The 57,671-nt window shown below is 32.6% G+C and carries 51 protein-coding genes; 22 read left to right on the plus strand and 29 right to left on the minus strand.

Annotated elements, in window-relative coordinates:
* The 3 genes from BMZ09_RS10120 to BMZ09_RS10130 all read left to right on the plus strand — a co-directional run.
* Positions 1–2,457: T9SS type B sorting domain-containing protein (locus tag BMZ09_RS10120; RefSeq protein WP_143067810.1), on the plus strand; the 2,457-nt coding region annotated here is incomplete at its 5' end.
* Positions 2,458–2,466: 9 nt separating this feature from the next.
* Positions 2,467–3,414, plus strand: coding sequence for a PorP/SprF family type IX secretion system membrane protein (locus BMZ09_RS10125; protein WP_090840145.1), 948 nt, complete (start codon positions 2,467–2,469; stop codon positions 3,412–3,414).
* Between the two features lies 1 nt (position 3,415).
* Entirely contained in the window at positions 3,416–5,362 is a 1,947-nt protein-coding gene (locus tag BMZ09_RS10130) for an OmpA family protein (protein WP_090840148.1), read from the plus strand.
* Positions 5,363–5,808: 446 nt separating this feature from the next.
* On the opposite strand, the gene BMZ09_RS10135 is transcribed toward BMZ09_RS10130, so the two are convergent.
* Together BMZ09_RS10135 and pdxH are read right to left on the minus strand one after the other, a co-directional pair.
* A complete protein-coding gene (locus BMZ09_RS10135) occupies positions 5,809–6,303 on the minus strand; it encodes a CAP domain-containing protein (RefSeq protein ID WP_090840150.1) in 495 nt (164 codons plus the stop codon).
* 159 nt (positions 6,304–6,462) lie between these two features.
* The gene (gene pdxH / locus BMZ09_RS10140; protein WP_090840152.1) at positions 6,463–7,110 is read right to left on the minus strand and encodes a pyridoxamine 5'-phosphate oxidase; all 648 of its coding nucleotides are present in this window, start codon (positions 7,108–7,110) and stop codon (positions 6,463–6,465) included.
* A gap of 48 nt (positions 7,111–7,158) precedes the next feature.
* Between pdxH and BMZ09_RS10145 the strand changes: the two genes are divergently transcribed.
* On the plus strand, positions 7,159–7,467 hold the full coding sequence (locus BMZ09_RS10145; RefSeq protein ID WP_090840154.1) for a DUF3784 domain-containing protein: 309 nt from the start codon (positions 7,159–7,161) through the stop codon (positions 7,465–7,467).
* On the opposite strand, the gene BMZ09_RS10150 is transcribed toward BMZ09_RS10145, so the two are convergent.
* The 5 genes from BMZ09_RS10150 to rpsA all read right to left on the minus strand — a co-directional run bounded on the left by BMZ09_RS10150 (position 7,464) and on the right by rpsA (position 12,322).
* Positions 7,464–8,369 carry a ribonuclease Z gene (locus tag BMZ09_RS10150; RefSeq protein ID WP_090840158.1) on the minus strand — a complete coding sequence of 302 codons (906 nt, stop codon included), beginning with the start codon at positions 8,367–8,369 and terminating at the stop codon, positions 7,464–7,466. The two genes, BMZ09_RS10145 and BMZ09_RS10150, sit on opposite strands and share 4 nt — an antisense overlap.
* Positions 8,370–8,422: 53 nt before the next feature.
* Positions 8,423–8,755 (minus strand): ribonuclease Z, encoded by a 333-nt coding sequence (locus BMZ09_RS10155; protein WP_090840161.1) that lies wholly within the window; start codon positions 8,753–8,755, stop codon positions 8,423–8,425.
* A gap of 2 nt (positions 8,756–8,757) precedes the next feature.
* On the minus strand, positions 8,758–9,687 hold the full coding sequence (locus BMZ09_RS10160; protein ID WP_090840163.1) for an aspartate carbamoyltransferase catalytic subunit: 930 nt from the start codon (positions 9,685–9,687) through the stop codon (positions 8,758–8,760).
* A 130-nt stretch (positions 9,688–9,817) separates the two neighbouring features.
* Positions 9,818–10,357, minus strand: coding sequence for a bifunctional pyr operon transcriptional regulator/uracil phosphoribosyltransferase PyrR (pyrR, locus tag BMZ09_RS10165; protein ID WP_090840165.1), 540 nt, complete (start codon positions 10,355–10,357; stop codon positions 9,818–9,820).
* Positions 10,358–10,483: 126 nt separating this feature from the next.
* Positions 10,484–12,322: a 30S ribosomal protein S1 gene (gene rpsA, locus BMZ09_RS10170; protein WP_090840167.1), complete on the minus strand. Its 1,839-nt coding sequence runs from the start codon at positions 12,320–12,322 to the stop codon at positions 10,484–10,486.
* 388 nt (positions 12,323–12,710) lie between these two features.
* Here rpsA and BMZ09_RS10175 point away from each other — a divergent pair, with 388 nt between their 5' ends.
* Positions 12,711–13,091 carry a LysM peptidoglycan-binding domain-containing protein gene (locus tag BMZ09_RS10175; RefSeq protein WP_090840650.1) on the plus strand — a complete coding sequence of 127 codons (381 nt, stop codon included), beginning with the start codon at positions 12,711–12,713 and terminating at the stop codon, positions 13,089–13,091.
* A 75-nt stretch (positions 13,092–13,166) separates the two neighbouring features.
* Here the strand turns inward: BMZ09_RS10175 and cmk are convergent, their stop codons facing one another.
* The 4 genes from cmk to dnaK all read right to left on the minus strand — a co-directional run bounded on the left by cmk (position 13,167) and on the right by dnaK (position 17,461).
* Positions 13,167–13,862, minus strand: coding sequence for a (d)CMP kinase (gene cmk / locus BMZ09_RS10180; RefSeq protein WP_090840170.1), 696 nt, complete (start codon positions 13,860–13,862; stop codon positions 13,167–13,169).
* A gap of 112 nt (positions 13,863–13,974) precedes the next feature.
* Positions 13,975–14,409 (minus strand): hypothetical protein, encoded by a 435-nt coding sequence (locus BMZ09_RS10185; protein WP_090840172.1) that lies wholly within the window; start codon positions 14,407–14,409, stop codon positions 13,975–13,977.
* Positions 14,410–14,421: 12 nt separating this feature from the next.
* Positions 14,422–15,369: an NAD(P)H-dependent flavin oxidoreductase gene (locus tag BMZ09_RS10190; protein WP_090840174.1), complete on the minus strand. Its 948-nt coding sequence runs from the start codon at positions 15,367–15,369 to the stop codon at positions 14,422–14,424.
* Positions 15,370–15,565: 196 nt separating this feature from the next.
* The gene (gene dnaK, locus BMZ09_RS10195) at positions 15,566–17,461 is read right to left on the minus strand and encodes a molecular chaperone DnaK (RefSeq protein ID WP_090840176.1); all 1,896 of its coding nucleotides are present in this window, start codon (positions 17,459–17,461) and stop codon (positions 15,566–15,568) included.
* Between the two features lie 179 nt (positions 17,462–17,640).
* On the opposite strand from dnaK, the gene BMZ09_RS10200 reads away from it, so the two are divergent.
* The 4 genes from BMZ09_RS10200 (at position 17,641) to BMZ09_RS10215 (ending at position 22,300) form a co-directional block, all read left to right on the plus strand.
* Positions 17,641–19,062: an L-serine ammonia-lyase gene (locus BMZ09_RS10200; protein ID WP_090840179.1), complete on the plus strand. Its 1,422-nt coding sequence runs from the start codon at positions 17,641–17,643 to the stop codon at positions 19,060–19,062.
* 142 nt (positions 19,063–19,204) lie between these two features.
* Entirely contained in the window at positions 19,205–20,023 is an 819-nt protein-coding gene (panB, locus tag BMZ09_RS10205) for a 3-methyl-2-oxobutanoate hydroxymethyltransferase (RefSeq protein ID WP_090840181.1), read from the plus strand.
* 43 nt (positions 20,024–20,066) lie between these two features.
* A complete protein-coding gene (locus BMZ09_RS10210; protein WP_090840183.1) occupies positions 20,067–20,762 on the plus strand; it encodes an RluA family pseudouridine synthase in 696 nt (231 codons plus the stop codon).
* Positions 20,763–20,929: 167 nt separating this feature from the next.
* Positions 20,930–22,300, plus strand: coding sequence for an aldehyde dehydrogenase (locus BMZ09_RS10215; protein WP_090840185.1), 1,371 nt, complete (start codon positions 20,930–20,932; stop codon positions 22,298–22,300).
* 11 nt (positions 22,301–22,311) lie between these two features.
* Here BMZ09_RS10215 and BMZ09_RS10220 read toward each other — a convergent pair whose 3' ends face one another.
* From BMZ09_RS10220 to BMZ09_RS10280, 13 genes are all read right to left on the minus strand, one after another.
* Complete coding sequence (locus BMZ09_RS10220) at positions 22,312–23,139, minus strand: sensor histidine kinase (RefSeq protein WP_090840187.1); 828 nt, start codon at positions 23,137–23,139, stop codon at positions 22,312–22,314.
* Positions 23,132–23,839, minus strand: a complete 708-nt coding sequence (locus tag BMZ09_RS10225) for a hypothetical protein (protein ID WP_090840189.1) — start codon at positions 23,837–23,839, stop codon at positions 23,132–23,134. Before BMZ09_RS10225 ends, BMZ09_RS10220 begins: the two co-directional genes overlap by 8 nt.
* A 2-nt stretch (positions 23,840–23,841) precedes the next feature.
* Complete coding sequence (locus BMZ09_RS10230; RefSeq protein ID WP_090840191.1) at positions 23,842–24,555, minus strand: hypothetical protein; 714 nt, start codon at positions 24,553–24,555, stop codon at positions 23,842–23,844.
* Positions 24,556–24,562: 7 nt separating this feature from the next.
* Complete coding sequence (locus tag BMZ09_RS10235; protein WP_090840193.1) at positions 24,563–25,063, minus strand: hypothetical protein; 501 nt, start codon at positions 25,061–25,063, stop codon at positions 24,563–24,565.
* An 82-nt stretch (positions 25,064–25,145) separates the two neighbouring features.
* Complete coding sequence (locus BMZ09_RS10240) at positions 25,146–25,871, minus strand: hypothetical protein (protein WP_090840195.1); 726 nt, start codon at positions 25,869–25,871, stop codon at positions 25,146–25,148.
* Positions 25,872–26,060: 189 nt separating this feature from the next.
* Positions 26,061–26,450: a hypothetical protein gene (locus BMZ09_RS10245; RefSeq protein WP_090840197.1), complete on the minus strand. Its 390-nt coding sequence runs from the start codon at positions 26,448–26,450 to the stop codon at positions 26,061–26,063.
* Between the two features lie 121 nt (positions 26,451–26,571).
* Positions 26,572–28,107: a YifB family Mg chelatase-like AAA ATPase gene (locus BMZ09_RS10250; RefSeq protein ID WP_090840199.1), complete on the minus strand. Its 1,536-nt coding sequence runs from the start codon at positions 28,105–28,107 to the stop codon at positions 26,572–26,574.
* A 46-nt stretch (positions 28,108–28,153) separates the two neighbouring features.
* Positions 28,154–30,031 carry a CocE/NonD family hydrolase gene (locus BMZ09_RS10255; protein ID WP_090840201.1) on the minus strand — a complete coding sequence of 626 codons (1,878 nt, stop codon included), beginning with the start codon at positions 30,029–30,031 and terminating at the stop codon, positions 28,154–28,156.
* Between the two features lie 65 nt (positions 30,032–30,096).
* Entirely contained in the window at positions 30,097–31,056 is a 960-nt protein-coding gene (locus BMZ09_RS10260; protein ID WP_090840203.1) for a YheT family hydrolase, read from the minus strand.
* A gap of 234 nt (positions 31,057–31,290) precedes the next feature.
* Complete coding sequence (ade, locus tag BMZ09_RS10265) at positions 31,291–32,913, minus strand: adenine deaminase (RefSeq protein WP_090840205.1); 1,623 nt, start codon at positions 32,911–32,913, stop codon at positions 31,291–31,293.
* A gap of 50 nt (positions 32,914–32,963) precedes the next feature.
* Positions 32,964–35,342, minus strand: a complete 2,379-nt coding sequence (locus BMZ09_RS10270) for a protein-disulfide reductase DsbD family protein (RefSeq protein ID WP_090840207.1) — start codon at positions 35,340–35,342, stop codon at positions 32,964–32,966.
* A complete protein-coding gene (gene tilS, locus BMZ09_RS10275; RefSeq protein ID WP_090840209.1) occupies positions 35,339–36,667 on the minus strand; it encodes a tRNA lysidine(34) synthetase TilS in 1,329 nt (442 codons plus the stop codon). The genes BMZ09_RS10270 and tilS overlap by 4 nt, the downstream gene beginning before the upstream one ends.
* 22 nt (positions 36,668–36,689) lie before the next feature.
* Positions 36,690–37,991 (minus strand): anthranilate synthase component I family protein, encoded by a 1,302-nt coding sequence (locus BMZ09_RS10280; RefSeq protein WP_090840211.1) that lies wholly within the window; start codon positions 37,989–37,991, stop codon positions 36,690–36,692.
* A 57-nt stretch (positions 37,992–38,048) separates the two neighbouring features.
* On the opposite strand from BMZ09_RS10280, the gene BMZ09_RS10285 reads away from it, so the two are divergent.
* On the plus strand, positions 38,049–38,960 hold the full coding sequence (locus BMZ09_RS10285) for an aldose 1-epimerase family protein (RefSeq protein WP_245741129.1): 912 nt from the start codon (positions 38,049–38,051) through the stop codon (positions 38,958–38,960).
* Positions 38,961–39,002: 42 nt separating this feature from the next.
* Positions 39,003–40,352, plus strand: coding sequence for a DEAD/DEAH box helicase (locus tag BMZ09_RS10290; RefSeq protein WP_090840213.1), 1,350 nt, complete (start codon positions 39,003–39,005; stop codon positions 40,350–40,352).
* A gap of 42 nt (positions 40,353–40,394) precedes the next feature.
* On the opposite strand, the gene BMZ09_RS10295 is transcribed toward BMZ09_RS10290, so the two are convergent.
* The 4 genes from BMZ09_RS10295 to BMZ09_RS10310 all read right to left on the minus strand — a co-directional run bounded on the left by BMZ09_RS10295 (position 40,395) and on the right by BMZ09_RS10310 (position 45,135).
* Positions 40,395–42,038 carry an amidohydrolase gene (locus BMZ09_RS10295; protein ID WP_090840215.1) on the minus strand — a complete coding sequence of 548 codons (1,644 nt, stop codon included), beginning with the start codon at positions 42,036–42,038 and terminating at the stop codon, positions 40,395–40,397.
* A 143-nt stretch (positions 42,039–42,181) separates the two neighbouring features.
* Positions 42,182–43,582 carry a dihydrolipoyl dehydrogenase gene (gene lpdA, locus BMZ09_RS10300; protein ID WP_090840217.1) on the minus strand — a complete coding sequence of 467 codons (1,401 nt, stop codon included), beginning with the start codon at positions 43,580–43,582 and terminating at the stop codon, positions 42,182–42,184.
* A gap of 274 nt (positions 43,583–43,856) precedes the next feature.
* Complete coding sequence (locus BMZ09_RS10305; protein WP_090840219.1) at positions 43,857–44,627, minus strand: response regulator transcription factor; 771 nt, start codon at positions 44,625–44,627, stop codon at positions 43,857–43,859.
* Between the two features lie 49 nt (positions 44,628–44,676).
* Positions 44,677–45,135: an Lrp/AsnC family transcriptional regulator gene (locus BMZ09_RS10310; protein WP_090840221.1), complete on the minus strand. Its 459-nt coding sequence runs from the start codon at positions 45,133–45,135 to the stop codon at positions 44,677–44,679.
* A gap of 162 nt (positions 45,136–45,297) precedes the next feature.
* Between BMZ09_RS10310 and BMZ09_RS10315 the strand changes: the two genes are divergently transcribed.
* Positions 45,298–46,512 (plus strand): aminotransferase class I/II-fold pyridoxal phosphate-dependent enzyme, encoded by a 1,215-nt coding sequence (locus BMZ09_RS10315; RefSeq protein WP_090840223.1) that lies wholly within the window; start codon positions 45,298–45,300, stop codon positions 46,510–46,512.
* A gap of 76 nt (positions 46,513–46,588) precedes the next feature.
* Here BMZ09_RS10315 and BMZ09_RS10320 read toward each other — a convergent pair whose 3' ends face one another.
* The gene (locus tag BMZ09_RS10320; RefSeq protein WP_090840225.1) at positions 46,589–48,253 is read right to left on the minus strand and encodes a dermokine domain-containing protein; all 1,665 of its coding nucleotides are present in this window, start codon (positions 48,251–48,253) and stop codon (positions 46,589–46,591) included.
* A gap of 426 nt (positions 48,254–48,679) precedes the next feature.
* Here BMZ09_RS10320 and BMZ09_RS10330 point away from each other — a divergent pair, with 426 nt between their 5' ends.
* The 10 genes from BMZ09_RS10330 to BMZ09_RS10375 all read left to right on the plus strand — a co-directional run bounded on the left by BMZ09_RS10330 (position 48,680) and on the right by BMZ09_RS10375 (position 57,666).
* Positions 48,680–50,341 carry a Na+/H+ antiporter NhaC family protein gene (locus tag BMZ09_RS10330; protein ID WP_090840229.1) on the plus strand — a complete coding sequence of 554 codons (1,662 nt, stop codon included), beginning with the start codon at positions 48,680–48,682 and terminating at the stop codon, positions 50,339–50,341.
* A 146-nt stretch (positions 50,342–50,487) separates the two neighbouring features.
* Entirely contained in the window at positions 50,488–51,132 is a 645-nt protein-coding gene (locus BMZ09_RS10335; protein ID WP_090840231.1) for a peroxiredoxin, read from the plus strand.
* Positions 51,133–51,138: 6 nt separating this feature from the next.
* Entirely contained in the window at positions 51,139–51,447 is a 309-nt protein-coding gene (locus tag BMZ09_RS10340; protein WP_090840233.1) for a thioredoxin family protein, read from the plus strand.
* A 77-nt stretch (positions 51,448–51,524) separates the two neighbouring features.
* The gene (locus tag BMZ09_RS10345; protein WP_090840235.1) at positions 51,525–51,782 is read left to right on the plus strand and encodes a DUF6952 family protein; all 258 of its coding nucleotides are present in this window, start codon (positions 51,525–51,527) and stop codon (positions 51,780–51,782) included.
* A gap of 170 nt (positions 51,783–51,952) precedes the next feature.
* Positions 51,953–53,050, plus strand: coding sequence for a polysaccharide lyase family 7 protein (locus BMZ09_RS10350; RefSeq protein WP_090840237.1), 1,098 nt, complete (start codon positions 51,953–51,955; stop codon positions 53,048–53,050).
* Between the two features lie 232 nt (positions 53,051–53,282).
* Positions 53,283–53,957 (plus strand): hypothetical protein, encoded by a 675-nt coding sequence (locus BMZ09_RS10355; RefSeq protein ID WP_090840239.1) that lies wholly within the window; start codon positions 53,283–53,285, stop codon positions 53,955–53,957.
* A 148-nt stretch (positions 53,958–54,105) separates the two neighbouring features.
* Positions 54,106–54,942, plus strand: coding sequence for a hypothetical protein (locus BMZ09_RS10360; RefSeq protein ID WP_090840241.1), 837 nt, complete (start codon positions 54,106–54,108; stop codon positions 54,940–54,942).
* 112 nt (positions 54,943–55,054) lie between these two features.
* Complete coding sequence (locus BMZ09_RS10365) at positions 55,055–55,729, plus strand: NADase-type glycan-binding domain-containing protein (RefSeq protein WP_090840243.1); 675 nt, start codon at positions 55,055–55,057, stop codon at positions 55,727–55,729.
* A gap of 355 nt (positions 55,730–56,084) precedes the next feature.
* The gene (locus BMZ09_RS10370) at positions 56,085–57,158 is read left to right on the plus strand and encodes a GmrSD restriction endonuclease domain-containing protein (protein ID WP_090840654.1); all 1,074 of its coding nucleotides are present in this window, start codon (positions 56,085–56,087) and stop codon (positions 57,156–57,158) included.
* 1 nt (position 57,159) lies between these two features.
* Positions 57,160–57,666: a HEPN domain-containing protein gene (locus tag BMZ09_RS10375; RefSeq protein ID WP_090840245.1), complete on the plus strand. Its 507-nt coding sequence runs from the start codon at positions 57,160–57,162 to the stop codon at positions 57,664–57,666.
* The last annotated feature ends 5 nt before the right edge of the window (positions 57,667–57,671 follow it).

Below are 57,671 nucleotides of genomic sequence, written 5' to 3' on the forward strand. Positions count from 1 at the left end.
GATACTAACACTAACGGTGTGATTGAGCCAACAGAAACTTGGATCTATACTGCTAATAACTACACAGTAACGCAAGCTGATGTTGATGCTGGAATTATTACTAACACAGTAACTGTGGATGGTATTGAAATTCTTGGTAATACAGATGTAACTGCTACAGATACTTATGTAATTGATGAGAATAATACAGAAGTAACTTTCTGTACACCTACTAATGGTTTAAACATTGTTAAGTCGGCTGAAATTGCAAACGGTGAAGAATGTTTAGTAGTTGGTAGCGAAGTAACATATACATTCACTGTAACTAATACAGGTACAGTATCGGTTGACGCTATTACTGTTACAGATGTATTATTAGGTGGTGATATTACTGTTATTCCTTCTGGTGATGCTAACACTAATGGTGTGATTGAGCCAACTGAAACTTGGATCTATACTGCTAATAACTATACAGTAACGCAAGCGGATGTTGATGCTGGAATTATTACTAACACGGTAACAGTGACGGGTACTGAAATTCTTGGTAATACTGAAGTGACTGCTACAGATACATACGTGATTGATGAGAATAATACAGAAGTAATGTTCTGTACTCCTATTATTGGTTTAAACATTGTCAAGTCGGCTGAAATTGCTAACGGTGAAGAATGTTTAGTAGTTGGTAGCGAAGTAACATATACATTCACTGTAACTAATACAGGTACAGTATCGGTTGACGCTATTACTGTTACAGATGTATTATTAGGTGGTGATATTACTGTTATTCCTTCTGGTGATGCTAACACTAATGGTGTGATTGAGCCAACTGAAACTTGGATCTATACTGCTAATAACTATACAGTAACGCAAGCGGATGTTGATGCTGGAATCATTACTAACACGGTAACAGTGACGGGTACTGAAATTCTTGGTAATACTGAAGTGACTGCTACAGATACATACGTGATTGATGAGAATAATACAGAAGTAATGTTCTGTACTCCAACAGCATTAATTAACATTGTTAAAACAGGTGTTTTCAATAATGATAATGCTAATGAATGTACTGAAGTAGATGAAACAATAACATATACATTCACTGTAACAAACACTGGTACTTTATCATTAGAAAATGTTGTAATAACAGATCCATTACTAGTTAATGCTGCGACACCTGTTTCAGTGATCTATGTTTCTGGTGACTTAAACAGTAACGATGTTCTAGAGCCGACTGAAACTTGGATTTATACTGCAACGTATTTAGTTACACAATTAGATATTGATGCTACAGAAGTTGTAAACACAGCTACTATAACAGCTACAGCAATTCTAAATGGAGAAACAGCAACAGCTACAGGTCAAACGACTACAGACTTAATCGAAGATACTACACCGCCTAACGTTACAACTTGTGCGGTTCTAGATGAAACGATTGAATGTGATGGTGACAATAATGCTTTACTTGCTGATGTATGGAACGAGGCTAATATTACTGCTCTTGAAAATTGTGCTACAGATGCATGTGACAATAACGTTACAGTAACTTCAAATTATGACTTTGCTAATTTAGTATCTACTTGTGGTGCTAGCGGAACAATTGAAGTAATATATACTTTAACGGATGCTACTGGTAATGCTACTACATTCAATGCTACAGTTACTATAGTTGATACAACAGGCCCTGCATTAGTTACGCCTTTAGAATTGCCAACAAGTGTTATATGTTCTAATGTTCCTGAAGTACCTGTATTAGTATTTGAAGACAACTGTTCTGTAAATGATGTACAGATTACATTTGAAGAAACTACAACATTTACTGGTAATGAAGAAGTTTACGACTTAGTATGGACTTGGACAGCTACTGATGACTGTGGTAATGATACAGTAATTACACATACAATTAATGTGATTACAGAAGACTTTACTACACCATTAACGGCTGATAGATGTAATGAAGATGGTGCGATAGATCTTTACCAATTCTTACCAACCGATGCCGATACAACTATAGAATGGACGGTTGTAACTAATGGTACAGAAATTGTTGATGGAATGTTTGATCCTCTTGAAGTAGAACTAGGAGACTATGTCTTTACTTACACAACTTTAAATGGAGGATGTTTAAACACATATGAATTAACTATTAATATTAATGATGACTGTACAGTACTTCCATGTGGAGAAGATGATTTAAAAATATCTAAAGCTGTTACTCCAAATGGTGATAACTATAACGAGTATTTCACAGTTGGTGGATTAAACGAATGTGGTTTCATAATAGAATTACAAATATTTAACCGTTTTGGTGATATCGTTTTCGAAACTAAAGATTACCAAAATGATTGGAATGGTCAAAGTCCAAGTGGATCAGTTGGATCTGCAGGTAGACTACCAAACGGAACATATTACTATGTAGTAAAAATATTAGATAGTGGAATCGAACCAATAGCAGGTCCTCTTTACTTAGGAACAAAATAAAAACTATAAATGAAAAAAATAAAATTATATAGTATTGGAGTAATATTACTGTTGAGCTGTGCAAATGCATTAGCTCAACAATTACCACAATTTTCTCAATACATGTTTAACACTATTGCTATTAATCCTGCTTATGCTGGAAGTAGAGAAACTATTAGTGTTGTTGGTTTACACAGAAGCCAGTGGGTTGGATTAGCAGGTGCGCCAACCACTTCAACAGTATCTGTGCATGCTCCGCTTAAAAATGAGAAAATTGGTCTAGGATTATCTGTAATTAATGATGAGTTAGGTTACGAAAATTTTGTTTTTGTTTACGGAGACTTTTCATATACTATAGAGCTTTCTGAGAAAACAAAATTAGCATTCGGATTAAAAGCCGGTTTTACACACTATAATTTAGATCAAGAAGGTTTCTTAGATGATCCATCAGTAGCTATAGACCCTTTCTTTAGTAACTTTACTAATAGATGGAACCCTAACATAGGTGTTGGAGCATACTTGCACCAAAACAGGTGGTATGTAGGTTTATCTGCACCAAGAATTCTTAATACGGATTACAATCAAAGTGCTTTAGATCCTGAAGTAGATTATATAGCGCTAGAACGTGTTGGATACTATTTAACCGGAGGTTATGTGTTTGATTTAGACGAAAACACAAAACTTAAACCTTCTGCCCTAGTAAAAGTAACTAACGGAGCACCTATATCTTTTGATCTTAGTGCACACGTCTTATTTAACGAAAAATTCTGGTTAGGTGGTAGTTATAGATATAACAGAGATACATCAACAATCGGAGCTTTAGCAGATTTTCAAGTATCCCCACAAATGAGAATTGGGTATGCTTACGAACATTATATTACTGACTTGAGACCATATACTGGAGGAACACATGAAATCTTAATAATGTTTGAAGTATTCAAACCTACAAAACGTGTAAAATCACCTAGATATTTTTAAAATGAAAATAAAAATTATTTCATATTTAGTACTTTTCTTATTTGTACAACAAGCTGTCGCACAAACAAAAGTAGCGGATAACTTTTTTAGAGATTTCTCTTATGAAAAAGCAGCAGAACTTTATAAAGAGGCTCTGAAAAAAGAAGATAGTACGGAATATATTCTAAAAAGAATTGGTGATAGTTACTTTAATATCAGTAAAGTTGAAAAAGCTGAATTCTGGTACAATAAAGCAATAACCAAATATCCAACAATTGATCCTGAATATATTTATAAGTATATACAAACTCTAAGAAGTCAAAAAAAATACGATTTAGCAAATGAGTATTTAAGAGACTTCAAACTAAAAAATACCAAAGATAAACGTATCAAGGATATTGAAGTTTTTAGTATGGAAAACTATAACCAATTAACTAATACTGAAAAAGTGTATGTTGATACTGAAAATTTAGAATTAAACACACAGTATTCTGATTTTGGAGGTTATGAGTTTAAAGATAAAATGTACTTCTACTCTACTTGGGTTAAAGATTCTATTACAGACGAAAAAGAATTATATGATTGGAATAACGAGCCTTTCTTAAATATTTTTGAAGTTGATACTAAAATAGAAAAAGCTGCAAAAACATTTAGTGAACCACAAAAACTTAATTCGTCAATTAATACAAAAGATGATCATGAAGGTTTAGTGACTATTACCAATGATGGTAAAACAATGTACTTTACTAGAAATAACGTTAATAAAAAAGAGAAACGTAAATATTCAAAAGAAGGAACCTCTAATTTAAAGATATATAAAGCAACGCTATCGGGAGAAAAATGGAGCAATGTAGTAGAGCTTCCTTTTAATAACGATGCTTATTCTTGTGGCGCACCAGCTTTAAGTCCTGATAACAAAACGTTATATTTTGTATCTGATATGGAAGGTGGTTTTGGTCAAACCGACTTATATAAAGTATCAATAAAATCGGATGGCACTTACGGTGTACCTAAAAACTTAGGAGCAGAAATTAATACCGAAGGAAACGAGAAATTCCCGTTTGTAGCTAAAGATTCTACGCTTTACTTTTCAAGTGATGCCAATTTAAATTTAGGATTACTTGATATATTTGAAACTAACTTATTAAAGATAAAAAGAAACGATTCTACGGAAGTATTTATCAAAAATCTTGGAGCGCCATATAATAGTCCTTTTGATGATTTTTGTTACTTTATTGATACAGAAACGCAATCAGGTTACTTCTCTTCAAATCGTGAAGGAGGAAAAGGTGGTGATGACATCTATGCTTTTGGTAAATATGAATGTAAACAAACTGTATCTGGAGTAGCATACGATAAACTATCTAACAAGCCTTTAGATAAAGTAAGAGTAGCATTACTAGACATAGATGGTAAAGTTATAGATACCTACTTTACTGAAAAAGATGGAAAGTACGAGTTTAAAGATATCGCTTGTGATAAGACGTTTACAGTTTTAGGTGAGCGAGTAATTTATAGACCAGACAAACAAGGATTTGTAACATCGCCAAATAACGGAGATGAAACAACTATAGATTTATACCTAGACCCATTAATTGTAGATAATGAAATAGTTATTAACCCAATTTACTTTGATTACAATAAATCAGACATCAGAACTGATGCTGCATATGAATTAGAGAATATTGTTGCTGTAATGAGAGAACATCCTAAGATGATTATTAAAATCGAATCTCATACTGACGCTAGAGGACGTGATGCTTACAATTTAAAACTGTCTGATAGACGTGCTAAGTCAACTAGAGATTATCTTTACTCAAGAGGTATTGAGGATGGCAGAATACAAAGTGCTATAGGGTATGGAGAATCACAAATACTAAATCACTGTACTAACGGTGTAAAATGTACTGATAAAGAACATGAAGAGAATAGACGATCTAAGTTTATAATCACAAATCAATACAAATAAATAAAAAAAAGCCTTTCTAAATTAGAAAGGCTTTTTTTATGTTATGCGGATTAGTGAATAATTATATCTAAAAACAACATTGTATTTTTCGCATTCTTTTATAATACGTTGAAACTTTATAGGCAATTGTATCAATTAACAACATTAAGCGCAGCCGCTTTGCTATAACAGTTATTATACAACAAAAGTATTAACTCCTACACAAGAAGCCTTAAAACAACGCTTATAACTAAAATAGCATGTACATATTACATTAGTTAAAATTCGTAATCCCTAATAACAGAAAGAGACTTATATCTATAACTATAAACGCCATTCCCTAAATAATTGTTACAAATTTGGTCTACATAAAAAAAGCCTCAACAATATAACTATTGTTGAGGCTTTTTCATCCTATTATAAATCCGTGATTTTTACATCAATTAAAAATCATGTAAAAAATATAATTATTTCTTCATAAAAATATTAGTAAAATACCATTTGTTATTTTCTCCTAACTCTGCAGAAATTTCAAAATCTGTGTAATCACCTTCAATATTACCTCTATGTCCTTCACTATTTAACCAGGCATTTACTACTGATGCAGCACTTGAAAATCCATAAGCGACATTTTCAGATACTTTTACGGCATCTGCATTATCTACTAAGAACGATTTTCTAGTAAAAAAATGATCGTGATTTACCTCATTAATATCTGTCATATAATCTGTATGACTAAAAGCTTGTCCTTTTATAAGCTGGTGACTAACCAAAACGTTTAAACCAATACTTATACGGTGTTGATTAATAAGTTCTAAAATTTCAATTTCAATTGGTTTTGCTTCTGGGATAACTAGAGCTTCAACATTATAATCTGCAGTTTCATCTAAGCTATCAGTTGAACAAGATGTTAAGGTTATTGTTAGTAACATAACAGTCAGTAGGTAGGTAAATTTTCTCATTTTTAAAGAGTTAAGTAGGTTTGGGACTTTAAAAATAGAACAGGTTACTCTAACAAACTGTTAAAGAAATGTTAAAATCGATTAAAAACATGCTTTTTGACGTTTCAATATGCTTTTAATCGATTAAATACATATTATAAATGTATTTAAACGATTAAATCATGGAGATAAACGGTTTTTAACCCAATTAAACTCAGCATCTAATGCATATAGAATTCTATCATGCAATCTATTAGGTCTACCTTGCCAAAACTCAATAGAAATAGGTTTTATAATAAACCCTCCCCAAAACGTAGGTCTCTCAATTTCTTTCCCTTCATAATCAAGCTCAAGCTGCCTTAATTTAAATTCTAATACCTCTCTACTCTCTACAATACTACTTTGATTTGATACTATTGCACCTAGTTGACTACCACGTGGACGAGATTCAAAATAACCATCACTTAAATTCTCTGCTATTTTTTCCGCCTTTCCTTTAATTATGATTTGTCGTTCTGCACCATGCCAGAAAAAGGATAAACATACATTTGGATTATTAAGTATCGCTTTTCCTTTTTCGCTATCATAATTAGTATAAAAAATAAAGCCTTCATATGTGAATTTTTTAAGAAGCACCACTCTACTTTTAGGAAATCCGTCGCTACCAATAGTAGCAACTGTCATCGCGTTAGTTTCGTCTTCAGGAAAATGTTGATCCACTTCATTAAACCAAGACCTAAAAAGCTCTAATGGGTTTTCAGGTGTGTCTTTTAATAACAACGCTCCTTTCTCGTAAGTTTTTCTGTAATTACTTAAGTCTTTTTCCATAACATTAATTTATATGTAAATTTACGCGTTTTTTACTATTTTTAAGGCATGATGTATTCTCAACTTTTGGTAAGTATAATTCTAATTATTTGTGGTTTTTTAGTGAAGAAATATCCAGATCTAATTGCTGGATACAATACATTAAGTCCTTCTGAAAAAGCAAAAATAGATAGTAAAGGTTTAGCCTTATTTTTAAAACAAGTATTAGTTGGTTTAGGAATACTTAATATAGTATCCTTTTTATTATTAACACTTAACCACGTAAGTGACAAAAACATCTTATACTTTAATAGTGTACTATTAATTGTATTACTTCTTATAAGCCTTTTTGTAGTTAATAGGCGTTATAAAATTTAAAACTCAAAAACTTTACCATCGTCACCAAGTACAACATTGTCAAAGATTGTTTGTGCTTCGGTTTTAAAAACATTTAAATCGTCGTAACGTGTAGAATAATGTCCTAATATTAACTGTCCAACATTAGCTTGCTTTGCAATACTTGCTGCTTGTTTTGCAGTACTATGTTTTGTTGGGGCTGCTAATTTAGCATGTTTTTCTAGAAAAGTAGATTCGTGATATAATACGTCTACGTTTTTTATAAGTGGTATTATATCTTCTTTATAAGCCGTATCGCTACAAAATGCATAGCTTTTAGGTTTATTAGGTGCTTTGGTTACGGTTTCGTTCTTTACAACCTCTCCCGCTTCATTTGTAACATCTGCCCCTTGTTTTAACTTTCGATAATAAGACACATCTATATTTTCATTTAAAACAGCATTCATATCTAATTTACGGTCTCCTGGCTTTTCTTTAAATAAAAACCCGTTAGTGTAAATTCTATGATCTAAAGGGATGGTGCGTACTTCAACCTTTTCATCCTCAAAAACAATTTCTGACTCCTTATTAGTTAACTCATGAAACGTAAGCTTGTAATTAGTCCAAGAATTGGCTAACTTCATTTGAAGTGTAATGACTTCTTTTAACCCTTTCGGGGAATAAATATGTAGCTCCGTATCACGTCCTAATAATCTAAAAGTAGAAATTAATCCGACTAACCCAAAAAAGTGATCGCCATGTAAATGCGAAATAAAAATGTGCTTAATGCGACTGAACTTAATTTTATTTTTTCTTAGTTGTACTTGCGTTCCCTCTCCACAATCTATTAAAAAAATGTGATTATTAATTTCTAATACTTGAGATGTAGGATTAGTAAATGTACGTGGTGTTGCACTGTAACAACCTAAGATATTTAATTTCATTAAAGAATATTAATTTAATTATAAGACAAAATAAAATTCACTAAAAAGGTGTTTTAAAACCCTAAATCGCGTTCCATAACTTCCATTTCAATAATGTCGTGTGCTTCTTGAAGCGTTGGTACAATTATTATTTCGTCCGGCGTGTTGTCTGTATCTGCACCTTCGTTAACTATTACAAAAGAATGTTTTGCAGCGCGGTGTTGATTAGATACTCTTAAAAACTCAATAACATCTTTTAAAGACACCACTTTTGTAGCATTTAAATTAACGATAATATTATTATTTTTAAATTTAGGATATAGTGTTTCTATTTTTTTAACTAATTCTATAACCGTAGCATTTTCTTGGGTTATAATTGCTAAGTTTTCATTTTGATCTATAATCATAACTATTGTTTTATTTTAGAAGCTAATAAGTAAATTACCGCCATTCTAACCGCTACTCCATTTTGTACTTGATCTAAAATAATGGCTTGTTTAGAATCTGCAACGTCACTAGTAATCTCTACACCTCTATTTATTGGTCCAGGGTGCATTATTGTAATCTCTTTGTCTAGGCTATCTAATAATGCCTTATTAACTCCGTATTGTTGTGTATATTCTCTTGTAGATGGAAAATAACTTATATCCATTCTTTCATTTTGTACGCGCAACATATTTGCTACATCACACCAATTAAGCGCCTTTCTTAAATTAGTTTCTACCTTTACTCCTAATTTTTCAATATGTTTTGGTAATAATGTTTTAGGACCACAAACCATGACATTAGCACCTTGCAACTTTAAAGCATAAATATTAGATAATGCAACACGACTGTGTAGTATGTCTCCAACAATAACCACGTTTTTACCTTTAACACTACCTAAACGCTCTCTTATAGAATAGCTGTCTAATAAGGCCTGTGTTGGATGCTCATGCGCTCCATCTCCTGCGTTGATGATACTAGCATTAACATGCTTGGATAAAAAGACACCTGCTCCTGGATTTGGATGGCGCATAACAACCATATCCACTTTCATGGATAATATATTATTTACAGTATCTATTAATGTTTCTCCTTTTTTTACTGACGATTGCGAAGCCGAAAAATTAATGACATCCGCTGACAATCGTTTCTCTGCTAATTCAAAGGACAGTTTTGTACGTGTAGAGTTTTCAAAAAACAAATTCGCAATAGTAATATCACGAAGAGATGGTACTTTTTTAATAGGACGATTAATAACTTCTTTAAAGTGATCTGCTGTCTTAAAAATAAGCTCTATATCTTGTTTATTAAGATACTTGATTCCTAATAAATGTTTGACACTTAACTCGCCCATATTATTTGTTTTCAGTTTTAAATAGCACTGTTTAAATAGCTATTGTATTGATGATTATAATCTTGTTCCTTTTATTAACTTACTATTTTGTTAGATAAATGCTATGTAAAGCATTTAAGCAAGTTTATGTTTAGTTATTAACTAAATATACAGCATCTTCTCCTTCATTTTCCATCCAGTTTACTTTTACCTTTTCGTTATTTATAGCATCTACTTGACGACCTCTATAATTTGGTTGTATAGGTAAATGTCTACTAAAACGCCTGTCTATTAAGGTTAATAATTCAATTTCTTTAGGTCTTCCAAAAGATTGAATTGCGGTCAAAGCTGCACGAATACTACGTCCAGTATAAAGTACATCGTCAATAAAAACAATATTTTTATCTTCAACTTGTACATTAATCTCTGTAGTATTAGCTTCTAATGTGGTGTCTCCTCTTCTAAAATCATCTCTATAAAACGTAATATCTAGATGTCCTAATTGTAAGTTTTTAATTTTGTAATCCTCTTTTAGCATGGTTGCTAAACGGTTAGCCAAATATTTACCTCTAGGTTGTATACCAACTAAAACGGTATTAGAAAAATCATTATGATTTTCGATGAGTTGACAAGCCAATCTATGTAGAATGATGTTGACTTCTGTTGCGTTAAGTAGCACTTTTTGACTCATAGTATTCCAAACGGGTTTGGTAAACAAAGGTAAAGTAAATTATTATAAGTTGAAAGCTGTTTTTGTACCAAATAAAAAAGCCTCTCATTTCTGAGAGGCTTTTAATATTGATAAAAACTTTAAAGCTTATACTTTACCGTCCATTTTATCTTTTAACGCTTGTAAAGCTTCGTTAGCATCACCTAAAGTTGGTTTAGCTTCGTCAGCTTGAGAAGCTGCCTTTTTAACAGCTGCTTTTACATTTGCCATTTCTTCTGCTTTAAATATAGCAGTATGAGATGCAACAACACGTTTGAATTCTTTGTTAAATTCGATAATCTTGAATTCTGCAGAATCACCTTTCTTTAACATCTTACCGTCTTCTTTTTCAAGGTGACGAGATGGTACGAAAGCAACGATATCTTCGTTAAATTCAATAGTAGCTCCTTTATCTACAACATCAGCGATTTCAGCTGTGTGTGTTGTACCTAAAGCAAACTCAGTTTCGTATTTATCCCAAGGATTATCAGTTGTTTGTTTATGACCTAAAGATAATTTACGTCCTTCAACATCTAACTCTAATACTACTACATCTAATGTATCACCTACGTTACAGAACTCAGATGGATGCTTGATTTTCTTAGTCCAAGATAAGTCAGAGATGTAAATTAATCCATCAATACCTTCTTCTAATTCAACAAAAACACCAAAGTTTGTAAAGTTACGTACAATACCTGAATGCTTAGAACCTACAGGATATTTAGTTGTAATATCTGTCCATGGATCAGCAGATAATTGCTTGATACCTAATGACATTTTACGATCTTCTCTATCTAAAGTTAAGATTTGTGCGTCAATTTCGTCACCAACTTTTACAAAGTCGTTAGCAGAACGTAAATGAGTAGACCATGACATTTCTGAAACGTGTACTAAACCTTCAACTCCTTCTGCAACTTCGATAAATGCACCGTAATCAGCGATTACAACAACTTTACCTTTAACTTTATCACCTACAGCAACAGTTTCTCCTAAAGCATCCCAAGGATGTTTAGATAATTGCTTAAGACCTAATTGGATTCTAGACTTATCTTCATCAAAGTCTAAGATTACAACATTTAATTTTTGATCTAACTCAACAATCTCATTTGGATGGTTAATTCTTGACCAAGATAAATCTGTAATGTGAACTAATCCATCAACACCACCTAAATCAATAAACACACCATAAGAAGTAATGTTTTTAACAACACCTTCTAATACTTGTCCTTTTTCTAGTTGACCAATGATTTCTTTTTTCTGCTCTTCAATATCAGCTTCAATTAAAGCTTTATGAGAAACTACTACGTTTTTGAATTCGTGGTTGATTTTCACAACTTTAAATTCCATAGTTTTGTTTACGTACTGATCGTAATCTCTAATTGGCTTAACATCAATTTGAGATCCTGGTAAGAATGCTTCGATACCAAAAACATCTACAATCATACCACCTTTAGTACGACATTTAACAAAACCGTTAACGATTTCTCCAGTTTCATTAGCTTTAATTACTCTATCCCAAGCCTTAATTACACGAGCCTTTCTGTGAGATAATACTAATTGTCCTGTTGCGTCTTCACGTACATCAATTAATACCTCAACCTTGTCTCCTACTTTTAAGTCTGGATTGTATCTAAATTCGTTTAAAGAAATAACTCCTTCAGATTTAGCGTTGATGTCAATAATTGCATCACGATCTGTCATGTGCACTACTGTTCCTTCAACAACCTCATCATCTAAAGTATCTACGAAATTTTCTGATACTAATTTTTCAAATTCTTTTAATTGAGAATCTTCAACTTCATCAATTCCTTCTTCGTAATTGTGCCAGTTAAAATCTGCTAAGAATTTTTCAGGGTTTGCTTGAGCTTCAGATACTACTGGAGCTACTTTTGTTTCTGCAGTTACTTCTTGAGATGCAACTTCTGCTTGTTTTGCTTTTTCAGCCATTTAAATAAATTTAATAATGTACTTCCCGCTTTCGCTGAAATATAAATACATTATGTTTTTGTATTCTGTTATGTCTAGAAGAATTAGGCGCTAACACACAGAAGTGTTATAAATAAAATTGTTTTAATCCCTTTTCATCTTTCTTGTATGCGCCAAAAAGGAGTGCAAAAATACTACTTTTTAATAATACAGCCTAATAGTAATATAAAAATATTAAAACACTGAGCTTCAGCATACTAATTAATTATAGTTTTAAACTAAAAAATGCTTTTAATCGGATAAATCAATCATTTTATCTAAGTTGATTCTAAATAAGGTTTTAGATAATCAACCTATTATTTTATTTACTATATTTAATCAAGAATTAATATTTAAAAACAAATTATTTATGGCTGTAAGAGCAAAATATCAAGGTGTACTTGATTTAGGAGAAAAATTAAAGATCGCTAACGGAGACGTTACTGAAGAAAATGGTGTATTAAAAGTTAAAGGAACTGCTGGTACGCAATATGAGAAAAACTTAATATGGGATGCAATCAAAGCTGCTGGTGGAGATAGCCCTTCTGATATTATGGCAAACATTGATGTTGCAGACGAAAGTCTTTATGCAAGACATACTGTTGTAGGTGGAGACACTTTAGGTAAAATTGCTAAGCATTACTACGGTAACGCATCTAAATACACTGCTATTTTTGAAGCTAACAAGGATATCTTAAAGAATCCTGATATGATCAATGTAGATCAAGAATTAAAAATCCCTAATTTATAGGCATTTTATACCAATTAATAAAAGCGGATTGTTAAGCGTAAGCCAACAATCCGCTTTTTTTATGCTTTAATCTAATTAGGCTAAATCTTCTAGTGTCTTATTTACTAAATTAAGTACAGTATCAAATTGTTGTTCTAATGTTAAATCAGAATTATCAATGGCTATAGCATCTTCTGCTTGTACTAAAGGGGAGTCTTCTCTATGAGAGTCTATATAGTCTCTTTCTTTTACATTTCTTAATACGTCCTCGTATTTTACATCATCTCCTCTACCAATCAACTCATCAAAACGTCTTATGGCACGTTTATCTGCTGATGCTGTCATAAACAATTTTAATTCTGCGTAAGGAAACACAACTGTTCCAATATCACGACCATCCATAACGACACCTTTATCTTTACCCATTTTTTGTTGCTGTTTAACCAACTGGTAACGCACTTCTGGGATCGCTGCTACTTTACTAACAAAACTAGAGACTTCTAAAGTTCTAATTTCTCGTTCTATATTAACACCGTTTAAATAGACTTCTGCAAATCCTAATTCTGGATTAAAAGTAAAGCTTATTACTATTTTGTCAAGGTTTGAAACTAAAGCATCAACATCAAACTGATCTTTATCAATCCAACCATTTTGCATAGTATATAAAGTAACCGCCCTATACATTGCACCAGTGTCTACATAAATGTAACCTAAATGTTTTGCTAATTGCTTTGCTACTGTACTTTTTCCTGTAGATGAAAAACCGTCTATGGCTATGGTAATATTTTGCACTTATTTTGTTTTAGAATGTAAAAATAGGAATTAAAATTCGGAAATATAAGGTTGAAATAAGGCTGTTTTATAAAGTCAATTACTGCAATCATAATCAAAACAAATAATAATACTACTCAAACAGAGGGAAGTCTCCTGTGTAATAATACTCAAAATCAATAACTTCTCCTGTATCTAAGGTATCACGTCCAATCAAATAATACGTTGTACCAACATGTAAACTAGAATAAGATTTTGCCGAAATAAAAGTAACAGTCTCTCCTGGTTGATAAATTTTGACAGATTTTACCTCTGGCGTATCATATGCTGAAGCTTCATTTAAAATTAAGCTGTAATTTTTAAATCTTAAATTATTAGCATTCCAACGTATAGTAGCATGCTCTTTTAGTTTGAATGGTATATTTAAGCATTTAGCATAGCGTTCGTCTTCAGACACATCTTTTTTAGAATCATACATCAAAGCGCAAAAAACACCAATAAACATGATTACAAAAAAGAAGAGACCAGCAAAAACAATTCTTTTAACTCTTTTAGAATTATTAGACATGTATTGCTAGTATTAAGCTACAAGGTTAGCAACAATATCCCTAACTGGTAATATTGCTTTAGTATGCTCAATACTTGGTCCTGCAACCCACACAGTTTTATAAGTTGCTTTTTTAGCTGCATTTTCTGTGGCTTTCATCCCTATTGAAAAACGAATCATTTTAACCCATTTTTTCAACTTCTTGTTTTTATTTAAAACGCGCTCTATCCACGTTTGCTTTGTACCTATTTTTTGTACGTAAGGTGTATTGATTACTGTACAAGGTGTCCCAGAGATACGCTCTGTCATGATAATATCCTTTTCGCCGTAATCGACACAAGCCTGCTTATACTCGTCAGTAACTCCTGCTTCTACAGATGCAATAAATGGACTACCAACAGACACTCCTTCTGCGCCGTAACTTATCATTTTATCAATATCCGCTTTACAACCTACACCTCCTGCAGATATTACAGGAATTGTTAAGGCTTGACTTAATTGATTAGTCAACTCTTGAGGTGTTAAATTACCTCTATGCCCTCCTGCTTCGTTATTAACAGCAATAGCAGCATCTGCACCCAACAGCTCTACTTTTTTAGCAAAACGTAAGTCTGTAACATCACAAAACACTTTTATACCTGCTTTGTGAGCCTGTTTTATAGTTTCTTCTGGGCTTCCTAGAGATGTAATTATAAAATCACAACCTTCTTCACATAAGACCCTTAGTTGTTCTTTATATTTAATGTTGGACTTGTTAACTATTAGGTTAAACCCAAAAGAGCCTCCTTCAACCTTATTAGCTTTTAACTCTATTATAGCAGCTCTTAACTGCTCTAATGTTCTATAATTAAGTGCAGGAATACATCCAGCAATACCAGCCTTCATCCCTTCCGTTACCATAGCAACGTTAGACACTAAAAACATTGGTGCTTGTATAATTGGATATTTTATATTTAAAAGCTGAGTTAATTTAGTTTCCATAATCATTAAATTGTTTAAACAAATATAGCATAAATTTATTATGCATGCATAGTTTTTTATTCCAATTATTAACACAAAAAAAACGCAATCAAATTAATGATTGCGTTTTTATATTTGTTAAATCTAATAAGATACTCAGTCAAGCTGAGCATAAGTGATTCACTCAAGTTTTACTAAACAAAACTTGGTTCTCTGCTTACTTTACTTCTTCGAAATCTACATCTTCAACATCACTGTTTTCAGTTGTATCTGCTCCTGCATCAGGACCTGGTTGCCCAGCTTGACCATCTGCTTGTGCTTTGTACATTTCTTCGCTAGCTACTTTCCAAGCTTCGTTAATTTTCTCTAAAACTGGCTTAATAACTGCTACATCTTTAGATTCGTAAGCTGCTTTTAATTCAGTTAAAGCTGCTTCAATTGGTGCTTTTTTATCATCAGATAATTTATCACCAAATTCTTTTAATTGATTTTCTGTTTGGAAAATCATAGAATCAGCTTCGTTTAAAGTCTTAGCGTTTTCTGCTGCTAAAGCATCAGATTCAGCGTTTGCTTCTGCATCAGCTTTCATTTGCTTAATTTCTTCTTCAGTTAAACCAGAAGATGCTTCAATACGAATATCTTGTGTTTTTCCTGTAGCTTTATCTCCTGCAGAAACTTTAATAATTCCGTTTGCATCAATATCAAAAGTTACTTCAATTTGTGGAACACCTCTTTGTGCTGGTGGTAATCCATCTAAGTGAAAACGTCCAATTGTATTGTTATCTGCTGCCATAGCACGTTCACCTTGTAATACGTGAATCTCTACTGATGGTTGGTTATCTGCTGCTGTAGAGAAAACCTGAGACTTTTTAGTTGGTATAGTTGTATTTGCTTCGATTAACTTAGTAAATACGTTACCCATAGTTTCGATACCTAATGATAAAGGTGTTACGTCTAAAAGTAATACATCTTTTACATCTCCTGATAATACTCCACCTTGGATACCAGCTCCTAAAGATACAACCTCATCTGGGTTAACGCCTTTTGAAGGTGCTTTTCCAAAAAATGCTTCTACTGCTTTTTGTACTGCTGGGATACGTGTAGATCCACCTACTAAAATAACTTCGTCAATATCAGATTTTGATAAACCTGCTGCTTTTAAAGCTGTTTGACAAGGCTCAATAGTACGTTTTACTAAATCGTCAATTAACTGCTCAAATTTAGAACGTGTTAATGTACGTACTAAGTGTTTTGGTCCACTTGCAGTCGCTGTAATATATGGTAAATTGATTTCTGTTTGCTCAGAAGAAGATAATTCAATCTTCGCTTTTTCTGCTGCTTCTTTAACACGTTGTAAAGACATTGGATCTTTTCTTAAGTCCATACCTTCTTCTGCGTTAAACTCATCAGCTAACCAATCAATAATTTTTTGATCAACATCATCTCCACCTAAGTGCGTATCTCCATCTGTAGATAATACTTCAAATACACCATCTCCTAATTCTAGGATAGATACATCATGTGTTCCTCCACCAAAATCAAATACTACTATTTTTTGGTCAGTACCTTTCTTGTCCATTCCGTAAGCTAAAGCTGCTGCTGTTGGCTCGTTAATGATACGACGTACTTTTAAACCTGCAATTTCTCCTGCTTCTTTAGTTGCTTGACGTTGTGAGTCATTAAAGTAAGCTGGTACAGTAATAACTGCTTCAGTTACATCTTGACCTAAATAGTCTTCAGCAGTTTTCTTCATTTTTTGAAGTACCATAGCAGATAATTCTTGAGGCGTATATAAACGACCATCAATATCTACACGTGGTGTATCATTATCACCTTTAACTACTTTGTAAGGTACGCGTTCTGCTTCTTTTTTAGAATCAGAGTACTTGTTACCCATAAAACGTTTAATAGAATAAACAGTTTTTGTTGGGTTAGTTACTGCTTGTCTTTTTGCTGGATCACCAACTTTAATTTCGCCTCCTTCAACAAAAGCGATAACTGAAGGTGTTGTACGTTTACCTTCTGCGTTTGGGATTACAACTGCTTCGTTACCTTCCATTACAGAAACGCAAGAGTTTGTTGTTCCTAAATCGATTCCAATAATCTTACTCATAATTTTATATAATTTAAATTTTGTATTGTAATTGTTACGGTATCAGTAAGTCAATGATTATGCCAAGACAACCTAACTGACATGATGGCAGAATCTTAATAAAGAAGACTATTATTTTAACTATTATATGTCCAACAAAAAACTATATTTGTCGGCTAATACTAAAACGATATAGTAATATGGAATGTATTTCAGTTTTTGACATGCTTAAAATTGGTGTAGGTCCTTCTAGTTCTCATACACTAGGTCCTTGGCGCGCTGCAGAGCGTTGGATACACGAGCTTAAAGCAGCTAATTTATTTGACCAAGTACAACGTGTTACTATTGACTTATATGGCTCATTATCTTTAACAGGAAAAGGACACGCCACAGATTTAGCAGTCATGTTAGGACTTAGTGGCGCAGATCCAGAAAGAATCCCTACAGATACTATTGATATAATAATAGCCTCTATTACTAATACTCATAAAATTGTTTTAGACAACCAACGTATTATTTCTTTTGACAAAAAAGAAGACATTATATTTAACCGAGCTTTTTTACCGTTTCACTCAAACGGAATAAAATTTACCGCTTACGCTGAAACAGAAATACATACCTCTACCTTCTACTCCATTGGTGGTGGATTTGTTGTTAAAGAAGAACGTACGGTCGATGCTGAAAATAAAGAACTAAAAAAAGAATTCCCGTATCCCATTGATAAAGCTACCGAGTTACTAGCCTTTTGTCAAAGTGAAAACAAAACAATATCAGAAATAGTTTTAGAAAACGAACGCTCTCTTAGAACGGACGAAGAAATTGATTTTGAATTACACCGCATCTGGGACACTATGCTAGAGTGCATGTTTATTGGGTGTCATACAGAAGGTAATTTACCTGGAGGACTAAACGTAAGACGTCGCGCTTTTGACACACACAAGCGTTTAAATATAGAAATGCCTTACACTACACCTCAAGAGTGGTTAGAAAGCATCAGGAATAGTGAAGTCAAATTTAGACAAATCTTAAAATGGGTAAGCTGCTTCGCTTTAGCAGTAAACGAGGTTAACGCATCCCTTGGACGTGTTGTTACAGCGCCTACAAACGGAAGTGCTGGAGTAATACCATCTGTTTTAATGTATTATATGGTAATCGAAAATCATGATGCCAACTTTGATGACATTAAAAAATTCTTACTTGTCGCCAGCGAAATTGGAAGCATCTTTAAAAAAGGCGCAACTATTAGTGCCGCAATGGGAGGCTGTCAAGCGGAGATTGGTGTATCTTCTGCTATGGCGGCAGCAGCTTTATGCGACTTACTTGGCGGAAGTACAGAACAAGTTATGATTGCAGCAGAGATTGCAATGGAACATCATTTAGGTCTTACTTGCGACCCTATTGGAGGTTTAGTACAAATACCATGTATAGAGCGTAACAGTATGGGTGCCATAAAAGCTATTAATGCAGCAGAGCTTGCTTTGGATACAGACCCTAAAAATGTAAAGGTACCATTAGACAAAGTCGTGGATACCATGTGGGAAACTGCAAAAGACATGAATACAAAATACAAAGAAACTAGTGAAGGTGGTTTAGCTGTTAGAGTAAACATGTCCGATTGCTAATCCGTTTAACAGTACAATACCATAGCTTTTACTAGCACCAATAACATATAAAAAGGCTAAGTATAAGGGACTCAGTCTAAAAGAAAAATTTAGCAATACGTCTTTAATTTAGTACATTTACAATCTATATAAACAACGCAATATGTCTGTAGCAAAAAAAGAATATAAAAGAGTTACCGTAAAATCATTAGTAGATATGAAAAAGAATGGAGAAAAAATCTCCATGCTTACTGCCTACGATTACACTATGGCTAAAATAGTAGATGGTGCCGGTACAGATGTTATATTAGTAGGTGATTCTGCAAGTAATGTAATGGCTGGACATGAGACAACCTTACCTATTACTTTAGATCAAATGATTTATCACGCCTCTTCTGTTGTACGTGCTATACATCGTGCATTAGTTGTTGTAGATTTACCATTTGGTAGTTACCAAAGTGACCCAAAAGAAGCGCTACGTTCTGCTATCAGAATCATGAAAGAATCTGGCGGACATGCTGTAAAAATGGAAGGTGGTAAAGAAGTAAAAGACTCAATAAAACGTATTTTACATGCTGGTATCCCTGTTATGGGACACCTAGGATTAACGCCACAGTCTATATATAAATTTGGTACTTACACCGTACGTGCTAAAGAAGAGCAAGAAGCTGTACAACTTAAGGAAGACGCTTTAATGTTAGAAAAAGCAGGTTGTTTTGCAATTGTATTAGAAAAAATACCGGCTAAATTAGCGCAAGAAGTAGCAGAAAGTGTTTCTATTCCTGTTATCGGAATTGGTGCTGGTGCTGGTGTTGACGGACAAGTACTAGTTACACATGATATGATTGGTATGACACACGAGTTTAACCCAAGATTTTTACGTCGATACATGAATCTTTACGAAGACATGACTAATGCTATGAAGCAATACGGAGAAGATGTAAAAAGTGGTGACTTCCCTAGTGATAAAGAACAGTATTAATTCAGCTTTTAGCTTATTGCTATTGGCTTTTAGCTTATAACTTGTGCCTAAAATACTTTCCAATAAAGACAACCTACAAGTCATCTACGAGGACAACCATATCATCGTAGTAAATAAACGTGCAGGAGATATTGTACAAGGCGATAAAACGGGAGACAAACCTTTAAGTGATATTGTTAAAGGATTTATAGCTGACAAATACAACAAGCCAGGTAAGGTCTATTTAGGGACCGTACACCGTTTAGACAGACCAACCACTGGTTTAGTTATCTTTTCAAAGACCAGTAAAGCCCTACCCCGTTTAAATAAGTTGTTTGTATCCAAAGAAATTTCTAAAACCTATTGGGCTTTAGTTAAAAACAAACCCGAAAAAGAAGCCGATACTTTAATCCACTGGCTAAAAAAGAATCCTAAAAACAATAAGTCTACCGCATATATAAAGGAAATTCCAGAAAGCAAAAAAGCTATTCTGCATTATAAAACAATCAAGACATTAGATAATTATTATCTCTTAGAAGTTAACCTAGAAACGGGACGCCATCATCAAATACGCGCGCAACTCTCTAGTATTGGTTCTCCTATTAAAGGCGATTTAAAATACGGTTTTGATCGCAGCAACAAAGACGCAAGTATTAGTTTACATGCCAGAAACATAAAGTTTATCCATCCAGTTTCTCAAGACAATTTAAACATAACAGCACCCTTACCTAAAGATCCTATTTGGGACGCTTGTTTATAGTTTATGGGCGTTACCACAAGGGTCGGTGTTTAAATTTATCCTGAGCACAGTCGAAGGGTTATATCTTTTTTCGCCATTTATGGCAGCAAAAAAAGGATGCCATTACTACCACTAACGCAACAATAGCAAACCAATAAAATACGTTACCTTTATATAAACACACACGCATGATTCCGGAATTACTAAACGATCAAAAAAGCTATTTTAAAACAGGTCAAACGTTAAGCATCACCCATAGGAAAACACTTTTAAAAGCACTTTTAAATCAATTAGTAGCAAGAGAGCAAGATATTACCGATGCGCTATATAACGATTTCAAAAAACCAGAATTCGAATCTGTTTTAACAGAAACAGCTATAGTTATTCAGGATTTAAAACACACCATTAAAAAGTTAAACAAATGGGCCAAACCTAAACGTGTATGTCCTGCGTTATTAAACTTTCCGTCTTCTGACTATTTGTATGCAGAACCTTATGGAAGCGTTTTAGTTATCGCACCATGGAATTACCCCTACCAATTGGCAATAGCGCCTTTAGTTGGCGCTATTGCTGCAGGAAACACGGTTGTTTTAAAACCAAGCGAATTAACGCCACATACTTCTGCCTTAATCAGTGATATTATTAAAACAGTATTTAAGCCAGAACACGTTACAGTTGTAGAAGGTGGTGTTGACACTTCTACTAAATTGCTAGAGCAACATTGGGATTATATTTTCTTTACAGGTAGTGTTAACGTCGGTAAAATAGTTGCTAAAGCTGCTGCTGTTAATTTAACACCAACCACTTTAGAATTAGGCGGTAAAAACCCATGTATTATTGATGATACTGCTAATATTAAACTAGCAGCAAAACGTATTATTTGGGGTAAATTTGTTAATGCTGGACAAACGTGTATTGCTCCTGACTATATCTTAATTCATCATTCCAAAAAAGACGCGTTCTATAAAGCTATGAAACATGAGGTTGAATTAGCCTATTCTACCACACCGCAACAATCTAAAGATTTTGCACGTATAATAAACCTTAAAAACTTTGAGCGTTTATCAAAAATGCTAACCAATCAAAACTGTATTATTGGTGGTCAAACAGATGCTGATACGTTATACATTGCGCCTACTGTTATTGATAACCCAACGCTTGATAGCGAAGTCATGAAGGACGAAATATTTGGCCCCATTCTTCCTGTGATTTCTTATCAAAATGATTCCAAATTAGAAACTATTATTTTGTCTTATAACAAACCATTAAGCTTGTATGTATTTGGCTCAAATTCCGCGAAAGCGAAACAATTAATACAAAAATTTTCTTTTGGAGGTGGTTGTATCAATGACACCATTGTACACTTTGCTAATCACAGATTACCATTTGGAGGTGTCGGAAATAGTGGTCTTGGGGCTTATCATGGACACTATACTTTTGACACTTTTAGTCATAAAAAAGGAGTAGTTAAAAAAGCCAATTGGCTAGATATACCTGTGCGTTATGCACCTTATAATGGAAAATTAGACTTGGTTAGAAAAGTATTAAATTGGTTATAATATACCAATTACTAGTAGTTTGATAGATTAAGAAAAGGATATCCTAATTGTAATTTTACGCCTTCACCTTTTGTAGACGTCAAAGCGTAAGACATATTTATAAGCTCGGCACGACTTTTCATGTTTAATAATCCTGAGCCTTCTTGTACGGTGGCCATATCAAAACCAATACCATCATCTGTGGCCTCTATTAGTAATTGATCTTTTAAATAATGAAGTATAACGTTTAAGTTTTTAGCTTCAGAATATTTAACTGTATTAGAGAAAAACTCTTGTAATATCCTAAATACAATTATCTCGTGCTTTTTGTTATTAAAAGGCACAACGTCTCCTTTAACCTGCAACTCTGCTGTTGCAAACTTCATTTTTTTAAGTCTACTTAACTCGTTAGAAATTGATTTCTCAAACCCTATATTTAAAATAACCTCGTTGTTTAAAGACCGTGACAGCATCCTTACTTCTTTAAGACTTTGCTTGACGTAGTCTGAAGCTTCAGAAAAGTTTTCTTTAGTCTCTTCATCTACTTTTGTTTTTAAAATATTTAACTGCATACTTGCTGCTGCTAATAGCTGACCAACATTATCATGAAGCTCCCATCCAATGTTTTTTAGTGTTTGTTCTTGAATTTCGGTTTGTGCAATGGATAACTCTTCTTGAAAGGTTTTTTCTTGTTCAAACTTATCTAATAAAAGCTTATTTTTTCGCTTCTGAAATACAATAAAAAAAAGCACAACTAAAGACGTTACAATAAGTAAAACGCCAATCATGTATATTAATAGATAGCGCTCTGCAGCTGTAGACACAGGAAGTTTTTGTATAAACAATAAAAGGTTAGTCATTTTTTAAATGTGGTTTAGAAATAATAAGACCAATAGCAAAACAAGTATACATAAATATATTAGCAAACAGAAATACACGTCGTTTTAAATTTGCAAAATCCCAATCTGCAGTGGTATTGTATTGATCGTAAAATATTATAGGTGTAATTACTAACCACCAAACAAAAAGCCCACTTGATGCGTACAAACCAAAGCTTGTAAACATGTTTAAAACAGCATTACTTTTTAATAATTCTAACAGATACAAAGCAACACATATACAAACAACAGAAGCATCCAAAATAAAATATATTGGCGGATGTGCTTTTAAAAACAACTCAAAATTAAAGATAACATGTAGCACAAAAATTATCGTAAAGACCAAAGCGGTGTACTTAATTATTGTTTTATAAAGCTTTGTTTCTAAAAGTAAATGGTAATATTTTAAAATAAATAAAATACTTCCAAACATCCAAAAAGCATTAAACCAATTGTTACTGCGTAGACCATATTGTCTTAAAAATTGTATAAAACCTAAATCTCTAAAATAGATAAAAGAAACGCCTATACATTCCACAAAAACAATATAGAATAAAAAGTAGATAAAACACTTTGTTGCTGACTGCTTATGTCTTTTTATTACTAAAAGACCTATTATAGCTGTTAATAGCTCAAAACCATAGCTAATAAAATTAAAATACTTGGTTATAAATTCTATCATATTTAAAGGTGATCTTCAGTAATTGGTTTTGATACTATTAGTCCTACAGCATATGTTAAATACATAAATAGGTTTGAAAACATAAATATTTGCCATTTTAGAAACACAAAATCCCAGTCTTCGGTGGAGTTATAAACGCTATAGAATACAACTGGTGTTGTTATTAACCACCAAAAAAATAATGCGATACTTATATAAAAATCTAAAAGCTTATAAAAATTTAGAATTTTAGTGCTTTGTAATAATTCAATAAAATAAAAAATAGTGTAAGCTAATATGGACATACACCCCAAAACACTAAGTAACGCTAAAAATCCTATAAAAAAGAGATCAATATTAAATACAATATAAAATACCGCTATTATAAAACTGATACTCCCAATAAGTAATACAGCAGTTTTGTAGGTCTTGTTGATTAATATTTTATTAAAGTAAAACATAAAAAACAAAATACTACCTAGTATATAAAATATAGTAAATAGCCAATAATTATATTGAAACCTAGAGTTTTTAACCACAGACAACCATTCAATTTTCCCGTACATACTTGGGTACAATCCAATAAAATCAACACAAAAGACATAAATTAAAAAATAGATAAAATATCTAGCTGTCGTACGTTTGTATTTTTTTAAACACAATATACCTACCAACACTGCTAAAAACTCAATCCCATGAGTAATTATAGTATAGTTTTGTTTTAAAAATGTTTCCAATATTTAATTATTGAGGATAATTAGAGTTTGGCGGATTACCCGCAGACCCCATATTTAAAGGTCCAATTTGGGTAAGATCATTACTTTTTGAGGGACCAAATTTAGCATCTTTATTTATTTGCGTTTTAACACCAGTTGGCACCATAAACATCGTAGTATAACCTACTAAACCTTTTGTTTCAGGATAGGCGCCTAAATAGACTCTTAAACCATTCATAGCATACCCCAAACTATCTGCTTTGTGTCTAGAATACTGTAAGTAGTTTGTAATGTCATTTATGGACCACCAACAGGATCTATTATCAGGTCTTTTAACAATACTGTCACTAACAAGTTTATGTCTTAGGTCAAAAGTGTAATCTAATAATTTGGCTTCAGTTGGTGTAATAATGCCATTTGGCTTGATAGTCGCGGTTAATGCTTCTCCTGTATTAGATGTATTTAAGTAAAAATACATAAGTAATGCACCAAGAAGAATACCTAGGATTAGAGTTCCTAAATTTTTCATTTGTTTTTTGTTTAGTAATTAATAGCGTTTTAAATGTACTAAAAAAAACCTAAACAACATTTAAACCTTTAAAACTAACACTTTACTTTTCAATTTCCTTTTCTGGCGTGGATACAATAAAACCAATAGCAAAAGAAAGGTACATAAAAACTATAGAAAATAAATACACATAATTTTTTATGTGTACATAAGCGTAGTCATTAGCATTAAAGTATTGCTCGAAAAAATACAATGGTGTTGTCACTAACCAAAAAAAGAAAACGCCAATAGCGATATAAAAACTTAAAGATTTATAAAATTTTAATATTTGCTCAGAATCAAGTAATTGGATAAAATAACATATTGTTACACTTAAAATAACGATTAAACTTAAAATTTCTAATGAAAAAATAGAATTAGTATGTAGCGCATTGTAGTCCACAATAAGAATAATTGTAGATAGCACTAGAAAACTAGTTAAGAGTATTTTTAAACCTTTTTTTATTCCATTATTTTTATTTATTAAAATAAAATAAAGGGCTATAATAGCTGTGCTTAAAACAGTCCAAAAGACTTGAAAAAACCAAAAATTTCTATCAAAAATCGTGTTTTTAATTATGCTTTTTAACCAACTAAACTGCTCCGTTTTAGCTAAAAACAATGGGTAAGCTCCAACTATTTCAATAAATTGAACATAAACCAAAAACCAAATAAAAAGCCTTACTGCTTTAGATTTAAATTTTTTATACAAAACCAAACCCGCCACTGCTGCTAGTATTTCTGCACTACGATAAATCAATACATAATTTTCTAAAAGAAAAGAGCTCATTATTAATTGTATAACTTTTATTTATTATTGTTTAGTTTATTAAATTAACCTCAAAACATGAGATGTTTTACAAACAAAAAACAGCCATCAAATAATGCCTTCAACAGGCGTATATATTTTAATGGCTGCCATTTTTTTACAATAGTATTAAACTATTTTAATAATACTAAGGATATCTACAAATAAAATTTATTGAGGGTAAGCACCTATTGGGGGGTGTCCATTTGATCCTCTATCTAAACCATCAGCATCTGTAATATCAGTATTTAAATCGTCATCATCCTCAGTACTTGGCTCCGTCGGCACCATAAAAATCGTAGTTAAACCATTTCCTTTGCCAGCATCTTTATTTACACCTAAATAAAAACGTAATCCGTTAGCCGTTTCATATTTTTCTTTAACACTGTTAATAAAGGCTTGTAAATCATCTAAAGAGTACCAAGAAGACCTGTTGTCTCCTGTACCTCCTTGCGCCTTGTCATTGGCTTCTTTTCTTAAGTTTGTCCATTCATCACTTAGCACTTTTGCTTCTGTTGATGTGATAATTCCCTTTGGTAATCCGTTTTCAGTTTGTTCCATAAGTTTAGTTTTACTTAAAAACAAAAACCTTGTTTAGGTTTCCTTTTTAAGCATATAGTTATTAATTAATAGCCTTGCTAAATTATGAAAAAGAAACCGATTGTAGCACCTCCTAATTAAATTATCCTAACCAACCATCTCTATCTAGACTTCTATACTGTATGGCTTCGCTAATATGGCTCCCTAAAACGTCTTGACTTTCCTCTAAGTCAGCAATAGTTCTGGATACTTTTAAAATACGGTCATATGCTCTTGCAGAAAGATTTAAACGTTCCATTGCTGTTTTTAATAATTGTTTAGAAGCTTCTTCTAGTTTACAATACACCCTAATCTGCTTGGTAGACATTTGTGCATTATAATGTACATTCTCAAATGTATCAAAACGGGTGGTTTGTATTTTTCGGGCTTTAGTCACTCGTTTTCTTATGTCTACAGATGATTCGCCTTTACGTTCTTCAGATAATTTTTCAAAAGGTACCGGTGTAACTTCTATATGTATATCTATTCTATCCAAAAGTGGACCTGAGATTTTACTTAAATAGCGTTGCATTTCAGCTGGACTACTGGTTATAGGAGAATCTGGATCATTAAAATAACCACTAGGACTAGGATTCATACTAGCCACCAACATAAAAGATGAGGGATACGTAACTGTAAATCTAGCTCTAGAAATAGTCACCTCTCTATCCTCTAAAGGTTGACGCATGACTTCTAAAACACCTCGTTTAAATTCTGGTAATTCGTCTAAAAACAACACCCCATTATGAGATAACGATATTTCTCCTGGTTGTGGATACGCCCCACCACCAACCAACGCGACGTCGCTAATAGTATGATGCGGGCTTCTAAATGGTCTTTGAGACATTAAACCGGTGTCTTTAACACGTCCCACGACACTATGTATTTTTGTTGTTTCTAAAGCTTCATGTAATGTCATTGGAGGCAATATGCTAGGCAAACGTTTGGCTAACATTGTTTTTCCTGCACCTGGAGGTCCAATTAAGATTATATTATGTCCGCCTGCTGCTGCAATTTCCATGCAACGTTTAATACTTTCTTGCCCACGTACATCGCTAAAATCAAATTCAGGAAAATCTAAGTTCTTTTCAAACTCTTCTCGTGTATTAATGATGGTTTGTTCTAAAGGTTCGCCTTTATCAAAGTATTTAATGACTTGACTAATATTTTCTACACCATACACTTCCAATCCGTCAACAATCGCAGCTTCCTTTACATTTTGGATAGGTAATATAAAACCTTTATAACCTTCCTCTCTTGCTTTAATTGCAATTGGCAAAGCCCCTTTAATAGGTTGTAAGCTTCCATCTAAGGATAATTCTCCCATGATTAAGAAGTCTTCTAAATTGTCTGCTGCAATTTGTTTAGACGCGGTTAAAATACCCATTGCCAACGTCAAGTCATAAGCAGAACCTTCTTTACGAAGGTCTGCTGGTGACATATTGATAATTATCTTTTTTCCAGGAATTTTATAACCATTATTTTGTAGCGCTGCCGCAATCCTAAAATTACTTTCTTTAATCGCATTATCCGGTAGTCCAACAAGATGGTAGCCGATACCACTATCTATATTAACTTCTACTGTTATTGTCGTAGCCTCAACGCCAAAGACCGCACTTCCAAAAACTTTTCTTAGCATAAAATGGTTGGTTTAGATACTAAAAGTAGGAAAAAGATTCAAGACATTACTTTAAAACTGAAAACTCTATTGCAGAATCGTTATAAACTTTATGTGTTTGTGCCTTAAAATCGGACGCTTTTGCTTCAAAAATATTATCGACATACGTTTGTGGATTAATATCTATATAAGGAAAAAATGTACTTTGTACTTGTACTTGTATTTTATGTCCTTTTTTGAAAGTGTGTAACACATCTTGCAATTTAATATTTACCGCTGTTTTTTGGTTTGGCTCAAAAGGTTCTGGATTAATCATACTATTTCTAAAACGCCCACGCATAGTTTCGCTTCTAATTAGCATGTGGTAGTTACTTAGTTTTAAATGGTCTTGTACATCGTCAGTGTTTTCTGTGTCAGCAGGAAAAACATCTATAACTTTTACAATCCAGTCTGCAGATGTTCCTGTTGTTGACACTTGTAATTTGGCTAAAATATCTCCAGCTAAAGTAATGTCATTTTCTAAAACTTCAGTTTCAAAAGTTAAAACATCAGGACGTCTTGAAGCAAAACGTTGGTCGTCCGTCATAAACTTACGTGGTGTAAACACTACTTTTATATCTTCGGTGTATGGTACAGGTTTTTTAGGGTCACTAATAAAATCACTAGTCGCTATCATACGATTTGCTTTTTGCGTTAAACGCTGATTTGGTTGCATAAAATAGCTTTCTTTAACGCTGTTTTCTGGTGGCCAAGCCGTAAAATCTGACCATTGTTTGGATCCTGTATTAAAAAAGTGAGCTTCTGGTAAGTCCACTGTACCATCTGCTTTTTCTTTTAGGAAATGGTTAAAGAATTTAGTTTCGATATTCTTCTGAAAGTAATCAGAGATACTATCTCCAAAATGAATATTACCCACTACTTGACGGTCATTACTTCTTGCCCAATCCCCATGACTCCAAGGTCCAAAGACAACACCGTTATAGTTTTTACTATTTTTTTCAATAGACTTATACGTATTAAATGGTCCGTATAAATCTTCAGCATCAAATAAACCTCCTACGACTAGCGTCGCTGGTTTAATATCTTTTAAATGTTGTAGAATTCCTCTACTCTGCCAGAATTCATCATAATTAGGATGGCTTTGAATTTGATTCCAAAAGACATTATCACCTTTAAAATATGAATTTAAATTGCTAAGTGGTCCTGCATCTAAAAAGAATTGGTACTGATCTTCTGTTCCTAGTTTTGGAAACTCATACCAAGATTCTGTTGTTGGTTTTTCTTTCATGTAACCAAATAGGGTCGTTGCTCTCCAATAACTTAACAAAAAAGCACCATTATGGAAAAAATCATCAAAAAAGAAATCACTAATACAAGCTTGAGGAGAAGCTGCTTTTAAAGCAGGATGGCCCGATAACGTAGAGTAAGTCGCATAAAACCCAGGATAAGAAATTCCCCAAGTCCCCACATTACCATTAGTATTATCTACATTATTTACTAACCAATCTATAGTGTCATACGTATCACTAGCTTCGTCAAATTGTTTGCCTGTTTTATTTGGTATAAACGGTCTCATGTTATCATAAACCCCTTCACTATTCCAACGTCCTCTAACATCTTGATAGACTATAATATTACCTTCTTTCATTAAATATTGATTAGGTCCTATCTTTGATTTAAACTCGGCATCTCCATAAGGTCTGCAACTGTAAGGTGTACGTTGCATTAAAATTGGATACTGTTTAGAAGTATCTTTAGGCGAATAAATAGTGGTATGTAATTTTACACCATCACGCATAGCAATAGAGACTTCTTTTTTATTGTAATGTTCTGCAACAATAAAAGTGTCTTTTGTTTTTTCGGTGGTAGTGGTGTCTAATTTTAGTTGGTCTTTACAAGACGAAAATACTAGCGTTATGGCTAATAAAAGAAGGATACGTTTCATTAATTTTTGATTTAAAAAAACTAAAGATAGGTATTTTATTACTAAACTGAAACTAGAGCTGTACGCTATAAATTAGTAATAAACTGAAGCATTCGTTTTTCCGAATAATAGGTGTTTTGTTCATCATAAAAACCAACATGTCCACCATATTTAGGCATTTCTAAATAAAAATTAGCATTTTGTTCTGCTTCTTGAATCGGGTAACATTCTTTTGATAAAAAAGAATCGTTTTGTGCATTTATCAGTAAAGTAGGAATTGAAATGTGTTTTAAATACTGCAGACTACTAGATTGCTCATAATAATCATAAGCATCTTTAAACCCGTGTGCTTTTGAGGTATACACATCATCAAAATCTTTTAGAGTTTTGACAGCACTCAAATCTTGATTGTTTATTTTTTGAGGAAATAACTGTTGTTTCTCTACTAGTTTACTTCTCAAATTTCTTAGAAACTTCTTTGAATACACATAGTTTTTAGAGGACATTAACTGCTCCAAAGATCCTCTTAAATATACAGGAACAGATACTGTTACTGCTGCTTTAATTTGTTTTGGCAAATCTGATGTTTCACCTAAATACTTTAAAATAACATTACCACCCAAGCTAAATCCATTTAGGTAAATGGTATCATAATCAAACTGAGTCGTAATGTGTTTTATAACTGAAGCTAAGTCATCCGTCTTTCCTGAATGGTAAGATTGAAACGCTTTGTTTACCTCTCCACTACACCCTCTAAAATTAACACAAACCGCATCCATATTGTTTTGGTTAGCCATTTTAGCAGATCCTAACATATAATGACGTTGTGCATTACCTTCTAAACCGTGTAAAACCACTAATAATTGTTTAGTCTTATTACCAGCATAACTCCAATCTAAATCTATAAAATCTTGATCTGGTAAATTAATACGCTCTCGTTTTTGAGTTACGCCTTCTACTTTACGTAATACACCTGAATAGATCGTTGAAATATGCCCATTTCTGAACATAAATTTAGGTTTATATGTGGTTTTTAGGATTGGCATTTAATGGTTATTTTTTTTATTTTTAAAAATTCTGTCACATTGTGTGCACTCAAAATGCTATAAAACCTAAGATCCCAAGTTTTTCGACTGCGCTCAAAATGACAATTGTTTAGCTAGTAAAATAACAATTATTATAAAACGGTCACATTGAGCGAAGTCGAAATGCTATAAAATCTAAACTCTCAAGTTTTCGACTGCGCTCAAAATGACAATTGTTTAGCTAGTATATAAACACTAAACCTCTAAACTAGTAAACTCAAATTTTCCACCATCAAACAAGCCTTTATCACTCAATTTTAGTGAAGGAATAACTAATAATGCCATAAAAGACAAGGTCATGTAAGGTGCATTTAATGTTGTACCCAATTGTTTAGCAAACGCATCCAATTCCGCGTAAGCGTGCCCAATAGTTTCGGCATTTTTATCGCTCATAATTCCAGCAACAGGAAGCGATACTATTTTTTGATCTGTATCAGACACCGCGCAAATACCACCTTTATTTTCAATTATTAAATTAACTGCTTTACAAATGGCTTCGTCGCTAACACCTACCGCAATTATATTGTGAGAATCATGTCCCACAGAACTTGCAATGGCACCTTCTTTTAAACCAAAGTTTTTAATAAACGCTAACGCTGGCTTGTCGTTTTTATAACGGTTAACTACTGTCATTTTTAAGACATCAGTAACTGTATTTGAAACTAAATTTCCGTTTAATATTGTTGCTTCTTCAATTAATTGATTAGTTACCAACTGTCCTTCTAAAGCTTCAATAACGCGTATTTGTTTAGCTGTACTTTCGACTTTAAAGTCTTCAATCGTTTTAATTTCAGTATCAAAATTATTAAGATTTTCAAAATCTACGTGCTTAATTAAAGACGTTCCGTTGTTAAACACTAACTCACCATTTATATACGTTTGTAATGTTTTAAAATCTTTTAAATCTTCAACAATAATAAAATCGGCAACATCATCTTTTTGTAATAATCCAACATCTAAATTATAATGTTTTACAGGATTGACACAAGCTGCTTGCAGCACTTTAAACACATCAATATCTTTAGCTACTGCTCTAGCGCAAAGGGCGTTTATATGGTTTAATAATAAATCGTCAGGATGTTTATCGTCACTACAAAACATCATGTTTTGATAATGCTCAGGTAATAAATCTATTAAAGCTTCAAAGTTTTTAGCAGCACTACCTTCTCTAATCAAGATTTTCATTCCCTTTTGAAGCTTTTCTAATGCCTCGTCATAGGTAAAACACTCGTGATCTGTGCTAATTCCTGCATTGATATATTTAGTAACGTCATCACCTCTTAAACCTGGTGCGTGACCATCTACAGGTTTATTATAGTGTTTTGCCCACGCTATTTTTTTAAGTACTTCCTCATCATCAAACAACACGCCAGGATAATTCATCATTTCGGCTAGATACTTAATATCTGGATTAGCCATAAGGGTTTTAATGTCGTCAGAATCTATAACTGCTCCAGCCGATTCAAAAGTAGTTGCTGGGACACAACTTGGTGCTCCAAAATTGAATTTAAATGGTGTTTTCTTACCGTTTTCAATCATAAACTCCACTCCTGCTACACCTAATACATTCGCAATTTCATGCGGATCACTAACCGTAGCAACAGTCCCATGTTTAACTGCTATTTTCGCAAACTCTGATGGTACTAACATCGAGCTTTCAATATGTATATGTGCATCTACAAAACCGGGTAAAATGTAATGCTTACTATCGTGTTCTTTTTCTGTAATAGAGGTGATTTTACCTGCGCTAATAGTAATTTCTCCACTAAAAACACGCTTGTTTTGTATGTCTACTATTTGTCCTTGTATTGTTTTCATGTTGTACTATATAACAGTAAAAAAAATCCCGCTAATGCAGGATTTTTAATTTATTTTTTAAAATTTTCTAATCCTTCTTTAAGCCATTCAAGATACTGGTCAGCACTTGGTGTATAAGCTGTTGTGTGGTTTAAAAGCTCCATTTTATCATTAACCAAAACATAAAATGGTTGTGAGTTATTTTGGAAATTTAAAGTTTGCAATGTTGCCCACTTATCTCCAATAGTCCTAATGTTTTTTAAATTACCATTGGCTTTGACAAATTTAAACTGTTCCTCTTTTGGTAATTCTTTTCTGTCATCCACATATAAAGACACAATAATATACTCGTCTTTTAGGATTTGATAAATAGCATCTTGACTCCAAACCTGCTCTTCCATTTTTCTACAGTTGACACATGCCCAACCTGTAAAATCTAACATGATTGGCTTATTTTCTTCTTTTGCTGCTGCAAGACCTTGGTCTATATCTTTATAACAATTTAAACCTAACGGGCAATCGCTATCTTTTTCATAAAGACTATATGGTAAAGGTGGTGGGAAACCACTCAATAATTTTAAGTTAGCATATTTTGTATTAGTCAATCCAGGAATTAAATAAATAACAAATGCTCCCACTAGTACAGCAAATGATATGCGACTAAAGCTTAACTTTTTTAGTGGACTATCATGCGGAAACTTAATTTTTCCTAATAAATAAAGTAATAGACCTATCCCAATTATAATCCAAATACCGATAAATACTTCACGCTTTAAAAGTCCCCAATGTTTAACTAAATCTGCATTTGATAAAAACTTAAATGCCATCCCTAATTCTAAGAATCCTAAAACCACTTTAACTGAATTTAACCAACCTCCAGATTTAGGTAATGAGTTTAACCATTTTGGAAACATTGCAAATAATGTAAACGGTAAAGCTAAAGCTAATCCAAAACCGCTCATTCCTGCTGTCAATTGCATAGCGCCACCATCACTTGTTAGCGAGCCTGCTAATAATGACCCCAAAATAGGACCAGTACAAGAAAAAGATACAATTGCTAAGGTCAAAGCCATAAAAAAGATACCGATAAAACCACCAATTCTAGACGATGTTTCATCCATTTTATTTCCCCATGATGCAGGTAAAGTAATCTCGTAAAATCCAAAGAATGAAAATGCGAAAAAGCCTAAAATCAAAAAGAAAATAATATTTAACGTCACATTAGTAGATATCGTGTTTAGTATTTCTGGATTTAATGAATCTAAAAAGTGAAATGGTAATGATAATAACACATATATGATTAAAATAAAAAGCCCATAAATGATTGCGTTAGCTAATCCCTTTTGAGAATTCTCAGCACTTTTTGTAAAAAATGAAACCGTTAAAGGTATCATTGGAAAGACACATGGCGTTAATAAAGCTATTAAACCTCCAATAAATCCAAGGACAAATATTCCGAAGTTAGTCTCTTCTTTAACGTCTTCCTTTTTGTATTTATCCCAACCAGTAACACCTAAACTAAGTGCTCTTGATTTTTCTAAATCTTGTGGATCAATAGCTAAAGTCTCCACAAGACCTTGGCTTCCATCAAGATTGTTTATAAATTGAAATGTCGTTGGCGCCAAACATTTTTCGTCGTCACAAGCTTGATAATACGCTTCCGCCTCAATTTTTTTAATCGCAGGATTTAGTACTTGTATTTTTTGAGTGAAGATTGCTTGTTTTTCAAAATAAGTAACATCCATTGCAAACGCATTTTCATACTTTGTAATAGTTTGAGACTCCTTTAGCTTACCAATAGTCTTATAATCTTTATTCTCGTTATCCTTAAAAGTAATCTCAGTTGGAATAGGTCCCATTGGTTCCGTATTATTCTGAGAATAAATATGCCATTTGTCTTCTAACGTTGCAGTATAAACTAACTCATAATCAGTATCGTTTAACTTTTTTATTGAAGACGTCCATTTTACAGGATCAAATATTTTAGATTGCTTCTCTTCTTTTAACTGAAACGTTACAATTTCGCTTTCAAAAATACATTTTGTGTCATCACACGCTTGAAAACTAATTTCAGCCTCAATTGAAGAGATATTTGGATTTGTAACCTTTATTTTTTGAGTGAATGTTGCCGCATTATCAAAATAAGACAACTCCATTTGAAAGACTTTATCAAACTCAGTGATGCTCTCACTTTCCACAGCCTTACCAACTAACTCAAAATCTTTGTTTAAAACATCTTCCTGATAAAAAAACTCAGTAGGAATTGCGCCTCCTTCAGGTAACGTCTGAGAATAGACATGCCAATGGTTGTCAATTTTAGCATTATAAATCAAGTTGTATTCTGTGTCAGATATTTTCTCGACCTCAGTGGTCCATTTTACAGGATCTAACTGCGCATTTACAGTAAATGCAGTAATAAAAAACAGTATAAAAGCGGTTATATGCTTCATTTTGATAATTTAATTTTTAGTATTGATTTGGTTTGATTGGTTACTTTAAATCTATCATCTGCACGATGATTAATAACCCAAACAATTTTATCTTGACTACACAATAATAAAACCTTTTTCTTGTCTAACAAAGACAACTTTTGATCTTTAAAATATTTGCTAAGCTTCTTTTTACCTTGCATGCCAATAGGGTAAAAATAGTCTCCTTCTTCCCAATGTCTTACAGTTAATGGTAATTTTAACGTTTCTTTATCAATAAACACCGTCGAGGTGTCCGATTTTTCTACACTCTCTGTGGTTTCAAAAGATAAAACGCCTAACGACACATCTACCTCGTTTTTAAAATTAGTAATTAATACAGCCCCTTCATTTTCATGCTGACTATCCTCCGTTTTTAATTCACTTAAAATTAAAGTCTCTCTATTTTTAAGTAATTGGTGCGTTGCAGAAAACACTTGCTTTCCACTTTGTGCGGTCAACAAATTAACAATATCTGTCCATTGGGTAAATCCGTAATCTTTAAATATTTCGAATAGATATGCTTTAGGATTACTAACTTTAATAAACTCCGATATTTTATAACTTATTTGAGTATCATCAATATCGATTATTGCACGTTTTAAAACCGCTTGCACACTTTCTTCCACAATATCTGCTGTATCATTAAGATTATTTAATGTGTTTTTAAAATTGGTTAAAACATTGGTATTTAAAGATTTTAAAACCGGAATAACATCATGTCTTAATTTATTACGCAAGTATTTTGTAGATGCATTACTACTATCTTCTCTCCATTCTATTTTGTTAGACACTGCAAAATTTTCGATAGTTTCTCTAGAAAATGGCAACAATGGTCTAACAATGTTTTCATTTATTTCCGGAATACCTTTTAAACCTTCTAAACCTGTTCCTCGAGTCAGATTAATTAAAAAAGTTTCTAAATTATCATCTGCATGATGAGCTGTTAAAATGTAATCAAAACCCAACTGTGTTGCTAATTCCTGAAACCAATCGTAACGCAATGTTCTTGCTGCCATTTGGATGGATTCTTTATTACTTTCGGCGTAAGCCTTAGTATCAAAATTTTCAGTAAACACTTCTAAATCTAAACTATTAGCTAGATTCAAAACAAATTTTTCGTCTCCATCGCTTTCAATACCTCGTAAATTAAAATTACAATGTGCCAATGTAATATCTAAACCAGATGTTTTACATAAATGCGTTAAAATAACACTGTCCAAACCTCCTGAAATAGCAAGTAATAGTTTGCTGTTTTTAAGAAAAGGAAGCGTGTTGTTAATGTGATTTTGGAAGTGTTCTTGCATGTATAAATGTAAAAATTTCTATTTAACTCTCTAAAACCGTCCTCATGGCTTTAGCCTTAAGCAAACATTCTTCATATTCGTTTAAAGGATCAGATTTTGCAGTAATAGCGCCTCCAACTGAGTATGACACGTATTTATTACTGGCATTATATAAAATACTTCGGATAACGACATTAAAGTCAAAGTCGCCTGTTGGCGAAATATAGCCGACTGCACCAGAGTATAAACCACGTTTGGTTTCTTCTAAAGTTTCAATAATTTTCATTGCCGAAATTTTTGGAGCTCCAGTCATACTTCCCATAGGAAACGTACTTTTAATAATATCTATTGGATGTGTGTTTTCGGCCACCTGAGAGGTTACTGTGGATATCATTTGATGTACTTGATCAAAGGTATAAATCTTACATAACTCTTCAACCTTAACACTACCCTTTGTTGCGGTTTGCGATAAGTCATTACGCACCAAATCTACAATCATCACGTTTTCACTACGCTCCTTTTGGTCCGTAACCAAGTTGTTTTTTAAAATAGAATCCAATATAAAATCGTCCTCACGTTTTGCGGTCCCTTTTATAGGTTGTGATATAATTTTAGTGCCTTCTTTTTTAATGTAACGCTCTGGTGACGCTGACATCAGATATTTGTCATTTAGCTTTAAAAACGTCGCAAATGGTGGTTTTGAAATAGCATTAAGTTTATTGTAAATCTCTAATGGATTTATAACGGTATCCTCTGCATAAAACTCTTGACAAAAATTAGCTTCGTAAATATCACCTCTGTGTATGTGACTAAGCATGGTTTTTATCTTATCAAAATACGCGTCTTTTTCTATTCTCAGTTCAATTTTAATTGGGTCGTTTTCATTTGGAAAATTGTCACGTCCTTCATCCTTGTATTGACGTATTTGATTTAAATCCATTTCCACTTCATCATCAACCATTTTTAAATACTGCATTTCGACAGTATCACCTTTAATTAAAAAGATTTTTTTAGGTTGAAAAAAATATAAATCAGGAAATGCTAAACCATCATAATTAGCAGATTTTAAATGCTCTACATCATTTTTTAAATCGTAAGACAAATAACCAAAAACCCAGTCGTTAGCTAACGTTTGGTATTCTTTAAACTGTTCAAACGCATTCTTATAATCCGTTTGAAACCCTGTAAAGGCATCCACAGCTAAAACGGCATCATAACTAGAATACTGTTGCTGATATTGGTTAGAATCTAGCCAAACGACATCGTCAAATTGTTGGCTCCAAGACAATAAATTTTGCTTGAAGTCCTCAGGATTAGTCAGTTTATGTTTTGTCGTTGTTCTCACTATAAAAATGTTGTGTAAAGTTAAACAGAAATGTTAAAAAAAACGAGTATTTTAGTCATGAGATTAAATATAAAACAGATGTTTGAACTATCCAATGCCCTATTAAAAATTTCGGTTAAACCGAAAGGCGCAGAATTGTGCGAAATTGCTTCAGTAAAAAATGACAATCAGTTTATGTGGCATGCAGATCCTGACATTTGGGGCAGTCACGCACCTAATTTGTTTCCTATAATTGGTGTTTTAAAAAATGATGAATACACCTTTGAAGGCAAAACATACATATTACCAAAACATGGATTTACAAGACATAGTGATGCTATTAAACTAATAAATCAAACCAAAAACAGTTTGACGTTTAGTTTAATGTACAATGATAACTTACTGAAACAGTTTCCTTTTAAGTTTGAATTTTTAATCACTTACACTTTAGTTAATAACACGTTACATATAAATCACACGGTTAAAAATTTAGATAACCAAACCATTTATTTTAGTATTGGCGGACATCCTGCTTTTAAATGTCCTGTTTATAAAGATGAAATTTATACCGATTACAGCTTGGTTTTTGAGACTGACGAAACCGCTCAAACCTATGTATTAAATATGGATAATGGTTTAGTTACCAATCAAACAAAACCTGCTTTTGACACTAAAAATAGCATCCAATTAAGACCCGATTTATTTACTAAAGATGCGCTTATTTTCAAAGATTTACAATCTAGACAGGTCGCTTTAGTTAGTAAAACTCATGGCGAAATACTAAATATGACCTTTAAAGACTTTAATTATTTAGGTATTTGGGCAAAACCAAACGCACCCTATGTTTGTATAGAACCTTGGTTAGGTATTGCTGATGCTGAAAACACATCTCAAAAACTAACCGAAAAAGAAGGGATTATTAAATTACCACAAAACGAAACCTTTAATGCAAATTACAGTATACAAATACATGAGCATCATTTAGGGTAAACAAAATATTAGTAGTAATTTTGTAGGCTAAAATAATACGTTTTGAGCTTTAGAGATTTAAATTTAAATACCCCTTTATATAACGCAATTGACGACCTAGGTTTTACACAACCAACTCCAATACAAGCAGAAGCTTTTAATGTAGTTGCTAGTGGAGCCGATATGGTTGGTATTGCACAAACTGGTACAGGTAAAACTTTTGCCTACATGTTACCAATACTTAAAAACCTAAAATTTTCTAAGCAAGAAAACCCTCGTGTTTTAATTTTAGTACCTACTAGAGAATTAGTAGTACAAGTTGTTGATGAGATTGAAAAACTAGCAAAATATATAAACACACGTGTGCTTGGTGTTTATGGAGGAACAAACATTAACACACAAAAACAAGCTGTTGCACAAGGTCAAGATATTATTGTTGCAACACCAGGACGTTTATATGATTTAGCGGTTAGTCGTGTACTACAACTTAAGTCTTTAGAGCGTCTAGTTATTGACGAAGTAGATGTTATGTTAGATTTAGGATTTAGACATCAATTAATTAATATTTTTGATATCCTTCCGGAACGTAGACAAAACATTATGTTTTCTGCAACTATGACGGAAGATGTTGACGCGTTAATTACAGATTTTTTTACTGCTCCTCAAAAAGTATCTATTGCAATTTCTGGTACGCCATTAGAAAATATATCACAAACAAAATATAGTGTTCCTAATTATTACACTAAACTTAATTTATTAGTACACTTATTTCAGGATGCTGAAACGTACAATAAAGCCTTAGTCTTTGTATCTAACAAACGTATGGCTGATAGATTATTTGAAGCTTTAGACGAGTTTTTTAATGAAGAATTATGTGTCATACACTCCAACAAAACACAAAACTATAGATTACGTAGTATTGAGCAATTTAGAGAAGGTGTTAACCGTATTCTTGTTGCTACGGATGTTATGGCACGTGGTTTAGATATTGATAACGTATCACACGTATTTAACTTTGATACGCCAGATTATCCAGAAAACTACATGCACAGAATTGGTAGAACTGGTCGTGCAGAGCGCGAAGGGCAAGCCATTATTTTTTCTACAGAAAAAGAACAAGAAGGCCTTGAAAAGATTGAGACGTTAATGCAAATGGAAATTCCTGAATTACAAATCCCTACGGAAGTTGTAATCTCTACGGAGTTAATTGAAGAAGAACGTACTGTAATTAAAGAACGTAATAATCCAACCAAACGTAAAGACATTGATGCTCCTGGACCCGCTTTTCATGAAAAATCTGCTAAAAATAGTAAAGAAAATCTAGGAGGTAGTTATAAATTTAAGATTGCTGCCAAATACAAGAAACCTAAAACTAGAGGAGATAAAAATTACAATAAACGTAATAAGAAATAAAAAAAGCGAGCTATTTAGCTCGCTTTTTTGTGCTTTATTTCTTTACAAACTAGAATCGTAAACTTTTTTACCAGCTATATAGGTTGCCAAAACCTTAATATCTTTGATTGCTTCTGGATTAGCAATAGTTATATCAGAATCTAATATTACAAAATCCGCTAACTTCCCAACTTCTAAAGTCCCTTTTAAGTTTTCGTCAAAAGAACCATAAGCACCATTTTTAGTATACGCTAATAACGCTTGCTCTACTGTTATTTTTTGCTTGCCAACCCAACCGTTAGGATTTTTATTATCCAATGTTTGCCTAGTTACTGCTGCATAAATACCATATAAAGGTGATGCTGGTGCAACTGGCCAATCGCTACCAAACACCACTGTTGCACCCGCACTCATTAAATCATTAAAGGCATAGGTAGTCTTAATCCGTTCTGCACCTATCAACTCTTCCGCCCAACGTCCATCGTCTATTGCATGATACGGTTGTACACTAGCAATGACATTTAGTTTAGCAAAACGGTTAATATCTTCTGGTAGTAAATGTTGCGCATGTTCAATTCTAAAACGCCTGTCTTTAGCTTCAGATTCATCTTTAATTTTTTCATAGACATTTAATAATTCATGATTAGATTTATCTCCAATGGCATGTATTGTAACCTGAAAGCCTAACGAATCGCCTTGTTTTGTCCAAGAATACAAATCGTCCATAGTATTAATAAACAAGCCGGAATCCTCTGGCTTATCGCTATATGGCTCTGTAAAAGCTGCAGTATGCGACCCTAAAGAACCATCAACAAAACCTTTTAACAACCCATTTTTAAGCCATTTATCTGTTACATCGTGACGTTGTACTTTGTTCCATTTATATAAGGGATCTGCAGAATAAATCCGAATTTTAAGAGTATTGTTGGCTTTCATTTTTTTAGCAATAGCAAAGCCTCCTAAACTATCTACATCATGCACTGTTGTTACACCTTGCGACAATAAATACTCTTGAGCCACATGTATAGCAGCTTCCTTTTGAGTAGTCGTTAATTCTGGAATTTTATTTAAAACCAAATACATAGCTTCACTTTTTAAAATACCAGTTGGTGTACCATCTAGATGTCTAACTATAACTCCGTTTTCTACTTCTGGTGTGTTTTTATCGATTCCTGCTATTTTTAAGGCTGCCGAATTGGCCAATATCATATGACCATCCAAGCGGTACACTGCTACAGGATTATCTTTAGTAAAGTCATCTATCCATTCCTTTTTTGGCAATTCTCCTCCCCAAAGTGTATGATCCCAATTACCTTCTACTATCCAAGTCTCTTTATCTATTGTTTTAACAAATGTCTTAATTCTTTCACTAAATTCTTCTGGTGTTTTAGCGTCCCTCAATTCTACGTTTAGCAGACTATTTCCTCCCATTAATAAATGGACATGACTATCTATAAAACCCGGTGTTATAAACCTTTGTTTAGCATCTATTTGCTTAGTATTTGGACCAATTAGCTTTTGTATATCTTTAATTATACCAACTGCAAAAATAGTATCTGCTTTAATAGCAATAGCCTCTGCTTTTGGCATATTAGAATTACCAGTCCAAATAACTGCGTTAGTAATCACTAGGTCTGCCGACTGGTTCTCTTTTTGGCAGGACACAAACGTTATTAATAGTATTAAACAAAGAATAAGGTTTTTCATATTTTAACAATTAGTTATTGTCTAAGTTAATTATAAAATTCAACACAATACTTAAAAATTATTTATATATAAAAAAAAACGAACCAAATTGGTTCGTTTTTTTAAAATTTTATTTCCGCGAAAGCGGATTCTCAACTTAACTTTTAAACATGTAATGCTCTATCATCAGTTGCAGCTAAAGCAGCTTCTTTTACCGCTTCTGCAAAAGTTGGATGTGCATGTGACATACGCGAAATATCTTCGGCAGATGCTCTAAATTCCATAGCAACTACTGCTTCTGCAATTAGATCTGCACAACGTGCACCAATCATGTGTACACCTAATACTTCGTCTGTCTTTTTATCTGCAAGGATTTTTACAAATCCATCTAAGTCTCCTCCTGCTCTAGCACGACCTAACGCTCTAAACGGAAATTGACCTACTTTATAATCTACTCCAGATTCTTTTAACTCTTCTTCTGTTTTTCCAACAGCAGCAACTTCGGGCCATGTGTAAACAACACCAGGAATTAAGTTATAATCTATATGTGGTTTTTGACCTGCTAAAGTTTCGGCAACAAAAACACCTTCTTCTTCAGCTTTATGCGCTAACATTGCCCCTTTTACAACATCTCCAATAGCGTAAATGTTAGATACATTAGTTTGTAAGTGCTCATTAACTTCAACTTGACCTCTGTCTGTTAATTTTACACCAGCTGCCTCAGCATTTAAACCATCAGTAAAAGGCTTACGTCCAACAGATACTAAACAATAGTCTCCTTTAAACTCTACAACCTCTCCCTTTTTGTTTTCTGCTTTAACAATAACCTCATCTCCAACACGCTCTACAGATTGTACTTTATGAGATAACATCATTTTAAATTTAGCCTTTTTAAAGACTTTATTTAACTCTTTAGACAATGCACCATCCATTGTTGGTAAGATTCTGTCTTGATACTCAATAACAGTAACCTCAGCACCTAAACGTCTGTAAACTTGACCTAACTCTAAACCAATAACACCACCACCAATCACAATCATGTGTTTAGGGATTTCTTTTAGTTTTAAAGCTTCAGTAGATGTAATTATACGTTCTTTATCTAAAGTAATAAATGGTAAACTTGATGGCTTACTTCCTGTAGCAATAATGGTGTTTTTTGCTTCAATTACAGTTGTTTCTTCACCTTCAATAGTAATGTGAGTCGCATCTTTAAAACTTCCAACTCCAGTAAAAACATCAATGTTGTTTTTCTTCATTAAAAAGTCAATACCTCCAGTTGTTTGATCTACAACTGCTTGCTTACGACCAATCATTTTTTCTAAATTAACTTTGATCTCACCCGGAATTTCAATTCCGTGATCTTCAAAGTGTTTAGTTGCTTCTTCATAGTGATGTGAAGAGGCTAATAATGCTTTACTTGGTATACATCCAACATTTAAACATGTACCACCTAAAGTAGAATATTTTTCAATAATTGCAGTTTTCATTCCTAATTGTGCGCAACGTATTGCTGCTACATATCCACCAGGACCTGAACCGATAATTGCTACGTCGTATTGACTCATATATTTTGTTTTTTCGCTTTCGCGGAAATTATTAATTGTTACTTTCTATAACAAAAGTACAATTTTGTGCGCTGAATTCCGAATGACAATTGACGAAATTTCTAGATATTTAATCAAATACATAGAAGCTTTTATTCGTAAATCAAAAAAAGCCTATCATAAACAAATAATTTGTCTAAAAATAGGCTTCTGTATAAAGGAATTCCCTTTAGATTAATAGCACTGTAAAGTTGTGACTATTATCAATTGCTTACAATACTCAATTTGAGTAATTTTAAATAAAATGCTTATTCATTTTTAGCATGCCTATTAATTCTCCAGTAGATGTTATTTTTAATTTTTTAAGAATATTACGTCTGTGAGTATCCACAGTATGCGGACTAATATTTAGTTTTTCAGAAATCTGCTTACTAGTATTATTAAGCACCAACAACCTTATAACGTCACGCTCTCTATTTGAAATCGACTCTTTTAGTAGTTTCTGAGAGAAATTATTAAAGTAAATGGTTTCGTATTCATTATTATTATTTAACAACTTAGCCGATGCTGTAATTTGCATTTTAATTTTGGTATCTAACACAGTGTAATGTGCTAAACCAATAATTGGCTTCATTTCTAAATCAAAAGATAAAGGTGTTGTATTTTGCACAATATTAACGTAAGTATCGTTACCATCCTTAAATCTATAATTCCAAGTATAATTTGTTTTTTTTCTATCGGCTTCACTAATTTCTGAAAGCGTAAAGGCCATTAAATGATTCATAGCATTGAGCCATACTTCGACATCTTCAGGGTGGATTCTGCTCCAAAAATAACGCATGCCTTGCGTTTTTAAAACACCAGGATCTAAACCTAGGCAACTCCTTAGATTTTTACTGATATATTCAAATTTTAAATCTTGAGTATTGGTCACGCAAAAAAAAGTAGAGCTATATGGTAAATACTGATCTAACTCGATAAACTTTTTAATATGTGTTTCTATAGATGGTTTTTCGTAAGATTTAAAAATATTTTTATACAGTTCTTTTATTTGTGCATATTTCATTTAACAATTATTAATAGCGATTAATTTTCAAACAAGTTATAAAAAAAAATTAAATCGGAATTGCAGTTGTGCTTTTTACTTCGCTAATAACAAACATACTATGCGTACTACCAATATGATTTATGTTGGTTAGTTTTTCAACCATAAACTCTCTAAACGCTTCCATATCTTTTACCATAACTTTTAAAATATAGTCATAATCGCCACTAATATGATGACACTCTAAAACCTCTGTTAAATTTGTAACTTCCTTTTCAAATTGCACCACATACTCTTGAATATGTTGTGACAGTTTAATATGGCAATATGCAACAAAGCTTTTTTCGACCTTCTCCTTTTTAACTAGCGCTACATATTTATTTATTACGTCATTATTTTCGAGCTTTTTAATACGCTCAAAAACAGCGGTTACGGATAAATTTAGTTTGTTAGATAACTCTTTATTAGTCTGTTTACTATCATTTTGTAGTAATTGAAGGAGTTTTCTGTCTATTGCATCAAAGGTCATAATCGAAAAATTTTCAGTGTAATTAGATTAAATTCAAATATACATACTTTATTTTCCGAGAAAACACAATTATATAGTTTTATATTCCTAATACTTAACCAAGCATTGATTATTATTCTAATAATATGCATATTTGATATAATAAATACTAAAACCATACTTATGTCATTTAAACCAGCAGACAACATTCAGGACTTACAATATTTTGGAGAATTTGGAGGTGTAAACCCCTCTATTTCAGACTCATCTACTTATACTTTTTTGAAAGCAAAAACCATGTTTGATACTTTTGAAGGTAATACAGATGGTTGCTATTTATACTCTAGACACTCTACACCTTCTAACCTTTATTTAGGCGAAGCATTAGCTGCTATGGAAGGAACAGAAAGCGCAAATGTTGCAGGATCAGGAATGGGCGCCATCACACCTACTCTTTTACAACTTTGTGGCGCTGGAGATCATATTGTATCTAGCCGAACGATTTACGGTGGTACTTATGCTTTTTTAAAGAACTTTACACCTAGAATGAACATTGAAACGTCTTTTGTGGATATTACTAAACTAGAAGTTGTAGAAGCTGCAATTACTAAAAACACAAAGGTGTTGTATTGCGAGTCTGTTAGTAACCCTTTATTAGAAGTTGCAGACATTAAAGGCTTAGCCGCTTTAGCAAAAAAACATAATCTAACATTAGTTGTAGATAATACGTTTTCTCCTTTATCAATTTCGCCTGCACAATTAGGAGCAGATATTGTAATACATAGTTTAACTAAATTTATTAATGGCTCTTCGGACACTATGGGAGGTGTTGTTTGTGGTAGTGCAGACTTTGTTAATTCACTTAAAAGTGTCATTGATGGTGCTAGCATGTTACTTGGTGCTTCTATGGATAGTTTGCGCTCATCTTCAATATTGAAAAATATGAGAACGTTACATATTAGAATGAAGCAACACAGTAAAAACGCAGCTTATTTAGCTGAGAAATTTGAAGACTTAGGCATAAAGACCGTATACCCAGGATTAGCTTCTCACCCTTCTCATGATGTGTTTAAGTCTATGATGAATGAAGCCTATGGTTTTGGAGGTATGCTAACTATTGATGCAGGATCACTAGACAAGGCAAACGCCTTAATGGAATTAATGCAAGAAAAAAATGTGGGTTACTTAGCTGTAAGTTTAGGGTTTTACAAAACATTATTTAGTGCTCCCGGAACCTCTACATCTTCTGAAATACCACAAGAGGAACAAGCTGAAATGGGATTAAGCGAAGGTCTAATTAGATTTTCTATTGGTTTAGATGATGATATCGAACGTACGTTTAACATGATAAAAGCATGCATGATTGAAGTTGGTGTTTTACAAACAGCAATGGCATAACCAATATAATTTACACAATAAAAAAGCCTGAACATTACTAATGTTCAGGCTTTTTTTATTCTAATTAAAAATTAGATTATTGATTTAAAAGGGCTTCTATTTTAAGAAGTCTATCTTCTAAATTCTTTATTTTTTTGTCTTGAGATTCAATAACAGCATCTTGAGATTTTATCTTTTTGTTTAATTGTGTAATGTATAAAAATTGCTCTTCTAATTTTTCTAATGAAGATAAAGTCAATTCACTTAAATCAATTCTGAATCCATTATTTTTAATTTCTTCATAAGATTTAACTCCTGGAAGATGATTGTATTTTTTTGCAAAAGCTTCTGTTTCTTCGATAGTCTTAAATTTATACTCTGAATTAATTCCTGATTCTCCCGTAAAAAACTTTTCAAAAACATAATCCGCATAACCTGTAGCGAAACCACCGTTAGTGGCTACAAAATTATTAGCAGTTACTCTTCCTAATACAGTTACATCTTGTGACACTCTAACATCTCCCAGAAAGTAACCAGCCCAAGAACCTACTTTTTCTACTTTTGAATATACGCCATAATGAATACCTCCTGCATCAGTATCAATTATATTTTGTGTTCCGTATTTAACACCACTCCCTATTCCACTTAACTCATTTTTTGTTCCAAAATGATTTCCTGATCCTTCGTTATTTATATTATTACTAGTTCCTATCTTAGTTCCATTTCCAGTACCACTTATTTGATTATTGACTCCAATATTAGTCCCATTTCCATTATTTAAAACATTATTAATCCCAAAATGACTTCCGTTTCCTACTCCAGACAATGTGTTACTAATACCGTAATGTGTATTATTATTTGAGTTGGTAATTGTATTTCTCATGGCAAACTGAACACCAGTTCCAACTCCTGAGAGTAAATTAAAACTACCAATATGGGTACCTGTTCCAGTACCAGATAATTCACTTCTAGTTCCATAATGAGAGCCATTTCCCGAAGCGGTTACTCTACTTCTTACCCCTTCAATAATACCACTAGCATCACCTCCTAATTGAGAGTAAACACCACGATGGTTACCCGTACCATCAGTATTATCTTCATTATAAATGCCTGTGTGCGTATTGTTATTATCACTTATAAAAAATGTACCAACACCTCTATGTTCACCTGATGCTGTAATGGGTTGGCTAAATCTATTATAAAGACCATGGTGTATACCGCTTCCTTCAATACTCATTTCATTGTACATCGCAAAAACACTATTATTATTAAGTCCTTGTACTTTTATGTTTAAAGCTCGTTCTTCGTCATTAGATAATAAATCTAATCCGTACAATGGTTTATCATGTCCTATTCCAACCTTACCTTCAGTAAAAATATCATCTGCTATATTTGTTGATTGAATAGTAGTTTCCGCCTTATACCAATCGTCATCTAAATCAACCGTATCAAAAGGCTTCCAATCTGTCACAGCATTATCCCAATAATAAAACCCAGAACTATAATCCTTAGTTGTTCCACTTATATTTACGCCTGCTAAATTATTGTTTAAGTAAATTACCATAGCATTTTGATCCACATTTGGATTAATTGCTGGAAATACATCCAAACGAGGTAACAGCAACCCATCGTTAAAATTAGGAGCTGCAGGTGTAGTTACAGAAACATCTAAAAGAGATTTAGGATCTACGTTATTAATACCAACTTGGGCATTACTATCAATAAAAGAAAGTAATAAAACAAAAAATAATATTTTTTTCATAGCTAGAATCTTAATTTACATTGCTAATGTAGGAGCGTCAGTCGTAAAATAATGTTATAGTATACTTAAAGTTGCTAATTTTAGATTAAGTGTGTATAAAGTCAGTTAAAATAGGCTTTTATGAACCTTTTATGGCTATTAATATCAACACTTTAAACGGTTATAAAAACACAAAACAGCTTACCTTTTTTAATTTCGTTAAAACAAAAAGCAACACGCTTGTAACAAAAGTTAAAATCATTCACAAAATTACCCCAAAAGCAATGGTATATTATCTATACCTTTTTTTTGAGATTGTTAGCAAAAAGTTACTCCTTTAAAAACTCAACTTAACAATTACAGATAACTACCTAATTGTCAGCACTCAAATCCATTTGCATAGCTTCTTGTAAAATCGTAACATTACATATCCAAAAAACTAACTAAATGCAAGACGACAATCTTTCGGAAATAGAAATCCAAGATCAAACCATTATAGAGAATAAAGAACTAAACATTTGGGAAGCATTAATACCTGTTGTTTTGCTAATGTGTATGCTAGCTTACAACATATTTGTGGCAGATGGCGAAGCTTTAGGTGCATATTCTAATCAGTTTATTTTATTAATCGCAGGTGCTATTGCAGCAGTTGTCGGTTTCTTTAATAAAGTAAACTATAAACTAATGCTAAAGGAAATATGGGAAAACTTACAAAGTGTATTTGTCCCGATCATGATTTTATTTTTAGTTGGTGCTTTAGCCGGAACTTGGTTAATTAGTGGTGTAATACCTGCTATGGTATATTATGGATTACAAGTTTTAAATCCATCCATATTTTTACCGGCTTCTGTTATTATTTGCGCAGTAATATCTATTGCTACAGGTAGTTCTTGGACCACCTCTGCAACTGTTGGTATTGCGCTTATTGGTATTGGTACAGCTTTAGGGATTAGCCCAGGTATGATTGCTGGAGCCGTAATTTCTGGAGCTTATTTTGGAGATAAAATGTCACCTTTAAGTGATACAACAAACTTGGCGCCTGCTATGGCCGGAACAGATTTATTTACACATATAAAATACATGAGTATTACTACTGTACCAACAGTAATTATTACACTTATAGCGTTTTCTATCATGAGTGTAAGCATAGAATCTACAGGTAGCTCTGATACCTCTTTCATTTTAGGAACAATAGACAAATACTTTAATATTACACCGCTTCTTTTTTTAGTACCAGTAGCTGTAGTTGTATTAATTCTTTTTAAAGTTAAACCTGTAGCAGCCTTAATTTCTGGTGTACTTTTAGCAGCTGTATTCGCCTTTGTATTTCAATCTAAATTAATTGAAAACATAACAGACTCTTCTACCAAAACAGTTGTAACCTCTATATTAACAGATACTAGTGTAGAAATTGATAACGCAGAATATCTAGCTAACTTATCTCCTGCAGATATAGAGAAAGTTAATAACGACCCACAACTTAAAAATCTATTTTCAGATGACGATTTAAAAGGTGTACATACACTACAAAGTTTACAAAGCTTTTTAGCTCCAGATTATGCAGACGCTGCTGTTGTTAAGGCTAAAGCCGAAAACTTAGAAAAACTAATCACCATTAAAAGGTTAAAAAAATTATTTAGCGCAGGTGGGATGAACGGGATGCTTTGGACCATCCTACTAATATGTTGTGCAATGGTATTTGGTGGTACAATGGACGCAATTGGTGCCTTATCACGTATTACAAGAGAACTATTAAAACTAGCCACTACAGTCTTTGGATTGTTTGCTAGTACGGTAATAAGCTGTTTAGGGTTAAATGCAATTGCATCAGATCAATACCTAGCGCTGGTTATACCGGGTAAAATGTTTAAAAAAGCATATCAAGATAAAGGACTAGCGCCAGAAAACTTAAGTCGTACTCTAGAGGATTCTGGTACTGTAACCTCTGTACTTATACCATGGAATACCTGTGGTGCATACCAATCTGGTGTTTTAGGCGTAGGTGTTGGAGAGTATTTTGTCTATGCCATTTTTAACTGGCTAAGTCCATTTACAACCTTGTTTTTTGCTGCACTTAATATTAAAATCAGACAACTAAAAGATAAATAACTGTAAATTATACACTTTAGAGTTTACTATAATTAAAATTTATAGCCTAATAAGATTTAAAAATTTTATTAGGCTATTTTTTTTTACCTTCTAATGTATCTTTGCACACTGAAAAAACAATGTATTAATTATAAAATTTTAAACAAATGGCAATAGTAGGAAAACAATTCCCAGATTTACATGTGGATGCAATGAACGAAATGGGTGATACTTTTAAAATCAACGTTCTTGAAGAAGCAAAAAACAACAACAAAAAAGTAGTATTATTCTGGTATCCTAAAGATTTTACTTTTGTTTGCCCAACAGAATTACATGCTTTTGAAGCTGCTAAGGCAGAATTCGCAAAAAGAAACACAATCGTTATTGGTGCGTCTTGTGATACTCCAGAAGTACACTTTGCATGGTTAAGTCAAGCAAAAGATAATGGTGGTATTGAAGGTGTTACTTACCCAATCCTTGCAGATAGTAACCGTAACTTATCTAGTATCTTAGGTATTTTAGATATCAAAAACGAAACTTACGATGAAGAAACTGGAACTGTACAAGTAGAAGGTGACAACGTAACTTACAGAGCAACTTATATTATTGACGAAGATGGTATCGTACAACACGAAAGTATCAACAACATGCCATTAGGTAGAAACGTTGGAGAATACTTACGTTTAGTAGATGCATTAACGCATGTACAAGAAAAAGGTGAAGTTTGTCCTGCAAACTGGGAAGAAGGTAAAGATGCAATGCAAGCTAACGCTAAAGGTACTGCAGCTTATTTAGCAAATCACGTAAACTAAATTATTATGTTACAAGAACTAAGTCAAGATAACTTAAGCGAAATTATAGCAAATAACGACACTGTAGTAGTACAATATTCGGCTACATGGTGTGGTAACTGTCGTATCATGAAACCAAAGGTTAAGAAATTAGCTGGCGAGTTAGAAAATATAACATTTGTTATCGCTGACGCGGAAAAATTTCCGGAATCAAGAAAATTAGCTACTGTAGATAATTTACCAACGTTTGCAACATTTAAAGGTGGACAATTTGTAAATCAAACACAGACTAACAAATTTGACGTTTTAAAAGAGTTAGTTGACGAAGTAGCATAACACATAAATGTCAGGTTACGCGCAGTTACAGCCAAAAGCTTAACTGCGTTTAAACAGACAACAAAAAACAATTATCAATGAAATTACCAGTAATAAAACACTTAACACAATTTATAGAGGACAATGACGAAGATTACATCGTTGAAACTATTGAAACTCTAGAAGCCTTAACTGAAGTACCATCTCTTAAAGATGAAGAATTAGACGTTATTGGAGAGTTAATCTCTAATATGTATGGTGCAATTGAAGTTAATAAAATGATTAAAGACGGTGCAACTAAAAAAGATGCAGTAAACGGATTTATGAAACGTGTTTTAGGGTCTATTGATAAGTAATTGAAAAAGAAAAATTAGTAATTATTAAAACCACTTTGTGCTAGCAAAGTGGTTTTTTTTGTTAAATAAATAATTGGTTAACCAAATTTTGCATACCTTGGTTTTGTTATTAATGCAAGGCAATATAAATGTATTGTTACGCTATACCACCAAAAAAAAACTAAACTACAATGACAAAACAAAGTATCTCAATAATTTCAGCTACTTTACTTCTATGTGCTTTAACAACACTTAGTAGCTGTAAAAAAGAAACAAAACAAGCGGAAATGCCTAAAACGGAAGTCGCTCCAAAAACAGTATACGCTAGTAGTGTTATTCCGTTTTTTGATCAATGGAAACTTATTTTAGGTGATGGTTCAAATGCAGGAATTGCAACAGATTTTGAAAACAAAGATTTTTTCTACACTCAAAACGATGGAAAAGACAACTGGGTTGTGTTTAAATCGCCAAATGGTGGTGATACTCACGGAACATCAAATAACACCAGAACCGAACTAGCACAAACAAAAAAATGGTACCCAGAAACTGCTGATGACAAACTATCTGCGACATTAAAAGTAATGAATGTGTCTGCAACAGGAGATGCACGTGTTGCTGCATCGCACGCTGTGGTAGTTGGTCAAATACATAGTGCTGATGCTTTTGAAAACGAGCCACTAAAAATATTTTACAAAAAATACCCTGGTCAAACTAAAGGTTCAGTCTTTTGGCATTACGAAATTAATACTGCAGGAGACGATAATGCTAAACGATGGGATTATTCTTCTGCTGTTTGGGGTAACGATTTTTCTGTAGTGGGTAGCGATGCTAATACATTTCCGGCAGAACCTCAAGATGGTATAGCCTTAGGCGAAGAATTTAGCTATAATGTGGTTGTAAAGCAAGGTATTATGGAGCTTACATTTACAAGTCCAGGACACGAGACTAAAACGTTTACTAAAAACTTATTACAATCAGAATACGCTACTAAAGCAGATATCCCTGTACAAACTCAAAAACTATTTTTTCCAATTGGTCAAGATGGTGTGGAGCGTAAAGAAGCATACACAGGAGAAGGTTGTTTCTTTAAACTTGGATGTTACAATCAGACTAACGGAAAATCTCCTGACGTAAATAAAAACTGGTGCTCTGGAGCAGAAACACATGGTGGCGATATCCAAAAGCAATATGCAGATGGTAACTATGCAGAAGTATGGTTTAAAACAGGAAGCATATCTGTAAGCGAAACAGCTGTATCAAATGATGGTTACTTCGCTAAAAACGATTAATCCACGCTACTAATTTATACTATTTTAAAAGCCACTTTACCGTTGTAAAGTGGCTTTTTTATATCGCATAACGTCAAGTTTTATATCAATTTTAAATATTATCTATTCTAAGATCTTATAACTGTTTAAATAATTTCCAATTAGTAGATTACATTCTGACGGGTTAGTTATAATTAATCGCTTACTTTATTTATAAAATAAACTGTTGTAAATTACTTGCTTAATTAGAAAAATGAGAATAAAAGTAAGCGTTTTATTTATTTTAATATTTGCCACTCAATGCAAAAACATTGAGAAAAAAGACGCGCAAGAGCGTGATTGGGATGTGATAAAAACATCAAGGCATTATAGAGATTACGCTACATTCATTCAAAACCATCCTAATTCTAACAATTTAGAAAATGCTATTTCAGAGTATTTGTTTTTAAAAGATAGCCTTTCGGATTTTATTGTTTGCAATAGATACAATGCCACAATTGATAAAGTTAACAATACTAAACTACTGTTTAATCAGTCATTAACAACTATTGATTCGTTAAGATATTTAGCCTTCAACTATCTTAAAAATGCAAACGGAGCAATGGAAGTTTCATCAAAATTGAAATATAAAATCAGCGTTCCAAATACAGATGTATTCGATTCCATTTCTAAAGGTCAATTTGAATTTCATTTCTACAAAAAACACATTCCTGTTACTTATTTACAACCAGTAATAACTGAAATAAGTAAAGGCATTAATGATTACAAAAACTATTTGTCAAAAAAATGGTATCAAACGGAATACGCTGAGTTAGAAAAGGACAAAAAAATAGCAATTGACGCATTAAACGATCAAAAGTTGGTCTTTTTTGATTTCACGGACTTAGAAGCTAAAAGGATTACACCACCGCCACCAGCATCGGACTAATACAGTTAGAAGTAAATAATAAAAGCACAACCAATATTATAAACAAAGCCCTACTCTTCCGCTTTTATTCACTAAATTAGACATTCAACAAAGACAGTACACCTAAACTAATCACAAATAACACCATTACAACTAACGCTATTACCCAATGAAAATTGAAAAAGTAAAAAACTACAATCAAAAACTACTGGCAATTCTAGGAACACTAGCAGCCCTTTTTTTAGTAATAGCTTTAATAGCTTTTATTTCAATTATAATTAAAGAACATCGTGACTACTCTTCTTATGACGATGTTGAAACAGGAATATTATCTGACGAAAAAATTGAAAAACTACAAAAAGAAAATAAACGTCTACAAGTCATATCCTACGAAACACCAAAATTAATTGACACCTTAAAATCTATTTACATAATCCCGGTGTCTCATAAAATGCTGAATCAAAAAGAAGATATTAATGGCATCTTAAATGCATTTTCAGGAGCTTCAGGAGAACAATATGCAAGCTCAGACAATAGATACTCTAGTGGCTTTTATGGTGCTTACAACAATGTTATTATTTATGATCTAAACAATCAGATAAACAAAAAGCTATTTGACAAGCGTGTCAATTTTAATACAATACATACAGAGTATTTTGATAATGATATACTGTTATTAATGCAGGCGTCAGAAAAGGACACCTATAAAGATGGCGTTATAAATTTAGAAGATTTTAAATCACTTTATATCTATTCGTTTAAGCAAAAAGAAATGAAAAAAGTAAGTATTGAAGGCATGGATGTTTTCAATTATAAATTTCTAAATAACAGTACTGATTTAATTATTGAATTTGGAATAGACAAAAATAATGACGGACAATACGAGTCTTACAACGAACCTATTTTAATCAAGACATATGATTTTAAAAGCGGAACACTAAGCGATATTATTGACAATCAAACACATTCTGAGTTACAGAAAACGCTAGAAGGATCAGAACAATAAAACAACATAAACACACCCACAACTCAAATTGAAACATCTAATCATCATCATTTCATTTATAACGTGTCACGTTTTTATTCAGGATCTAAAACAACTGGAAACAATTATTGGAATGGATTTCGATTTTGGAATTCAAGTGCAAAAAGACTGGCAACAAAGAGACCTATTACTTGAAGCTATTGCTTCCAATAAAAAAAGTTGGAACAACCTAACAGACCAAGAAGTAGCGCTTTTAGAAAAATATGACGAAACCTACAGCACAATGTGGGATGTAGAAGGTGCAGGTTGCTCCTGGTATTGTGGCGCTGGAGACTACACCGTTAGTGCTTCCTCCTTTTTAAAATCGGAAAACGCAAATACGTATAGCGTCAATAACATATCTGACTTTAGTTATCAAACAGCTTGGGTAGAAGGTGTAAAAGGCTATGGTATTGGAGAATCTGTTACGTTTTCATTTGTTCCAAACCACCCGCGATTAACCACTATTAAAATTGCAAATGGTTATATAAAAAGCAAAACCACTTGGAAGAATAACTCCCGTGTAAAAAAGCTTAAACTATATATAAACGATACCGTTTATGGAGTCATTAATCTTAATGATCTTTATGCGTTGCAATCCATTAGATTAGATAAACCTATTGGGTATTCTCAAAGAAAAGATCAAGAAAAACTAAAAACATTACCTAATTGGAAGATTAGATTTGAAATCTTGGAAGTCTATAAAGGCGATAAATATGATGATACTGCACTATCTCAAATATTTTTTGACGGTATTGATGTGCATTAAAATTGTAATGGATTTATAACGTTTGACAAGCCTGTTTTAAAACCTAGCGATGATTAACAGACTTATGTAAACAAACCATTTATAAAATTAAAAGAGACTATTTTATTTAAAATAAATGGTGGTTACGGTTTCCCGTAAAGTATAGTAATCAGACTTTTATAACTTGTCTCTAGTTTAGAAAAATACGTAGTTATACTTATAGTTTTTTTAATGAATAAAAAGTAACTTCGTTTTTTATGTCTTAATAGATATAAATAAAACTAAACTAACCATATCCGGTATATTTACGGGATTTGAGGAATAAAAGTTATTATATAACTAGTTGCCAGTAATTAAAGAAAAACATAAAAACATAATGAAAGAAGACATAACAGAATTAGATATTGAGGACAAAATTGAAGATGAAGAAGTTTATCAAACATTTGATATTGCTACATATCCATCAGATTTTACTCTAAAAGGAATTGTAAATATGTGGAATGAAGGAGGAATAACTATTCCCGATTTCCAAAGAGAATTTGTTTGGTCAATCAAGCAATCATCATTGTTAATAGAATCATTTTTACTTGGTCTTCCAGTTCCACCAGTTTTCTTTTACATTGATGAAGACAATTCAAATTTAGTAATTGATGGTCAACAAAGAATTTTAAGTACAGTTTATTTTTTCAATGGCTATTTCGGAAAAGAAAATACTAAAGGGAAAAGACAAGTATTTAGATTATCTGGTTTAAATGAACAAAGTCCATATCACAAAAAAACTTATGACGATTTAAGTGAATCTGATAGAAGAAAATTGGATAACACAGTTTTAAGAGCCATAAACATTAGACAATTAACACCAGTTGGTGAAGGTACAAGTATGTATCATATTTTTGAAAGATTAAATACAGGAGGAACACCTCTAAAATCTCAAGAAATTAGAAATGTTGTTTTTAGAGGTGAATTTGTAAACATATTAAGAGAATTAAATCGTGATGATAACTGGCGTAAAATACTTGGCACAAAAAGCGTAAATAAACATCAAACAGACGTAGAATTACTTTTAAGGTTATTTTCTCTATACACACGTAAGGATGAATATGAGAAACCAATGAAAGAGTTTTTAAATATCTCTATGAAAAAACACCAAAATGGTGACACAAAAGAGGTTAAAGATTTCTCTGAAAAATTTAAAACTATAAATTCATATTTAATTAAAGAATTAGGAGAAAAACCGTTTCATTTACGAACCAGATTAAGTTCTTCAACTTTGGACTCTGTAATGGTAAATTTAATGCAAAATATAAATCGCATTCCGACTGATTTTAAAAACAGATATGAAACCTTAATAAAAACAGAAAAATTGGAGGAGTTAACTACAATTGGTACAACTGACCCTACTGTTGTTAAGGAAAGATTTGAATTTGTAAATACTTCACTTTTTAAATAATATGGCTTACGATTCACATTTTACAATTGCAGATGATATGATAAATCATTTAGATTCAGTTGTTGGAGGTATTACAGACCCATTTATTAGTTCAAGATATATCGGTTTTGTTTCTGTTAGTGCTGTAACAGTTTATGAATTAGCACTTAAAGAAATATTTATTGATTTTGCACAGAAAAAACACAACGTTTTTGGTACTTATGCAAAAAGTCATTTTGAAAGAATAAATGGCAGAATTAGATACAGAAGTATCAAAGAAGATTATGTTGAAAAATTTGGTGTTAAATATTTGAAAAGATATAAAAAGAAAATGGCAGAAACCGAAAAAGCATTTTTATTATCTCAAGGAAAAAGTGTTATAAATTCATATAATAATTTGATAACTTGGAGAAATGATTTCGCTCACGAAGGACATATACCAAACACAGTTACATTTAGTGAAGTTGTAGCATCATATCATTTAGGAAAAGAATTAATAAAATGCGTTTCTGATTCAATGAATAGATAAAAACT

This window comes from Olleya namhaensis (assembly GCF_900114005.1).
Lineage (GTDB): Bacteria > Bacteroidota > Bacteroidia > Flavobacteriales > Flavobacteriaceae > Olleya > Olleya namhaensis.

Bases quoted from the DNA above. Each gene is read 5' to 3' on its own strand.
- pyrR (WP_090840165.1), bottom strand. From the start codon at position 10,357: ATGAGTCAAAAAGTGCTACTTAACGCAACAGAAGTCAACATCATTCTA.
- BMZ09_RS10315 (WP_090840223.1), top strand. From the start codon at position 45,298: ATGTCATTTAAACCAGCAGACAACATTCAGGACTTACAATATTTTGGA.
- BMZ09_RS10330 (WP_090840229.1), top strand. From the start codon at position 48,680: ATGCAAGACGACAATCTTTCGGAAATAGAAATCCAAGATCAAACCATT.
- BMZ09_RS10190 (WP_090840174.1), bottom strand. From the start codon at position 15,369: ATGGAAACTAAATTAACTCAGCTTTTAAATATAAAATATCCAATTATA.
- BMZ09_RS10295 (WP_090840215.1), bottom strand. From the start codon at position 42,038: ATGAAAAACCTTATTCTTTGTTTAATACTATTAATAACGTTTGTGTCC.
- rpsA (WP_090840167.1), bottom strand. From the start codon at position 12,322: ATGGCTGAAAAAGCAAAACAAGCAGAAGTTGCATCTCAAGAAGTAACT.
- lpdA (WP_090840217.1), bottom strand. From the start codon at position 43,582: ATGAGTCAATACGACGTAGCAATTATCGGTTCAGGTCCTGGTGGATAT.
- BMZ09_RS10185 (WP_090840172.1), bottom strand. From the start codon at position 14,409: ATGTCTAATAATTCTAAAAGAGTTAAAAGAATTGTTTTTGCTGGTCTC.
- pdxH (WP_090840152.1), bottom strand. From the start codon at position 7,110: ATGGAAAAAGACTTAAGTAATTACAGAAAAACTTACGAGAAAGGAGCG.
- BMZ09_RS10245 (WP_090840197.1), bottom strand. From the start codon at position 26,450: ATGGAACAAACTGAAAACGGATTACCAAAGGGAATTATCACATCAACA.
- BMZ09_RS10350 (WP_090840237.1), top strand. From the start codon at position 51,953: ATGACAAAACAAAGTATCTCAATAATTTCAGCTACTTTACTTCTATGT.
- BMZ09_RS10160 (WP_090840163.1), bottom strand. From the start codon at position 9,687: ATGGGCGAGTTAAGTGTCAAACATTTATTAGGAATCAAGTATCTTAAT.
- BMZ09_RS10285 (WP_245741129.1), top strand. From the start codon at position 38,049: ATGAGATTAAATATAAAACAGATGTTTGAACTATCCAATGCCCTATTA.
- BMZ09_RS10365 (WP_090840243.1), top strand. From the start codon at position 55,055: ATGGATTTCGATTTTGGAATTCAAGTGCAAAAAGACTGGCAACAAAGA.
- dnaK (WP_090840176.1), bottom strand. From the start codon at position 17,461: ATGAGTAAGATTATTGGAATCGATTTAGGAACAACAAACTCTTGCGTT.
- BMZ09_RS10260 (WP_090840203.1), bottom strand. From the start codon at position 31,056: ATGCCAATCCTAAAAACCACATATAAACCTAAATTTATGTTCAGAAAT.
- BMZ09_RS10150 (WP_090840158.1), bottom strand. From the start codon at position 8,369: ATGAAATTAAATATCTTAGGTTGTTACAGTGCAACACCACGTACATTT.
- BMZ09_RS10155 (WP_090840161.1), bottom strand. From the start codon at position 8,755: ATGATTATAGATCAAAATGAAAACTTAGCAATTATAACCCAAGAAAAT.
- BMZ09_RS10320 (WP_090840225.1), bottom strand. From the start codon at position 48,253: ATGAAAAAAATATTATTTTTTGTTTTATTACTTTCTTTTATTGATAGT.
- BMZ09_RS10200 (WP_090840179.1), top strand. From the start codon at position 17,641: ATGGAATGTATTTCAGTTTTTGACATGCTTAAAATTGGTGTAGGTCCT.
- BMZ09_RS10270 (WP_090840207.1), bottom strand. From the start codon at position 35,342: ATGAAGCATATAACCGCTTTTATACTGTTTTTTATTACTGCATTTACT.
- BMZ09_RS10145 (WP_090840154.1), top strand. From the start codon at position 7,159: ATGATGTATTCTCAACTTTTGGTAAGTATAATTCTAATTATTTGTGGT.
- BMZ09_RS10125 (WP_090840145.1), top strand. From the start codon at position 2,467: ATGAAAAAAATAAAATTATATAGTATTGGAGTAATATTACTGTTGAGC.
- BMZ09_RS10310 (WP_090840221.1), bottom strand. From the start codon at position 45,135: ATGACCTTTGATGCAATAGACAGAAAACTCCTTCAATTACTACAAAAT.
- BMZ09_RS10135 (WP_090840150.1), bottom strand. From the start codon at position 6,303: ATGAGAAAATTTACCTACCTACTGACTGTTATGTTACTAACAATAACC.
- BMZ09_RS10225 (WP_090840189.1), bottom strand. From the start codon at position 23,839: ATGATAGAATTTATAACCAAGTATTTTAATTTTATTAGCTATGGTTTT.
- ade (WP_090840205.1), bottom strand. From the start codon at position 32,913: ATGAAAACAATACAAGGACAAATAGTAGACATACAAAACAAGCGTGTT.
- BMZ09_RS10345 (WP_090840235.1), top strand. From the start codon at position 51,525: ATGAAATTACCAGTAATAAAACACTTAACACAATTTATAGAGGACAAT.
- BMZ09_RS10250 (WP_090840199.1), bottom strand. From the start codon at position 28,107: ATGCTAAGAAAAGTTTTTGGAAGTGCGGTCTTTGGCGTTGAGGCTACG.
- BMZ09_RS10340 (WP_090840233.1), top strand. From the start codon at position 51,139: ATGTTACAAGAACTAAGTCAAGATAACTTAAGCGAAATTATAGCAAAT.
- BMZ09_RS10130 (WP_090840148.1), top strand. From the start codon at position 3,416: ATGAAAATAAAAATTATTTCATATTTAGTACTTTTCTTATTTGTACAA.
- BMZ09_RS10335 (WP_090840231.1), top strand. From the start codon at position 50,488: ATGGCAATAGTAGGAAAACAATTCCCAGATTTACATGTGGATGCAATG.
- BMZ09_RS10220 (WP_090840187.1), bottom strand. From the start codon at position 23,139: ATGACTAACCTTTTATTGTTTATACAAAAACTTCCTGTGTCTACAGCT.
- BMZ09_RS10360 (WP_090840241.1), top strand. From the start codon at position 54,106: ATGAAAATTGAAAAAGTAAAAAACTACAATCAAAAACTACTGGCAATT.
- BMZ09_RS10305 (WP_090840219.1), bottom strand. From the start codon at position 44,627: ATGAAATATGCACAAATAAAAGAACTGTATAAAAATATTTTTAAATCT.
- panB (WP_090840181.1), top strand. From the start codon at position 19,205: ATGTCTGTAGCAAAAAAAGAATATAAAAGAGTTACCGTAAAATCATTA.
- BMZ09_RS10240 (WP_090840195.1), bottom strand. From the start codon at position 25,871: ATGAGCTCTTTTCTTTTAGAAAATTATGTATTGATTTATCGTAGTGCA.
- BMZ09_RS10355 (WP_090840239.1), top strand. From the start codon at position 53,283: ATGAGAATAAAAGTAAGCGTTTTATTTATTTTAATATTTGCCACTCAA.
- BMZ09_RS10175 (WP_090840650.1), top strand. From the start codon at position 12,711: ATGGCTGTAAGAGCAAAATATCAAGGTGTACTTGATTTAGGAGAAAAA.
- BMZ09_RS10255 (WP_090840201.1), bottom strand. From the start codon at position 30,031: ATGAAACGTATCCTTCTTTTATTAGCCATAACGCTAGTATTTTCGTCT.
- BMZ09_RS10375 (WP_090840245.1), top strand. From the start codon at position 57,160: ATGGCTTACGATTCACATTTTACAATTGCAGATGATATGATAAATCAT.
- BMZ09_RS10235 (WP_090840193.1), bottom strand. From the start codon at position 25,063: ATGAAAAATTTAGGAACTCTAATCCTAGGTATTCTTCTTGGTGCATTA.
- BMZ09_RS10370 (WP_090840654.1), top strand. From the start codon at position 56,085: ATGAAAGAAGACATAACAGAATTAGATATTGAGGACAAAATTGAAGAT.
- tilS (WP_090840209.1), bottom strand. From the start codon at position 36,667: ATGCAAGAACACTTCCAAAATCACATTAACAACACGCTTCCTTTTCTT.
- BMZ09_RS10215 (WP_090840185.1), top strand. From the start codon at position 20,930: ATGATTCCGGAATTACTAAACGATCAAAAAAGCTATTTTAAAACAGGT.